Genomic DNA, 53,831 nt, shown 5'->3' with positions numbered 1-53,831 from the left:
GGTCATCGTCGACAGCGCGTTGCTGTGGCCCTTCACGACGTCGCGGGCGGCGTGGAGCTCGTCGTCGAACGCGACGTGGACGCCGCGCGAGAACCGGCTGTCCGCGGCCGCCCGAACCGCGAGCGCGAGGTTCGCCGGTACGTCGCTGGAGGGCTCGTCGAGCCGGCGCTGCGCGCCGGTGACGACGACCGGCGCGTCGAGGTCCGTGAGGAGGTCCAGCGCGAACGCGGTGTCCGCCAGGGTGTCCGTCCCGTGGGTGACGACGACGCCGTCGGCAGCCTCGTCCGCGCTCACGCCCGTCCGGTCCGGGCCTTCGCCCACCGCCTCGCGCGCCGCCGCCGCGGTCGCGAGCACGTCGCGCCACCGGACGTCGAACCCCGGCCGCGAGCAGACCTCTCTGGCCGTCACCCGCGCGTGGTCGCTCACGGCCGGCACCGCCGCCACGAGGTCGTCGCCGGTCTTCTCCGGCGCCGCACCGTCCTCGCCCGGTTCCGAGGCGATAGTGCCGCCGCAGGCCACCACCGCCACGCCCGGGCGACCGCCGTCGGTTCGCGCCGCGGGTCGCTCTCGGTCGCTTCCGGTGCCGCCGCGCCGGCCGTTCGAGTCGCCGCGCCGGTCGCGGTGATCGGTCTCGGTCATACCGGTCCTCGCTCCCCGACGGACAAAGCGATTGGTACCGCGGCAGGCGCTCGGCTCGGCGCGCGCCGGACCGCGACCGGGGTCGACTACCGGCGGCTCGCGGCGGTCGGACTGCTCCGCGGGCCCAGACGCTCCGAAACCCTCGGTTCGGCACAGATCTCGAAACAAAGGATTAGCGGAGCCGATAAACAGTTAAAATATCTCTGAGCGGGTTTTAAAACGTCCAAACCGACCGAGAAACGTGGTGAAATTCGTCGAACCCTCGTCGGGCTATATGTGGTCCCCCTTCCTACGGAGAGGTGTCCATGTCAACCCCCGCTCCCACGCAGATCGCCTCCGGCGAACGGCTCGCCGGGCTGATGACCGGCACCGTGAAAGCCGCCGCCTTCTGGGCGGCCATCGCCATCCCGGCCGCGTACCCCGCCCTCCTGTACGCGGGCCTCGACGGCGGCACCGGGCAGCTGTTCGTCGCCCTGCTGTTCGCGAACGCCCTCGCGCTCGCGCTCGGTCACGACCACAAGCGCTGAGACCGCCGCCGCCGACTCGACCGCTCGCCGACCGCCGAGGCGTCGCGTGGACACCGACGCTGCGCCCTCCCGCCCTCCTCCGGGCCGTTCTCCTATCTCCGGGCCCTCCTCCCGGCCGCCCCCGCGCGCTTTCAGGCCGCGCCGTTCCGCTCTCGAAGCGCTTACCCCCGTCCCGGGCCGACTGCGGGTATGAGCGACGAGACCCGCGTCGAGTGGCGCGACTGGGGCCCCGAGGCGTTCGCCGAGGCCGACGAGCGCGACCGCCCGGTGCTGCTCTCGCTGTCGGCCACCTGGTGCGAGGGCTGTCACGAGATGGACGCGATCACCTACGCGGAGCCGCGGATCGCTGCCAACGTCAACGAGGGGTTCGTCCCCCTCCGCGTCGACGTCGACCGCCACCCGCGGGTGCGCGAGCGCTACAACATGGGCGGGTTCCCGACGACCGCCTTCCTCACGCCCGAGGGGAGACTGCTGACCGGCGCGGGCTACCTCGACGTCGACGGGATGCGGCAGGTCCTCGAATCGGTCCGACAGATGTGGACCGACAAGGGCCGCGACGCGGGGCGCGTCCCCCGGGCGCTCGACGCCGACCTGCCGCCCCGCGGCGACGTGACCGACGGGATAGAGAGCCACCTCGCCGGGCAGCTAGAGGCGAAGTACGACGCCGAGAACGCCGGCTGGGGGACAGACGCGAAGTTCCCGCTCCCGCGGACCGTCGAGTTCGCGCTGAAGCGGGACCGGAACCGCGCGCTCCGGACGCTCGACGCGGTCCGCGACCACCTCACCGACGACGTCGACGGCGGATTCTTCCGCTACGCGGGGACGTCCGACTGGGGGGACGTCGCCTACGAGAAGCCGCTCGACACAAACGCCGCCGTGACCCGCGCGTTCGCGAACGCCTTCCTCTACACCGGTGACGAGGCGTACCTCGACCCAGCGCTCGACGCCGTGGACTTCCTCACCGACGACCTCTGGACCGGCTACGGCGTCGGCGGCAGCCTCGGTCCCGGGCTCGGCCGCGCCTACTACGCCGCCCCCGCCGAGGACCGCGCGGACCTCGACGACCCCCGCCGCGACCTGACCGTGTTCGCCGGCGGCAACGCGCTCGCCGCGGACGCGCTGCTCGCGGTGGCCGCCTACACCGACGACGAGGGGGCCCGCGAGTACGCCGACCGGATCCTCGACGGCCTCGAACGCGACCTGATCGACGCCGACAGCGGCGCGGTCACCCACTACCGCGGCAGCGACGAGGCCGGCGAGTCCGACCTGTTGGAGGACGCCGCCCGCGTGGTCGGGGCGTACGTCCGCGCTGCCGGCGTCCGCGGCGAGGGGGCCGACGTGGCCTGCGCGGTCGCGGACCGAGCGATCGACCGGCTCCACGTCGAGGGGTCGTTCGTCGACGGGCCGCGCTCGGGGGCGGGACTGCTCGACCGGTCGTTCCGCCCGCTCGACGCCAACGTCGAGATGGCGACGGCGCTCCTCGACCTCGCGGCGCTCACCGGCGAGGACCGCTACCGCGAGGTCGCCCGCGAGACGGCCGAGGCGTTCGCCGGCGCGACCGAGCGCCTGAGCGTTCAGGTCGCCGCGTACGGGAGCCTCGCCGCCCGGCTCCGGCGCGGCACGACCGTCATCGCGGTCGGGACCGAGCCCGGGAGCGACCTCCACCGCGCCGCGTGGCGGGTCGCCGACCACGAGAAGGTGATCGCACCGAACGCACACGAGGCCGACGCGCCCGCGCCGCGGACGGTGCCGGAAGGAACCGCGGTCGTCCTCGCGGGCGACGAGACCTCCGAGCCGGCGGAAACGCCCGACGAGTTGATGCGTCGCGTCGGCGACGTCCTAGCGTAAGTCGCGCCGATACGCCGGGCAAAAATCGCCGCGTCGCGCCGGTGGCGGCGAGGACGCCCGATCGGTCGGTCCGGATCGTAAACGGGCGACGCGTTTATACGGGTGCCGCGGCATCCCCGGGTATGGCATCTCTCCGCGACCTGGGGCTCTCAGAGTACGAGGCCCGGGCGTACCGCGCGCTCCTCCGGACCGGTCCGACGACGGCGAAGGACCTCTCTCGGGCCAGCGAGGTCCCGATGGGGCGGATATACGACGTGCTCAACAGCTTAGAGCAGCACAGCCTCGTCCGCAGTCAGGCCGCCAGCCGACCGAAGAAGTACGTCGCGGTCGAGCCCGACGCCGCGCTGGACCGCCTGCTCGACGAGAAGAAACAGGAGCTGCGGACGCAGGCCGAGCAGTACGAGTCGGTGGTCGACGACCTCTCCGCCGAGCTCGACGCCGGCGAGCCGGTCGACGGCCAGTTCTGGACCGCGGCGGTCGGCGCCGAGGAGGCGACGGACCTCCTCTTGGAGCGGATCGCCGCCGCGGAGCGCAGGGTGGTCGTGGTCGCGGGCGCGCCGGCGACTGGCTTCGACCTCGGCACGATCGGTGAGCGCGTCACCGCCGAGCTGGAGTCCGCGCTCGAACGCGGCGTGGAGATCCGGGTGCTGCTGTCGCCGGCGACGGTCGACGAGCTCCCGCGGAGCGTTGGCAGCCGGTACACCTCCGAACTCGCCGACATGGACGGGTTCGAGGTCCGGACGTCGCCGAACGTGGACGGGACGTTCAACGTGTTCGACGAGATCGAGGTGTGCATCGAGGTGCCACACCCCCTGTCGGCGGACGAGCCGTTCGCGATGATCGACGTCAAGGACATCGACTTCGCGACGAGCGTGAAAGAGCAGTTCGAGCCGCGGTGGGCGGAGGCGGAGCCGCTGACGTTCGGGTGAGCTGACACCGAGACGGGACGCGGCGCGCGGTGCGAGACGCTTACCGGCCGAGTTCGCCGCGCAGGTCGCCTAGTCTGACCTCGCGTTCGGCGTGGGCGTTGTGCTGGTGGATCGACTCGTCGTTCGACTGTTTCATGCGGATCACGGCGTCGTCCGAGAGGTGCGGGAACTCCTCGACGGTGCCCTCGGCGAGCGCGCGGACGCAGTCCTCGACGAACTTCGCGTCGGCGTGGGCCTCGTAGGTCATGTGGTCCTCGTCGGGCCGCTTCGCCATGTTGTAGATGCGCGCGCTCATCGAGTCCCGGGCGACGTCGATCACGTCGCGGAGGTCGACGTCGGGGTGGCCGTCGGTCGTGATCGTCAGGGTCGCGTGGCCGCGCTGGGAGTGGCCGGGCTGCGGGACGGCGTCCAAGAACTCCTCGGTCGTCTCCTCGTCGATGCCGAGTTCGGCGAGCTTGTCGCGGGCCCGCGACTCGCTCATCCCCTGCGAGCAGGGGCAGACGGTCATCCCCGTCACTTCGGCGCCGATCTCCTCGCGCGTGCCGTCCTCGGTCGCCTCGGCGCTGGCGACGATCGTCGCCGTACTCTGCGTCTCGATGTCGGAGGCGGGCGTGTTCTCGCGGGTGACGAGCTCCGCCGTCATCGACACCTCGGCGGTGGTGGTGTAGTCGTGTTTCTCGAGGAGTCGCTCGGCGGCGTCGCCGCAGACGTCCTCGACGCGGTACGCCTCCTCGCGGGTGATGTCTTCGAGGATCTCGTCGACCGTCGCGAGGTTCCGCGACATGTCGATCCCCTTGCGACCGCTCGGGAGGTCGACGAACACCTCGAACTCCGCCATGAGGACGATGGGCCGTTTGTCGCCGCGCGCCAGCTTCACGAGCTTCTCCACGCCGGTGACCCCGACCTGCGACAGCCCGACGGTGACATCGGGGGCCGAGGCCTGTACGTCCGGCAGCTGATGACTCATTACGAACATGATAGTGACTCTCGGGATTAGCCCTTTCGGAAGGGGGAGGTACGTCGGGTAGTCGCGCGCGTGCGTCCCGGCCGCGCACGACGCGAAACGTGAGGGGCACCGCCGATCCGCGCGTGTGAGACCTCCACGCCCCGCGGGCCGTAACGCACGATTTATAACGGCGGCAGCGGAAGGTGTTCCAAGACCATGCCGAGTTCCAATGGGCCGCAGAAGGCGACTCGCGACAAGCTCTCGAACAAGCCCCGCAACCGCGGCACCTCCCCGCCGCAGCGAGCGATCCAGGAGTTCGAGGAGGGGTCGCAGGTCCACCTCAAGATCGACCCGAGCGTCCCCAAGGGGCGCTTCCACCCGCGCTTCGACGGCCGGACGGGCACCGTCATCGGCAAGCAGGGGTCGGCGTTCAAAGTCGAGATTCCGGACGGCGGCAAGACGAAGACGCTCATCGTCACCGCCGCTCACATGCGGGCGCAGCAGAACTGAGATGACGATCTTCAAAGAGAATCCCGTTACTGCGCGTTAGTATTCAACGCCGCTGTTTTTCTCGGATCACCGCGCTCAGAGAGACGGGTGTGCCTATGATCTCGCTCTTATGTAGAACTACGGAAAGCCCCCATAACAAGGCAGTCAATGGTGATATCGACGGATGCGCCTGTGAGATTCAGCGATCTAATGATCCCGAATGTATGAGCGGCCTGTTCCAAGCCTTGCTTGGACAGGCCGCGGAACTTCCGCAGCCACGGTTGAACAAGCGAAAACAGACATTCTGCCTGATTGATGTGGACTCCGTCAGGCGATACGTACCTCTCTTTGTGGACGACCGTTCGGTGATCCCGATCCATCTCGCGGTACGCTTGGAGTCCATCTGTCCAGACCTCTCCCAGCCGCTGGGAGAGGTCTTCAGCTTCCTGAATCACTGGCTCAAGATCGCCTTCGTAGTCGATCCCACGCTGTCCGCGAATCACACGAAGCGAGTCGCGGCACGCCGCGACGAGCGTCAGCTGGTCACCGTGACGCCCTCGCCAGCGTGATCGGCCAGTGCGCGACGAGCCGCCGCGAGAACGACTGTTTCGCGGCGGCTCTTGACCTTTGTAACCAGAACAGACTTTGCCAGATTCGTCGACCTGTGTCGGTCCATCGATGGTCTGGTTAAACAGTTCCCAGGTGAGGGGGAAGCCGCGCTGAACCGCGGCTTCCGCCTCCCGAATCGCCGTGTGAATGGTTTTGTAAGCACGACCGAGCAGCGGCGCAATCTGGTTGATGCTCAGCAGTGTATCTGCGTAGAGGGTGAAAGCGAGAAGCACCTCACCGCAGGAGAGGTGCTTCTCGTGAAATGGCGTTCCATGGGTGTATACTGGCTTAAATTCGCAATTACGACACCGAACTCGGTCGTGTTTTTCCCACGTCATAATGCTCTGGTGACCGCAGCGAGGACAGGATGTATTCTCCCAGAACTGCTTGAGCCGCCGCTCGATGCGGGCATCGAGCGGCTCGGTGTTGATCTCGATAACTCCGAGCTCGATTAGCTGCCGAAACATCCCGCCGAACGCTGACCCAGTGGAAGACATATCGCCAGATTAGAACTGTCTGAGTGTAATTATACGGGCTTTCCGCGTTTCTACATAAGAGCGTATGATCTTAACCAACGAGAACGGCGGTTGTCGGATGTTGTTGGTTAATAGTATCTCCCCGTCTTAGGCAAGGCTGGTGGAGGCCAGCCCGTGGGTGTTGTCGCTCACCCGACTATCACGCTCCGTCAGTCTCTGCGCTCGCCCCAAGTTAGTTTGCCATCGGTGGTGAGTTGTAGGCATGGCTGTCAATACAGCGGTGAACTTCCTCACGTTCGTCATCGAGGAGGTCGGGGCTTTCGCTTTCGGTGCCGCCGTTGTCGGGTGGGTGGCAAGGGATCTAATCAGCCAGCACTTCGACAAGGAGTTGAGCAAGTATCAGGCGGAGGTCGACAAAGAACTGAATCGGTATCAAACCGAATTGGAGAAGGACAAACTACAGTTCTCCGAGCTACATACCCAACGGGCGGAGATAACTGCGGAGCTATACGAGCGGTTCGTGGAGTTCGAGGAGGACATGCGGAGTCTCACAGACCTAATGGAACGATCAGATGAACCACCGAAAGACGAGAAACTGGAAATAGCAGCAGAGTCAGGGAATCAGTTCATCAACTTCTACATGAAGAACAAGATATACTTCCCCCCGCAAATCTGTGAGACAGTCGAGGAACTGAACGAGGAAATGAGAGACATATTTGTAACATTCAGGATTTATATGACGTACGACGGTTCGCCAGGCGACCCACACGACCTTGACCAATGGCATGAGTCTTGGAAAAGGGTAACAGAGGATGAAGTCCCTGAACTGAAATCCGAGCTGGAAGACCGCTTTCGAGATCTCTTGGGTGTCGAATTTGAACGGGATAACGACACTCTACGAAAGGTGGAAACGGAGCAAGAGTCCGAGACGGACACAGCGAAAGAATAGAACGGACTGCGGGTGCTTTACGCTAGCTCTGCCGTCAGCTCCACCGACTCTATCTCATGTGTCTCCACGTCGGCGCGGATCGTCGCACGGATCACTCCGTCCCGATCCCGCCCCTCGACGTGGAGCGGTTCCGCGAGATAGACGACGATCGTCTCCTCTATGATCTCGGGGCGGGTCGGCTCGGGATTGAACAGGAGTTGATCGAGGGCAATCTGTGGCGGAACTAAGCCGTGCGTGTTGGCAGTCACCACGTCGGCGTCGGCATCGAGGCAGCGGGCGTTGCCAGCCACGTCCCGAACGGCGGAGTCCGAAGGGATCGGAACGGTCGACATACTGCCAAAGTCGGGGGTGCGCTCCGTGTTCCACGTCCAACTGTGTGACTGACTCATAGTGAATCACCGTGATTCGCCGCGTAAGGCGCACATTTCGCTATCTCCGCTCGGAGCGGATGCGGAGCCGTCGCCGCCGTCTCCGTGATACTCTCGTCGCTGTTGCGTCCGTCGTTGGGCTTATCGCCCGTGGTTGCGTTGGTCGACATGGGTTCTGCTCTGACATCGAACCCACCCGCTCGCGGTCCCTACACCGCGGGCATCTTCTGCCTGGGGCGGGTTCGACGTATAGACTGTATCGCGGATACCACTTGAAACTATTGGATTTTGATACTTCTTTAAACAGACACCCAAACAGAGGCGTTTTAGGCGCTCTAACCCACCACCACGTTGATTACAGAGCAGACAGAGTATATCAACATGTAGGGAGGTGTTCCCCTTCGCGCCGTTTTGCCGTGGATATTCACGGGTTACAGGCACCCCTGCGGGCAGGGATACCGCTGTGCGTTCCGCACAGGATAGGTCGGCCCGCAGGACTCCCCACGGGGATTGTTGTGTGAGGGAAGAATCCCGATCACCCCGCCGACTCACTCACAGAATTTTACCAAATAGTGTCAAACATCTACCTACGTCAAATCGTTCACCCTCACGTCAGGTAGTCCCGAGCAAGTTGGTGGGCCGACAACTGTTAGTCGGATACGTTCATAGCCAGATCTGTGTCCTCAGTAAACGAAACCGAAACATTCTGATCAAAGTATGCCTCTTGATTTACTTGAAGCTGAGCCGATGACGTATCTTCTGGCACAGAAAATACGGTCAGCCCTGAGTATGACGCACCAGGGTTGAGAGAGACACTGGATAGGCTGTTACCAGAGCCGAACAGTCCCTGGTAATCATATACGACTCCATTAGATTCTAATCGTAGTAGCCGTGGTGTCAACTCTATCTGATTGTCGCCTGTGTTTGTGATTTCCATCCGTACAACGACAAACTTCTCTCCATCATTAGATCTATAAGTGGAAAGATCCTCCGCGTCCAAATCGACAGCAGACTGTGCTCGGGAGTTCCATCTGATTTCAAGTGATTGACTGGCGTCTGGTGGTGAAGCATCTTGAGCTGAGACACTAACATTCGAGACATCTGCTCCTGGGATGGAACCACCGCCGCCACCTGATAACGCGACAACAAGAAGAACGGCGACGGCAGCTATTATTGCGAACGTTCCGATTCCAATAGTAGCACCACGCGAAAAATTAATCCCTGCTCTACTAGCGATTAAGCGTCTAATCGGCGGGAGAATGAGCAGTCCTAGCACTAATGGCACTAAGCCAAGGAATGACTGAATCGTAAGCAGCAGAGAAACAAGAACCAGCGGTATGCCAACTACATAGCTAACAATTTTACCAAGTGTTATGTCCATATGACTACATTACTACTATACACATTATACTTTTGGGAGTGAACATTACGCACGTCGAGAGTCGAGGAGTTACAGGAACTGAAATATACGCTGGTCCCTGTAAATCAGACACAGCCTTTGTGTATCACAACAGCTCCCCGATCTATTCAGTAAATATAGTGATTATAGATAGTGGTTTAGCCATCATCCCATATCCCACAGAGATCGATGGCGACTGGAAGATTTCGCAGTTGGAGGAGAAAATTGGGCAGATTCTAACTAATGATGTAGGCCTGTTCTATGACAGGCTGAAAGAAGCAGGCATCGACGTTACGGACGATACAATTACGCCGCGTTGGCGCTATTTGCTGAGGGAATAAGTTCACCTCTGTTTGCCCGCTTCTCGGGTATGTTCTGTAATGGACTACGGCGGGCAACCACCCCGCCGTCCCGTACCGTCCCTCAACGGGGAGGATACGTACCCTTCGTAGGGTGACATGCGCACGCGCGCAAAACCCTGCCAAACGCTTATTGGTTGACTCGCTGTCCGTTTGTGTAATGGCTGACGGGTGGGACTCGTACCCACACGACTGGGATGAACGTCGCCGTGCGGTCTACCAGCGGGACGAATATCAATGTCAGAACTGTGGTCGACGTGGTGGCGCGGCAGGGAACGCCGAACTACACTGCCATCATATTGTGCCTAAAAGCAAGGGCGGATCACACGACACGAGCAATCTTGTGACGCTCTGTCGGGATTGTCACAACCAAGCCCACGATCACCACATCCCGAAGATGTCGAACGTGAGTAGTGGGAGTCGTGGACAGAACGCAGGGTTAGACGACTGGCAGTCCTCGACGCAGGCAAGTGAGAGCCTTCAGGCAGTTGCGGATGAACACTTTGAGTCCAATACAGAGAACCACAACGATTCAGATAGTGCCAATACATCCAGCAAAGAAGCGTCTGCGGGCGATAGTGGTCCTTCTCGTCGGATGCCTACTCGGACGTGGGTCGGCTCGTTCGGTTGGATTCTGTATGGGACTATGTTGTTTGGATTTGTGGTTCTCATTCTAAGTGGAAGCTCCGACGTGGGCTTAATCAGCCTCAGCTCATCGTTCTACCTCTTTGGTATCCCGATAATCCTTCTCTGGACGAGTCCGTATAGAAAGGAGACAATTAGTGTACTCCTGTTAGCGGTCCCTGTTTGTTTCGCACTTGGTATTGTTGGAGGGATAGTACCAGAGGGAAGTCTCATTAGATCTTGGACCGCTCTCATGGCAGTCGCATTTTCATACGCTCTGTCCCGCTGTGAGACTTCAGGCACCTCCTACTACGGAAAGATACGAGAACGGTATACCATGGACATGGAGACCAACGGACCAAACCACAACTAATCTGGTCGACCCTATGGGATAGACTCCGCCTCAAATTCTCGAAGGGTGTCCATCGCATCAGCAAGTTTCGTGTGATTCTGACTGCCGCCGAACGTGTGGCGGTTGTCTGAGGCAACATCGATGAACGCTGCTGTCTCGACCGCGGCGTCAGGTTCGGCCCCTTTGAGCGCGAGTTGCGGGAATTGCTTTGCGAGGTAAATCGCCCCACGGGATTGTACGTCGCCGTCGGTGAGTCGGTCTGCGCCCGTCTCGTCACGAAGGATGTCGTCAAACACACCCGTCCCGCTCGTCTTTGCTGACAGTCTCTCGGGGTTGGCGAGGAGTGGGTCAGGTTCGACACGAACGACGCCGTCCGTGAGTTCCACGTCGTCGGGGGCGTACTCGACGGGCTGACTTTCGACGGCGGCGGTGTCGTTGGCGGCGGACTGTTTGGTGGTTTCACCATCGAAGTCCCCACCGCCACGGGAGTCCCCGCCGTCATGCGGTTTCCCGTCATCCCCGTCGTCTTTGATCTCTATGTGTGACTCCACGGACCCGAAGGCTGCCGCGTTGAGGTATCTCGTCACCATCCGAGTGAAATCGGAACGTTCGACGGCGTCGAATCGGTCATAGTAATACAGGTAGCAATGGACGTGCGGCGTGGCCCAGTCATCGGTCCCTGCGAGGCTCCACACGTACGAGAGAAGGCCCTCTCCGACGTTTCTCGGAATTTCGTCGCGGGCTTCGGCCCATGAGTCCTTCGTATCTTGGACGAGCGTGTACGGCGTCACGAGCTTCTCACGGACATCTGTGGGCGACGGACGGAGACTTACGAGCACCGTCGTAATGTGGTCCGTACAAATCGGCCCGTTGGCGGTGTAGCCGTCGCCGTTTGTTGGATTCGGGCCGTTTGCTCGGAACGCCGCCGAGTCCGCCTTTGTCGTTTTCGAGTATTTCTGTGTCCCGCGCTGTACGTCGTCGCCGTCGCGGTCATCGGCAGCGACGTTCGCGCCCTCGGCTTTGCGATAGATACGACGAGCGCCTGCGAGGGTCACGGGGATGGGTGCGGGACAGTCAATCGATCCCCCGTCGCCGTCAAGGAAGTGACGCTCGTCGCAGTTGCCGCACCCACAGGCGACATACTTCGCAGGGAAGTCCTCGCTATACGGGGCTGACGGCGGCGCGACCAATGACTCGTCTCTGTGCTGCTTTGTGACTCGGTAATCACTCGGTGTCACGTCAGTCGGGCCTTTATATACCCCTGTCCCGCGGTCTGAGTTGGGATTGCTGGTGTGAGTGGGTGACTCCGTAGATTGGGAGTCATGAGAAGGGCGGAAGTGGGGTGTTGTCGACAGTGTATCGTCCCACGCACCACCCCCCTCTAACGGGACTGGCTCGAAGCAGTCTGTGTCGTAGGGGTGGACTGGCGTCGAATCCTCTCGCTGGATATAGAAACTCGGTGGTTGCCCTGGCTCTGTTCCATCGACTCCTTCCAGCACGTCTGCGAAAACCCCGTCTTTTTCCGCGTGACGGATGTCGTATTCCTTCTTCGCACGACCGACGGTACTTTTCGACACATCAATATCAAACGCCTCGCTAATTGCCTCGGCAGCGTCTCGAAGCGATAAGACGTGTTTCTGAAACGCACAACGAAGGACCGCGGGCTGACGGTAGGGATCGCGTCCGTCGTCAGGGTCGTAGCGATCTTGTAGATCGGCGGATAGTCCCGTCGACACTATTCGACCCCCCGTCCGCTGTCGTCGACATCCTTGATCTGTTCCGTCGCGTTACTGTCGTCGTTTTCGCTGGTGTCTGCCATCGTTGGATTGACAGACCCGACGGCGTCACTCGTCGCGGATCCGATTGACCCGAACCGTTTTTAGCGGAGAGAACGTAGAATGATACGGACACAGTCCCATCGTGTCTGTCTCACAGAGGCGTTAGTGCGCCTCGTTCCCCCACCTTATCGAGCGAAACTCGGACTGGTTAGTCTACTATGTAGTTCGTGGTGTGGATACAAAAATCTTGATTAGGTGTGTGAACGTAAGATAAACTTATATATCGGACAGCAAGGTTTCACGCTCGTTCGGTAGTTCTGCCGTGGGATTCAAATAGTGGACACACAAATCGTGTAATGCGAGAGATAGGACGTGATCCTTTGTTGGACAACCCGTCACACGGTTGCGCCGACAGGTCTTCAATGACAAAAGGACATACTCAGACCGTCACCACAGAACACGTCCGTACTCTCGCAGAGGCCGACAACCCCGCCGCCGACGTTGCCCGCTTCATCCTCGAAGTCGAGGGGGGCGGCGACGAACGGCAGGTGGTATCAGCCTCGGTCCGTGGCGAGACGGAAACGCCCGCCGACTGATACTCGTGCGGTGACGCACCCGTCGTTCCCGCGGGCCAAATCACTCGTCTCCCAGAAACTTCTCTACAAGCTCAGGGTTCTCTGCTGCGACTTCTGGATTCTCTTGGATATACGTGCGGACGGCGTCGACAGCGTCCTTTTCGGCGTCCGTGTCTGCTTCCATTGCGCCTTCGTGTACCGCGTCTTCTATCGCATTCTGTGCCGACTTCGCGTCGGGCGTGAACACGGTCCCGCACCGAACGCAGGCCTTCGCGTTGTCGGGTAGCGGCTCCCCGCAACTCGGACAGTATTCCTCGGGGGATAACGAGGACTCTCCCTCCTCGCGGATTCCCGCACCAATCTCGGCTTTGACGGCGTAGTCTTCCCCTGAAAGGTGGTTGTACGTCGTACTCATGACGTTGCTGTCGGGATCGTGGCCGATCAGAAATTTCACCGTTTCGTTGTCTTGGTTATATTCCCGTTTACAGATTGAGACGAAATTGTGTCTCATCATGTGGGGATGAAGTGGCTTGTCGATCCCCGTTTCCTCCTTTACTTTCTCCATCACCCGTGAGATAGTCCGATCCGAGACTGGCTCTGTGGGATCGACCCGCCCCCACTTCGGGCGTCCTGTAATGAGATACGCATCTTCGTTGTCGGGGTCGGGGTGGTACCGAAGCCACGCACGGATTGCCCCGACAGCGCCGAGAAGCGGGCGGGGCTGGTTCGGACGAGAAAAGTCTTTGAGTCCATCGGCGTCGGTATTCACGTAGTACCGCCCGTTCTCTGTGTCCAGATCGACATCCCCGATTCGGAGCGTTCGGAGAGCTGTGTTCCGAAGCCCCGTGTAGAGCAAGAGATAGACGACAGCCTCGTCCCGCGGATTATCAGGCGCTTCACGCACCTTATCGACCTCCTCTTGGGTTAGCATATCCGATGGGTCGACGCCCGTGCTCTGTTGTTCAAACACTTGTATCTCATCGTAATCTACCTCAAGATCGTCGTGGAAGCGATAGAAGATCCGCGCCGTATTTTGGTAGGCTCGGGCCGACCCTTTCGTTATCTCGTCTTTGTCGGCAAGCTCACCGCGGATCATCTTTCCCGCTACCTGATTGATCTCTTTTGCCGTCGTATCGGTGAGAGTGAGATACTTCGCCCAGATGGTCAAGTGGTACATCCAGTTGGCGAGCGTCGACGCCTCCCGATATGACGTAAGTCGTGAGGGAGCATCACTCCACGTCGGTTTCGGTACCTCGGGCCGATCCTCATCGAAGGCATATACCACATCCTCTATTGCCTCCTTATCCTCGGAAGCCACTTCCCCGCTCTCAACGGCTTCCGATAGATACTCCCGTTTGCGTTGATAGAAATCAGGATATGACTGTGGCATCAACCGATCACGTGGTATCACCCACGCACAGTAGCGTCAAAAAAGTTCTTGTGAATACCGACACCCTATGACAATATTCAAAGAGAAGCTCGACGAGGAGTACGTCACCACCTCCGAGGCGAAGGAGATCCTCGTGGAGATCGAAGACGAGCGCGCGGCCGACGAGGACCGCGATCTCCGCTACGAGCTTGCCCGCGCGATCGAACACGTCAACCGCTTCGCGGACCTCGACGCCGACGAGTCCCGCGAGCTCGTCGAGGAGCTGACCGACCTCGACCAGGTCGACGTGCCGACCGCCGTGAAAATCACCGACCTACTCCCGGAGGACCGCACGGAGCTCCGCTCGGTGTTCGCCCAAGAGCGCTACTCGCTCGACGGCGAGGAGCTCGACGAGATCCTCGACGTCGTCGCGAAGTACGCCTGACCGCGAGATTCTTCCGGCCCGGTGGGGGGTCCGTCGCCACGTTTTTTCAGATTTCCGCCCGTATGTCGAGCCGCATGTACCAGACCACCCTCGTTCCGACCGGCGAGGGCGTCGCCGCCCTCGACGCGGTCGACGACGCGATCGACGTCACGGCGGCCGACGGGACGGTACACGTCCTCGGCGTCGTCGAGGAGATCCCGATGTACGACCGGTCCGGCAAGCCGGAGAAGTTCGACGACGACGACCCCGAGCGCCGCGACGAGCTGGAAGCGGCGGTCGACCGGGTCGCGACGGCCGTCGCGGACGCCGGCATCGACAGCGAGACCGCGGTCGAGTCCGGCGTCCCGGCCCACGAGATCGCGGCGTACGCCGACGCCGTCGACGCGGACGCCGTCGTGATGGGCAAACGCGGCCTCGACGCGGCGGCCGGCGACCTGCTCGGGAGCACGACCGAGCGCGTCATCCGGAACGCCGACGCGACGGTCGTCTCCGTCCCGGTCTCCGAGTGAGCACGCGCGGCCGCCCCCGCCCCGCGTCGTCGGCCCCCGTGCGTCACCGGTTCCGGCCGGTCTCAACGGCGATCGTCCCGAAGAGCCGCTGATCGCGCTCCCGGACCGCGGCGCCGTCGTCGAGCGCGCGACGCGCGGCGGCGGTGCGCTCCGCGAGCCTGCCGAGCGGGTCGTCGCCCCGCGCGTCGAAGAGGCGACCGTTCACCGCCACGAACGCCCGGAGCGCGGCGTTCGCCGCTCCGTTCCCCTCCGGGACAAACGCCGCGACGACGACGGCGTCCGCGAGGTCGCACCAGCGGCTCACGACCCGGTACGGGTCGGCGAACAGCGACGTGACGAACGTCGCGAGGACGCCGTCGGCGGCCGCGACGGGCGGGCGCTCGGCGTCGCCCTCGACGAGCGAGACGTTCCCCCAGTCGTGCCGCTCGACGAGCCCGGCCGCGCGGTCGAGCATCCGCGGCGAGACGTCGACGCCGACGACGCGCCCGCTCGGCCCCACCGCGTCGCGGAGCGCGGGGAGGTTCACTCCCGGCCCGCAGCCGAACTCGACGACCGTGTCGCCGGGGGCGAGGTCGAGCGCGCGGACGCAGGCGGCCCGGACGCCGCCGACGGACGCCGTAGCTCGCGCGAACCAGTCGTAGACCCGCGCCCACGCGTCGTAGCCGCGGCGGATCCGACGCAGTCGACGCGGATCCGTTTCCGGATCGCCGGCCACCACGGAGTCGCCGTCACGGTCCCGGGTCACGAGTCGACGCCGACGGCCGCCGGCGGGGTCTTCGGCCACCACCGCGCCGGCCCGTCGCGCGCGACTGTCGAGCGACACCGCTCCGAGTCCGTACAGCCCCGCGGCCGCTGGTAGGCGATCCCCCGCTCGGCCAGGTACGACACGTACCCGTCGTCGACGCGGTCCAGCTTCTCGTGACAGACCCACCGGTCGCCGCACGTTCCGGCGGCGACGCTCCGGTACGGGCAGGTGAACGTCGTCTCCTCGATGCCCGCCTCGGACGCGGTCTCGTCGATCCGCACGCCGACGGAGCGGTACGCCAGCCGGAGTCGCCGGACGACCGCGCTCGGCGACGACGCGCCGAGGAACAGGACGTGCGCGAGCGCGTATCCGAAGTCGTGGAGCAGCCGCTCGCCGCGCGTCAGCGACGCTCGGTCCCCTTCCAGCCGCGTCCGGAGCGTGCCGTACCACTCCGCTATCTCGCGGACCTCGTCGCGCAGCGCCGCCGCCTCCGCGAGCGCCTCTCGCCGCTCCGTCAGGGGCGTCGGCCCGTCGGAGAGGCGGAACGACGGCACCGCCTCGACGTGTTCGAGCACGCGCTCGCGGAGGCAGTCGCCGTCCGCGTGCGCCGCGGCTCGGCGGCGGAGCTCGGGGTACCAGTCCCGCGTCAGCGCGCCGTACGCGCCGTCGAGGAGCTCGTCGACCCGTGCCGCGTCCTCCGCTCCGCTCGCTCCGCCGCGATCCGTTCCGCCCGCCCCGGCGGTCCCCCCCGGGAACGTCTCGACGAGTCGCATCACCGCCGTCGGCTCCGGTTCTGCCATGGTATCACGTGTCACTCGACGCTATTGAATCCGCCCGGCGGCGGCCGCCGTCGCCGCGGCCCCGGCAGCGGTTTTTTCACCGCTCGGAGCGTTAAACGATACATGGACAACGCCGACGGCGACGGGACGCCGGAGGACGACCGAACGGGCGGCGACGCCGCTGCGGACGCCGGGGAGACGCCGGACGAAGACGCCGCCGGCGACGGCCGGGACGGACCGACCGCCGTCCTCCTCGACGTGCTGCCGAACGGGCGTCCCGACGACGACCGCCCGCAGTCCCGCAAGTCGCCGGTGGCGTACGGGCTCGGCGACGACTCGTTCGCGCTGTACGAGCTGATGCTCGCCGCTGACGCGGACGTCTCCGTCGGCGACCGGCTCGGGCTGGACGGGCCCAACGTCGGCCGCTACCGAGAGGTCTCCTTCGACGGCCTCACCCGGAACGCGGCCGCGGAGATCGAGTACGCGGCCGAGGCGATCGTCGAGGCCGACGAGGAGCGGTTCGTCGACTTCTACAACGAGGCGGGCCCGATCACCCTCCGGCTCCACCAGCTGAATCTGCTGCCGGGGATCGGCAAGAAGCTGCGGAACGACCTGCTCGACGAGCGGAAGCGCGGGCCGTTCGAGAGCTTCGCCGACGTCGAGGAGCGCATCTCCGGGCTCCACCGTCCCCGAGAGGTGATCCTCGAACGGATCGTCGAGGAGATCCGCGAGGACGACCTGAAGTACCGGACGTTCGTCGGCCGCGAGGAGTGAGCGACGGGCGGCCCGTGCCCCCCGCGACCGTGGGCACGACCGGGAGTCGCCGCGATCCGCCGCCGCGACGCCCCCGAAACGAGACTTTTACCCGAACACCGCGTGTATCCCGGCCATGACCGACTCACCGACGGGTGAAGCCGCCGGCTACGGGAGCCGCGATCCCGACGCGCTCGCGCGGCGGGCCGGCGCGCGGGCGGACCCCGACCGCGACCAGCACTTCCTCGTCGACGACCGGGTCCTCGACCGGATCCCCGGCTACCTCCCGGCCGACGCCGACGGGAGTCACCTCCTCGAGATCGGCGGCGGCGCGGGCGCGCTCACGGACCGCCTGCTGGCGGCGGCGACGGCCGACGGGACCGCGGACTCCGGCCGCGTCACCGTGATCGAGCGCGACGGGGCGTTCGCCGACTTCCTCCGCGAGGAGTTCGCCGCCGCCGTCGCCGACGGCCTCCTCGACGTGGTCGAGGGCGACGCGCTCGACGTCGACCTCCCGCCGTTCTCGGCCTGCGTCGCCAACCTCCCGTACGGCGTCTCCTCGGAGATCGCCTTCCGCCTGCTCCCCGAGAAGAAGCCGCTCGTGTTGATGTTCCAGGCGGAGTTCGCCGACCGGATGGTGGCGTCGGCGGGCGAGTCCGAGTACGGCCGCCTCTCGGTGTCGGCGCAGCACTACGCCGACGTAGAGATCGTCGAGCGCGTCCCGAAGGAGGCGTTCGACCCGCAGCCGGCCGTCGAGAGCGCCGTCGTGCGCTGTGCGCCGCGTGACCCCGACTACGTCGTCGGCGACGAGGCGTTCTTCCTCCGGTTCGTGAAGGCGCTGTTCACCCAGCGGCGCAAGACGGTGCGGAACGCGGTGCGGAACACGGCGCACATCTCCGGGCTCGACGAGCCGGAGGCCGTCGTCGACGCGGCCGACGAGGAGCTGTTGCGCAGTCGCCCGGGGAAGCTGGACCCGGCGGCGTTCGCCGCGCTGGCGGAGCTGGCCCGCGAGCGCGGCTCGCCCACGGGGGCGTGACATGGCCGGGTGGATCGGCCTCGTGGCGGCGGTTCAGCGCGCGCTCACGGGCAACGCGGAGCGGTTCGCCGCCTCCGCGGGTATCGTCGCCGCCGTGCTGATCGTCCGGTACCTCACGCGACGGCTGCGCCACGGCGACCGAGACCTCTCCTCCACCCAGCGGCTCCTGCTGTCGGCGGGGGTCGGCGTCGCCACCGCCGCGGGGGCGATCACGCTGATCGCGGTGTGGGACCGGAGCGGCGCGCTCTTCGAGACGGCGCAGTCGGCGCTCAGCGCCGATCAGGTGTCGAACGTCGTCCTCAGCGTGATCCTCCTGGCTATCGCGTACGCGCTCACCGACTTCCTCGGGGGCGTCATCCGCGAGATCGGTGCGGAGAGCGCGTCGATCTCGCAACACCAGCAGGAGGTGATCCTGCGAATCACGCAGCTGACCGTCTACACGTCGGCGGTCCTCGCGGTGGTGGGGCTGTTCACCGACAACGTCGGCAGCCTCCTCGTCGGCGCGGGGTTCCTCGGCATCGTGGTCGGCATGGCGGCCCGCCAGACGCTCGGGGCGATACTGGCCGGGTTCGTGCTGATGTTCTCCCGGCCGTTCGAGGTCGGCGACTGGGTCGAGATCGGCGACCACGAGGGGACCGTCACCGAGATATCGATCATGAGCACACGGCTCCGGTCGTTCGACGGCGAGGTGATCACGATGCCGAACGACGAGGTCCGGTCGGGGTCGATCGTCGACCGATCGCGGCGGAACCGGCTCCGGGTGGAGGTCGAGGTCGGCGTCGACTACGACACCGACGTCGAGCGCGCGGTCGCGGTCGTCGAGGAGGCGGTCGCGGGCGTCGAGGACGTCGCCGAGATGCCCGAGCCGAACGCCGTGACGAAGCGCTTCGACGACTCCGCGGTCGTCCTCGGCCTGCGCTACTGGATCCGCAACCCGAGCATGCGGAAGCGCTGGCGGACCCGGACCGCCGCGATGAACGCGATGAAGGGCGCGCTCGAGGACGAGGGGATCGTCATCCCGTTCCCGCAGCAGACGCTCTCCGCTCGCGCCGAGGGCGCCTCCGGGCCGCAGTTGGACGCGGCGGTCGAGGGCCGGGCGGCGACGCGGCCCGGCTCCGCCGACCCGAACGGCGCCGATGTCGACGCCGACGACGCCGGCGAAGCGACCGACGGCGACGCCGGGGAGGCCGACCGATGACCGACGACGCGAGCGAGGGCGACCTCGCGGCGCGCCGGGGTCTCGACGACGCCGTCGTCTACCAGCCGGCCGAGGACTCCGGCCTGCTCGCGGAGGCGGCGGTCGCGGAGGCGCGCGGCCGCGTGCTGGAGGTCGGAACGGGGTCGGGCTGGGTCGCCGCGCGGGTGGCGAGCGAGCGCGACCTCGACGTGGTCGGCAGCGACCTCAATCCGCACGCCGCGCGACAGGCGCGCGACCGCGGCGTCGGGGCCGTCGTCGCCGACCTGCTCTCGCCGTTCCGCGCGGACGCGTTCGACACGGTGTGTTTCAACCCGCCGTACCTCCCGACCGACCCCGAAAACGAGTGGAGCGACTGGATGGAACACGCGCTCTCGGGCGGCGAGTCCGGCCGGGAACTCATCGAACCGTTCCTCGCCGACGTGGGGCGCGTCCTCGCGCCGGGCGGGGTCGTCCTCCTGCTCGTCTCCTCGCTCACCGGGTACGAGGAGGTGCTCGCACTCATCGAGGAGGCCGGGTTCGACCACGAGGTCGTCGTCGAGGAGTCGTTCCCCTTCGAGACGCTCACGGTACTGGCGTTGCGTCGGGCGTAGCGGGGTCGCTCGGCAACTGATTACTACAAAACATAACGCGCATTAGCAAATATTATACGACGGTATATCCAACGATCGGTGATGACCGAACGTGTCGCGGCGACGCCGGGGCTGTATCCGCTCCCGGACCGGGCGAAAGAGACGCTCTCGGACCTGAAGGGCCACCAGAAGGGGGACCTCCTGAGCGGCGACGAGAGCGAGGCGATCGTGGCGGCGTACGACGAGGTGCGCGCCGAGTACGTCGACGACCAGCTGGACGCCGGCCTCGACCTGATCTCCGAGGGGCAGGGCCGCTGGGACGACATGATCGCGCACCCGCTGACCGTCAGCGACGCCGTCGAGACCGGCGGCATCGTCCGGTACTACGACAACAACAACTTCTACCGGGACCCGCGGGTCGTCGACGACCTCGACTTCTCGGGCGACGTGGCGGGCGAACTGGAGAAGGCGACCGACCTGCTCGCCGACGCCGACGGGGTCGACGACGCGTCGCTCGCGGCGACGCTTCCCGGGCCGTACTCGCTCGCCGACCTCGCGACCGACGAACACCGCGGCGACGAGGCCGATTTCCAGGCCGCCATCGCCGAGTTCCTCGCGGGCGAGGTCGAGGCGTTCCCCGACCACGAGACGCTGTTCCTCCTCGAACCGTCGCTCGTCACGAACCCGCCCGCCGAGGGCGAGGAGGCGGGCGCGACGGACGCCATCTCAACGGTCGCCGACGCGACCGACGCCGACGTGGTCGTCCAGACGTTCTACGGCGCGCTCGGCGAGAAGCTGTACGCGCACCTCGTCGACGAGGCGGGCGCGGACGCGCTCGGGCTTGACCTCGTCGCCGGCGACCGGGACGACACCGTCTACAACGTCCAGGAGTTCGGCTCGACCGACTCGCTGTCGCTCGGGCTCGTCGACGGGCAGAACACGCTGGTCGAGGAGCCGGAGACGATCGCGGAGCGCGTCGAGTGGTTCGAGTCGCAGATCCCGCTGGAGGGGTTCGACCGGACGTACCTCACGCCGAACACCGAGCTGTTCTACCTGCCGACGAACAAGTACCGCGCGAAGCTGAACGCCCTCGCCGACGCCGCGGAGGTGCTCGATTAATGGTCCGAAACCCGTCCGCCAACCGCGACCAGTTCCGTCCGGACGACCACCCGAACGACGCGTTCCTGCTCACGACCGTCGTCGGCTCGTACCCGAAGCCGAAGTGGCTCAACCGCGCCGACGAGCTCGTCGACGACCCCGACTCGAAGTTCGACGAGTCCGACCTCGAAGAGGCGCACGACGACGCCTGTCGGCTTATCACGCACGAACACGAGCGCGCCGGGCTCGACACGGTCGTCGACGGCGAGATGCGCCGCAACGAGATGGTGGAGTTCTTCGCCGACCGCATCGACGGCTACGAGTTCAACGGGCCGGTGAAGGTGTGGGGCCACAACTACTTCGACAAGCCGAGCGTGGTCGAGGAGGTCGCGTACGACGAGCCGTGGCTCGTCGACGAGTTCGAGTTCACCTCGAACGTCGCAGAGCGCCCGGTGAAGGTCCCGATCACGGGGCCGTACACGCTCGGCTTCTGGGCGTTCAACGAGGCGTACCCCTCCACCGAGGAACTCGTGTACGACCTCGCGGACCTCGTCAACGAGGAGGTTGAGAAGCTGGTCGAGGCGGGCGCGCGCTACATCCAGATCGACGAGCCCGCGCTGGCGACGACGCCGGAGGACCACGCCATCGTCGGCGAGGCGCTCGAACGCATCGTCTCGGGCATCGACGAGGACGTCCGGATCGGCCTCCACGTCTGCTACGGCGACTACTCGCGGATCTACCCCGAGATCAACGACTACCCGATCGACGAGTTCGACGTGGAGCTGTGTAACGGCGACTTCGAGCAGATCCCGACGTTCACCGACCCCGAGTTCGAGCCCGACCTCGCGCTCGGCGTCGTCGACGCCCACACCGCCGAGGTCGAGCCGGTCGAGGAGATCAAAGCGAACATCCGGCAGGGCCTCCGCGTCGTCCCGCCGGAGAAGCTCACGATCTCGCCCGACTGCGGGCTGAAGCTCCTCCCGCGCGACATCGCGTACGGCAAGACGGAGAACATGGTGACCGCGGTCCGCGAGGTCGAAGCGGAGATCGACGCCGGCGACATCGACCTCGACAACCCGCTCGCGGACGACTGATCCGCCGACGCTATTTATAAGAAGTCGCCGCACCCACCGTCCGGCATGGACATCGGGGTGACGGTCGGCGACGACCTCGACCGCCTCGCGGCGTCGCCGGCGCGGTTCGACTTCTGCGAACTCGGCGTCGGCGAGCCGACGCTCGTGCCGGACGAGGTCGACCCCGGCCGCCTGACGGACGCGCTCGGCGGCCGCGACCTGCTCGTCCACCTGCCGTACAGCCAGCGACTGGCCAGCTACGTCCCCGAGGTGAACGACGCCATCGTCGACTACCAGCGCCGGCTCCTGACCGCGGCCGGCGACCTCGGCGCGGAGAAGGCGGTCCTCCACGCCACCTCCGCCGACCGCGACGACGTGGCGTTCCGCGAGACCGCGGCCGACCAGCTCCGGCGCGTCGCTGACGTCGGCCGCGAGGCGGGCGTCGAGGTCGTCGTCGAGAACGTCGGCCACCAGCACGCGGGGCTCCAGCTCTCGGTCCTCGGCGACCTCGTTCGCGAGACCGACACGCCGATCTGCTTCGACGTGGGCCACGCGTACATGGAGGGCGGCAACAAGGCGATCAGGCGGTTCCTCCGCAGCCACGGCGACCGGATCTCGCACCTCCACTGTCACGACGTGCGCCGCCGCGGCGACACCCACCTCCCGGTCGGGGCCGGCGAGGTCGACTACGACCTCGTCGCGTCCGAGCTCGACGACTTCGGCGGGACGGTCGCGCTGGAGGTGTTCACCGACGATGCGGCGCTGCTCCTCGACTCGGCCGAGCGCGTCGCCGACCGCCTCGGCGCGTCCTTTTGACTCCGCGGCTCAGTTCGCTCCGCCGGCCGCGTCCTCGTCGTCCGCTCCGGGCGCGTCGTCGCTCGCGTCGGCCGCATCGCCGCTCGTCTCGGCCGCGTCGCCGTCGACCTGCTGTTTGATCGACTCCAGCTCGGACTCCACGTCGACCTCCGGCGGCTCGTCGGCGGCGTCACCGCTCGCATCGCCCTCACCGGGCGCCTCGTCGCCCGCGTCGTCGCTCTCGCCGGGTTCGGTCACGTCGATCCGGACGGGGTTCGCGCCGTCGCCTCGGTCGGACCGCTCCTCGGCGTCCCCTCGGCTCCGCGCGTTGCGGTCGCCGTCGGGGTCGCCGCCCAGCCGCCGGTCGCGCGCCGCGTCCGCCTCGCGGCGCCCCTCGTCGATGCGGGACTCGATCTCCGCGGTGAGGTCGCGCGCGTCGGCGATGATCGAGCGCGAGGCGGCGTCCTCGGGGAGGTCGGCCTCCGAGAGCGCGGTCCGGAGCTCCGAGAGGGAGCGCGAGAGCCCGGCAGTCGCGCCGTCGCGCACGTCCGCGAGGCGGTCGCCCGCCCCCTCTGCGCCCTCGGCGACGCTCCGCCCCGGGTCCGCGAGCCGGAGCGTCCCCCGGAGCAGTTCGAGCGACTTGATCGTCGTCTCCAGCAGCGCGATGACCGTCGGGATGGTGTACTGCTCGGTGAACCGCACTAGCTCCGAGAGCCGCGGCGGCCGCGGGGGACCCCGGCGGTCGCGCTCGCTCTCCCGGAGGTCGGCCCGGAGCTCGCCCAGCACGTCCTCGAGCTCGTCGAGCCGCTCCTCGAGGTCGTCGTCGCGTCGGTCGCGGGAACTCATGCCACCTGCTACGGCGCGCGCGGATAAAAAGCCCGGCAGCGGTCGCGCCCGGCCCAGACCGGCCGCACCGCCGCCGGTCAGAAGGCCTCGCGCAGGAACGTCGGCCGCGGCGGGAAGAGTGCGCCGAGGTCGGCGGCGAGCCCCTCGCCGAAAGCGCCGTCGCCGACGTCCAGCGCGCCGTGCGCCCGGAGGTCGTCGACGCCGCGGTACCCGGCGTACAGCTGCGAGAGCGGGCCGATTCCCGCCGCTACGTCGGCGTCGTCCGGGCTTCCGGGGTCTCCGCCGGCGTCGACCCGCTCGGCGTCGACCTCGCCGCCGGCGACTGTCACCCGGATCGGTCGGTCGTGCCAGCCGACGAGCGGGTCGTCGACCGCGAGCGTGAACTCGGCGTCGAGATCCGGGTCGGGGGCCAGCTCTCGCAGCGCCGCAGGGACATCGACGAGCCGGAACATCGGTCCGGCGCGAACCTCCTCGGTCACCGCCCGCGGGTCGTCGACGCGGTCGAGGAGGCTCACGTCCGCGGGGAGGCGGAGCCGGACGCGCTCGACCTGCGAGTCGTGGTCCCGACAGAAGCGGAACACCTCGTCCCACGCGGACGGGTCGGCGACGGCGGCGTCGGAGACGACCATCGCCTTCCCGTCGCCGTCGTCGCGCTCGGTGAACGTGTACGACAGCAGCGCGCGGAGGTCGTCGTCCCGTCCGAGGCCGTAGACGAAGGGATCGGTCTGCCACCCGCGGAGGGTGTTCTCGCGCCACCACGCCGCCGTCCGCGCCATCGTGAAGTCGTACCGGTCCGCGGTCGCGGCGAGGAGGTCTGCCGCCGCCTCGTAGTCGCCCTCGTCGAGCCGCCGGAATTTCCCCGTTTCGTCACCTCCGTCAGTCGCGTCGGCCGCGAACGCCAACTGTTCTGGCGGCGTCTTCACCCACCGATATCGACTCACCGTCCCCCACCCGTACCGGCGGTAGAAGGGGTGTTCGAACGGCCACAGCACGGAGTACCGAATCTCGTCTTCCCGGTACTCCGTCAGCGACTCGCGGAGGAGCCGCTCGATGTGGCCCTGGCGCCGGTGTTCCGGCGGGGAGGCGACCGCGGAGAGGCCGGCGGCGTCGCGGTCGCGCCCGCGGATCCGGAGCGTGAAGTCGTGGTGGCCGCACACCGCGACCGCCTCCTCGCCGTCGAACAGCCCCCGGTACTCGGCGAGGTGCTCGCGGTCGTCGTCGTCGGCCTCGGGGTCGTACGGCCCCTGCTCGGGAGAGAAGGCGTACCGCATGAACGCGCTGAACTCGTCCTCGCGCTTCTCCGGGAAGGGCCGGTAGTCGAGGTCGCCCATACGCCGTCGGCACCCGGGAGCCTGATAAGTGTTCCCGGCGCCTGCGTGTGGTTCTCACGCCACCGCCGCCCGCGGCCGGTCGCGCGGCCGGCTTAGTCGAACCGGCCGCGGCGGTACTGGACCGGCCACTCGACGTCCGCGCCGAGTTCGTGGGCGGCCTCTAGCGGCCAGTGCGGATGGCGGAGCAGCTCGCGGCCCAACGCCACGAGGTCGGCCCGCTCGTTCCGCACGAGGGCGTCGGCGTGGGTCGGCTCCGTGATCCCGCCGACCGCGGCGACGGGCACGTCGGTCCCCTCGCGGATCGCCTCGGCGTACGGCACCTGGTATCCCGGCCCCGCGCTCGGGAGCTCCTGGTCCGGGTGGATGCCGCCGCCGGAGACGTCTATCAGGTCGGCGCCGGCGTCGGCGAGGAGGGGGGCCAGCCGCACCGAGTCGTCCACGTCCCACGACTCGCGGTCGGGGAGCCAGTCGGTCGCGGAGATGCGGACGAAGACGGGTTTCCCGTCCGGCCAGACGTCGCGGACGGCCGCGACGACCTCGCGCAGGAGTCGCGTGCGGTCCTCGAAGCTTCCACCGTACTCGTCGTCGCGGTCGTTGGTGACGGGCGAGAGGAACTGGTGGAGGAGGTAGCCGTGGGCCGCGTGGACCTCCGCGACCTCGAACCCGGCGTCGCGCGAGCGTTCCGCGGCGGCCGCGAACGCGTCGATCACCTCGTCGATCCCCGCCTCGTCCAGCCGGCGGGTGTCGGCGAGTCCGTCCTCGCCGACCTCCGCGTGGGGGTAGGGCTCGCCGGTCGCGGAGACGGTCTCCCACCCGTCCGCCTCGTCCCCCGGAATGGGGTCGCCCCCCTCGGCCGGCGGCCGGTGTGAGGCCTTCCGACCGGCGTGTGCCAGTTGGATCCCCGGCGCCGCACCCTGCGACCGGACGAACTCGACGATCGGTTCGATCGCCTCGGCGTGCTCGTCGGACCAGATCCCGAGGCAGTCCGGCGTGATCCGTCCGCGGGCCTCGACCGCGGTCGCCTCCGTCATCACGACCCCGGCGCCCCCGGCGGCGCGGGCGCCGAGGTGGACCCGGTGCCAGTCGGTGGCCAGGCCGTCGTCGGCGGAGTACTGACACATCGGCGACAGCATGATGCGGTTCCGGAACTCGGTGTCGCGAAGCGAAAGCGGCGTGAACAGCGTGTCGGTCACGGATCGGCGCACGACCGCCGCGACGTAAGGCCCTCCGATCCCCCGCCCGGATCGCCGCCGCTGGTTTAGGCCGACCGAAATCTATATGCCCGCCGCTCCCTGAGCGGGGTGTAATGACAACGGGAGACCGGATCGAGCCGGACGCCGAGCCGGCGACCGAGGAGCGACCGACGGTCGCCGCGACCCGCTGCTCGGAGGAGCGGACCGTCTTCGCCGAACAGGGCAACACCGACGCGTGGATCGCGACCGACCTCACCGTCGATCTCGAACGGTAACGCGTCCTCAACGGCGCTCGACCGGCGCGGCGTCTCCTCCCGCCCAGCCCGTCGAGTTCACTCTTCCGAGCGGAGCGTCTCTCCGGTCGAACCGGCGGTCCGCGGCGTCGCAGCCGTTCCCGTGCCCCCTTCTTCCCTGCGCTGCGCGTCGGCGAGCGCGCGGATCCGGTCGAGGATCGCGTCGTATCGCCCGCGGTCGGATCCCTTCTCGAAGTAGGCGTCCGCGCCGGCGCCGAACGCCGCCGCCTCGCACTCCTCGCTCGGACACGTGCTGTGGAACACGACCGGGAGCGCCGGGTCGACCTCGCGCAACCGTTCGGTGAGGTCGACGCCGTGCCCGTCCGGGAGCCGCTGTTCGGTCACGACGCAGTCGACCGCGACCCGCTCGCCGCCGACCTCGATGCCGGTCTCGATGGCGTCGACCCCGTCGGCGAGGCGCTTCACGGACCGGACGTGGACGCGGTCCGTGATCCGCTCGGCGAACGTCTCGAAGAGCTCCGCGGAGCGGGCGTCGGGCTCGATCTGGAGGACGGCGATCGGCGCTTCGCGGTTCTCCTCGCTGACGGTCGTTTCGACTCGGTCGGTGGCCGCGGTCGTGTCCGCGTGTGTTTCGGACGGCGGTGTCTGGTCGGTCATGGGTTGTGGCGCTGGCGACGACTCGTCGAAGAATAACTTACTACGACGGTTGTAATCCTTCTACCAACAGTAGCCGCGGGAACGGTATAATAATTCCGCGATCACCGTTGTCACGCCCCTCAAACGCGATTATCCGGTAGTATTAGGTGAAAATTCCCGGACGTACGGAGGATTTCTCTCTCTGGGCCGCACGCGGCGCGACGCCGTGGGCGCGCGGCTCACGCCGGAGTGCCCGCTGACGGGATCGAGCGTCGCCGAAGGGCCCGTTACGGCGTCGAACGCCGCCGGCCGAGAGGCCTCAGGCGAACAGGTCGCGCGCCTCCCGGACCGCGTCGACCAGGGCGTCGACCTCCTCGACGGTGTTGTAGAAGTAGAAGGAGGCGCGCGCGGAGGCGGCGACGCCCATCTCGTCGTGGAGCGGCTGCGTACAGTGATCCCCGGCTCGGATCGCGACGCCGTAGTCGTTGAGGATGCTGGAGAGGTCGTGGGCGTGGACGCCGTCGACGTTGAACGCGACGAGGCCGCCGCGGTCGTCCCCGGGCGGGCCGTATATCTCGACGCCGCCGAGTTCGTCGAGTTCGTCGTAGGCGTACTCGGCCAGCAGGTCCTCGTGGGCCTCGATCCGGTCCATACCGATCGCTTCGACGTACTCGATCGCGGCCGCGAGGCCGATCCCCTGAGCGATGGATGGGGTTCCGGCCTCGAACTTCCACGGCAGGTCCTCCCACGTGGAGTCCTCGAAGGAGACCCGCCGGATCATGTCCCCGCCGTAGAGGTACGGGCTCATCTCGTCGAGGATCTCCTCGCGACCGTAGAGGACGCCGATCCCGGTCGGGCCGCACATCTTGTGGCCGGAGAAGGCGAGGAAGTCGACATCGAGCTCGTCGACGTCGACCGGGCGCGTCGGCACCGACTGCGCGGCGTCGGCGAAGACGTACGCGCCGTGATCGTGGGCCAGGTCGGCCAGCTCCCCGATCGGGTTCACGGTGCCGAGCGTGTTCGAGACGTGGACGACCGACACCATCTCGGTGTCGTCGTCGACGAGCTCCGCCGCGTGGTCCATGTCGAGCCGCCCCTCGTCGGTGACGTCGATGAAGCGCACGTCGGCGCCCGTCCGCTTGCCGATCTGCTGCCAGGTGACGAGCGAGGCGTGGTGTTCCATCTCGGAGAGGACGACGTTGTCGCCGGGGCCGAGCTCCTCCAGCCCCCAGGCGTACGCGACGAGGTTCATCGCCTCGGTCGTGTTCTTGGTGAAGACGATCTCCTCGCGGCCCGCCGCGCCGATGAAGTCGGCGACCGCGTCGTGGGCCTCCTCGTACGCGACGGAGGCCTCCTGGCTCAGCTGGTGGATCCCCCGGTGGACGTTCGCGTTGTAGCTCCGGTAGTAGTCGGAGATGGCGTCGACGACCGGGTCGGGCGTGTGCGAGGTCGCTGCGTTGTCGAGGTAGACCAGCGGGGTGTCGTCGCCCGCGCCCTCGCCGGCCGTCTCCGGGTCGCCGCCGACCTGCCGATCGAGGATCGGGAAATCGGTGCGGAGCGCCTCCACATCGAACGGGTACTGTTCGTGGACTCCCATTACCTGTTATCAGGCCCCGAGCACTAACACACCTTCGGTCCGGTACGTCTTGCGGGTATCGCAGACGCGCGATATCGGCCGGTCCGCGGCGGGGTACCCCCCGGATCCGCCCCGCGGCGACTTGCGCCTCGGACCGCCCGGCACCTCCTCGGACCCGCCCCCGCTCCGACGACTCCCGCGGCCGCCTACTCCCCCCAGTCCGGATCCGCCCGCGGCGGCGAGAAGATGTCGAAGCCGACGACCGGCTCGTCCGTCCGGTTCTCGGCCGCGTGCGGCTCGCCGCCGGGGATCACGTAGGTGTCGTCGGGGCCGACGACGCGCTCCTCGCCGTCCGCGACGAACGTCAGCCGCCCGGCCGTGATCACGCCGACCTGCTCGTGCGGGTGGTCGTGTTCGGGCACCGTCTCGCCCGGTTCGATCTCGAACCGCTGGATGCTCACGTCGTCGCCGACGGCCCCCTGCGTGAGGAACACGCCGTCGACCGCCTCGACCGCCTCCGCGTCCGCGTCGGGTGCGACGTCCATACGGTCCCCCGCGACCCCGAGCCACCTAAATCCGCGGGCACGGGCAGTCGGCGCCGGGAGGGTCGGACAGCACCGTCGGCGTCTCCGACCCAGCCGCAGTCACGGGAACGGGTGGTACGGCCGGTCGAGCGCGGGCTCGAACCCCATCGACCGCGGCACCTCGCGGGCGCGGTCGCCGAAGAACGGGTCGCCGGTGAACAGCGGCTGTGCGCCCGGCACGAGCACCCGCGCGGCCTCGAAGCCCACCGCAGCGAGGTCGCGGGTCGTCACCCGGGCGACGTACGGGTCGAGCCCGACGGCCTCGACGCGGTCGACGACGGCCGACAGCTCGGCCTCGCCCGTCAGCTCCGGCTCCCCGAGCCCCTCGGCCGAGACGGACGCGTCCGGGTCGAAGAACGCGGCCGTCTCCCCGGGCAGGTCGGCGTGGTGGCCGATCGCCGCCCCCTGCTCGTCGGCCGCCTCCCGCCCCATCGAGCGGAGCTCGGTCCAGTTCTGGAGCGCCTCGGCGAGCGCGCTCCGCGCCGCCGCGGCCGGGTCGAGGTCGGCGCCCGACCCCGCGGCGAACCGCGGCCAGTCGCCCTCGCGGCTGACCCCGACCGCGACGACGGGCACGTCCACGTCGGTCGTGACGAGCAGCGGCGTCACCGACAGCGACTCCGCCCGCGCTCGCTTCTCCAGTTCGGCGAAGCCCGGGTCGTCGACGTCGAGCCCGAGCGGCTCCGTCGTGGAGTACCAGCTCGTCATCGTCGCGTCGCGCTCGATCGCCTCGTACAGCCCGGAGAGCGCGGCGTCCGGACCCGAGCTACCGAGGCCGAGCCCGGTCGTGATCGGCGGCCGGTACCGCCGCTCCGGCGGCGGGAAGTGAACGAACTCCGCCGGGAGGCTCGCCGGTTCGCCCGTCCCGAGTCGTTCGCCGCGGACCCACGGGAGCCGGTCGTCGCGGTCGTACGCCTCGGCGCCGTCGGGGCGGACGAACGCGTCCGGGGTGACCGGGTTCGGAACGTTCGCGGCCGGCGCGCGCGTGAACGACGCCTCGCGGTAGACGCCCGCCGCGTACCGCTCTAGCCCCTCGCCGAGCGCCTTCATGAACGCGGCGTCCCAGTCGGCGGCCGCGCCACCGCCGAAGTCCGCCGCGTCGGCGTCGGAGAACGGGGTGGTGTCCGCGACCCGCGCGACGTAGTACGGCACGGGGAACGACTCCTGCTCGCCGACCTCCGCCAGCGCGCCGATCCGGCGGTCGACGGCGCGCTCCGCCCGGTCGATCGCCTCGTCGAGGCCGCGGTCGGCGTGGTCGCGCGGGAGCGCGTCCCCGGGGCCGTCGCCGCAGCCGCACCCCGGTATCGGGAGGAGGGTCCGCTCGCCGCCCGGCACCTCGACGACCGTGTCCGCCACCGGGTCGCCCGCCAGGAGCCGGATCGTCCGGCGTCCGGCCACCGCGCCGGCGTAGCGCACGGCGGACCGGCGGCCGGTCGGCGCGTCGGCGGGCTCCGACCCGCCGCTCTCGACCCGGGCGCGCAGGCAGTCGTAGCAGGCGTCGTCGAAGACGGTCACGGCGGCGTCGAGGTCGGCGAGGGGAACGCCGCCGAGCCCACCCACCTCGACCGCGACCCACCGATCGAGCATGTCGTCCGCGGCCCCGAACGTCGCCGACCCGGCGGTGTCGACGACGACCGCGGCGTCGAATCCGTCGAGGAGGTCGGCCTCGACCGGCATCGCGTTCACGTCGACGTCGCCGAGCGCGGCCTCGGCGGCCTCGACCGCGGGGCCGTCGCCGACAAGTCCGATGTCCATACCCGGTCGACGCGAGGCGGCGAAAAAAAGCCGCGGGTCCGCGGCGCGCGGCGGCTCGTTCGGCGCGTCCGCGGAGGGAGTCCGAGAGCGCTCGCGGGCGCGCTCAGGCGGGCGTCGCCGCCAGCATCTCGGCGGCCTCGGCGGCCAGCTCTGCGGCGTCGATGTCCCGGAGCCGGTCGTCGCCGAGCTTCAGGCGGAGCCGCGGTCGGCCGACGTCGATCGGGACCTTCTCCGTGTCGATGATCCCCTGATCTTCGAGGCGCGTCTTCGTCCGGGAGAACGTCGCCTTCGAGGCGATACCGACGTCCTCGCCCCACTTCGAGATGTCGTAGAGGAGCACGTCGTTCTTCGCCGCGACGAGCAGCGAGACGGTCACCTCGTCGAGGTCCACCCCGTCGTCGCGCTCGGTCGCGTCGAGGACGGCGTCGAAGTCCGACCGGGCCTCCTCACCGATCTCGGACTCCAGCGTCTCGCGGACCCGGGCGATTGCTGGCGTGCGGAGCGCGTACGCCTCTGCGTCGTCGAAGGCGGCGCGCTGGGTCTCGTACACCTCCTCGACGAACTCCGCGTCGTCGGTCGAGAGCGCGGCGACGCCCTCCCCCGCGGTGACCAGGGCGACGACCCGAGAGGGCGAGACGAACAGGGCGTTGTCGACCTCCCCGTCCAGCACTCGGATATCCAGGTCGCCGTCGGCGACGAGGTCCGCGGCCCGGGACGCGACGACGAAGTCGTCGAGCACGTCCTTCAGGGTGCGTTCGTCGGCGAGCATCGACAGCTTCGGGAGGTCGTCCCACCCGACGGCCGTCTCGACCAGCGATACGATCGTCTCTGCGGCGGGGTCCACGACGAGCAGCTCGTCGTCGTCCCCGTCGAAGGCCGCTTCGAGCGCGGCCTCGACGTCGGCCGCCAGTAAATTCGATACCATTTGTCTCTCGGTATGAAAGCCGGTTGCGTATTTAATATTAACGGGGTTCATGGAACGAATAACCCGATAAGCGTGCTTGAGGCGGGTAAATTCGGCAGATCGGGGTTACCCAAGCGCAGTCGACGCGAGGCGGCCTCGCGTCCGGTCGCCGCGGGTCGCGCGCGCGCCGGCGACGGAAGGATTAATGCGCGGTCGCGCCCGGGTTCGCACATGGACCACGAGCACGTCCGGGAGGTCGATCCGGCGGTCGCCGACGCGCTGGCGGGCGAGCGCGACAGACAGGAGCAGACGCTCGCGATGATCGCGAGCGAGAACCACGTGAGCGAGGCGGTGCTGGAGGCGCAGGGGAGCGTCCTCACCAACAAGTACGCCGAGGGCTACCCCGGGTCGCGCTACTACGCCGGCTGCGAGTACGCCGACGAGGTCGAGGAGCTGGCCATCGAGCGCGCGAAGGAGCTTTGGGGCGCCGACCACGTCAACGTCCAGCCGCACTCCGGCACGCAGGCGAACCAGGCGGTGTACTACTCCGTCCTCGAACCGGGGGACAAGATCCTGTCGCTGAAGCTCAACGACGGCGGCCACCTCTCGCACGGCCACCCCGCGAACTTCACGGGGCAGCTGTACGAGGTCGAGCAGTACGAGGTCGACCCCGAGACGGGGTACATCGACTACGAGGGGCTCCGGGAGGTCGCCGAGGAGTTCGACCCCGACATCGTCGTCTCGGGCTACTCCGCGTACCCGCGCGCCGTCGAGTGGGAGAAAATCCAGGCGGCGGCCGACGCGGTCGACGCCTACCACCTCGCGGACATCGCCCACATCACCGGGCTCGTCGCGGCGGGCGTCCACCCCTCGCCGGTCGGCGTCGCCGACTTCGTCACGGGCTCGACCCACAAGACGATCCGCGCCGGCCGCGGCGGGATCGTGATGTGCGACGCGGAGTTCGCGGACGACATCGACTCGGCCGTCTTCCCCGGCGGGCAGGGCGGCCCGCTGATGCACAACGTCGCCGGCAAGGCGGTCGGGTTCAAGGAGGCCTTAGAGCCCGAGTTCGAGGAGTACGCCCAGCAGGTCGTTGACAACGCGGAGGTGCTCGCCGAGACGCTTCAGGAGCACGGGCTCTCTTTAGTCTCCGGCGGGACCGACAACCACCTCGTGTTGGCCGACCTGCGCGACTCCCACCCCGACCTCTCCGGCGGGGACGCGGAGGACGCGCTCGCGGCCGCGAACATCGTCCTCAACGGGAACACGGTCCCCGGCGAGACGCGGTCGGCGTTCGACCCCTCGGGGATCCGCGCGGGCACCGCCGGGCTCACCACCCGCGGCTTCGACGCCGACGCGATCGAGGAGGTCGGCGACCTGATCTACCGCGTCGTCGACGACGTCGACAGCGACGACGTCATCTACGAGGTCGGCGAGCGCGTCGTCGAGCTCTGCGAGGCGCACCCGCTGTACGAGTAACCGACCGCTGCGATGCGGGATCGCCCTGTCGCGAGACCGCACCGGCGCGGACGAATCCGTGCGTAAAAGTGGGGCCGGCTCGCAGGGGTCGGTATGGACGCTCCGCCGTTTCTCGCCGCCCGCCTCGACCGCGGCGCCGCACCGTTCGCCGTCGGGGACGTGATCGCGTTGATCCTGTTACTGACCGTCGGGACGCTCAACCACCAGACCGTCGAGTTCCTCACCGCGAACCCGCTGTACTTAGCGGGCGTGTTCGCTCCCTTCCTGATCGGCTGGGTCGTGGTCGCGCCGCTCGTGGGCGCCTACTCCGCCGGCGCGGTCGAGACCGCGAAGTCCTCGGTCCCGCTCGTGATCCGGTCGTGGATCCCGGCCGCGGTCGTCGGACTCGCGCTGCGCGCGTTCGTCTTCCGCGGCGGGGCCGAAGTCACGTTCGCCGCCGTCATGCTCGTGTTGGGATCCGTCGCCCTCGGCGGCTGGCGGGCCCTCTACTTCCGGTTCCGATAGTCACCCGCGCTCTCTGCGCGCCGAGCGCCCGACCGCGGTGCCTCGCTTCTCGCTGACGCGGTCGACCGGCCGACTGTGGTGTTGCTCTCCTTGCTGGCCGTTCTCCTCCCCGACCTCTCTTCCCACTGGTCCCTCCTCTCGCCGACTTCCCATCCCGAGTCGACGGAGCCTCGGGCCAAGCCATAAGTTATGAGTAACATCCGCGTGTTCACGAGCGAACTGCTCCCGAACCGCGGGAAAAATTTAATATGGATTTTCGACTACTAGCTAATGGAAGCATGACTGGATACTACGACTACGTGCTTGGGCTCATCCCGGTGGCGTTGATCGGTGTGACCGCCTCGCTCACGCTGGTCGGACTGTCGTTGACGTCGGCGCTCCCGGTCGGTGCCGTCGCCGCGGCCACGGTGATGGCTCACGCGATGTTCGTCCGAAATCCAGTCGCGGACGGCGCCCCCGAACGGCGGCCGTTCGACGGCGACGCCGGCGAGCGCTCCGCGGGCGGCGGTTCCTCGGCGGGCACCGCCGACTGAGGCGCGGAGTGATTCCCGGTCGCCGCGGCGTCGCGTTCCCGGTCGCCGCGTCCTGTACCGTTTAGTCCCCGCGCCACGAGTGGCCGACTATGACGGAGACCCTGTTCCTCACTAGCTCCGAGGTCGACGGCCTCGCGGACCCGGCCGACTACGTCGCCGCCGTGCGCGACGCGTACCGACAAGTGGGCGAGGGAGCGCCCGCCGAGCCGCGGACGAAGCTCCTCAACCGCGAGCCGCCGGGCATGCTCACCACCTACGCCGCCCTCCTCCCGGAGACGGGCGCGATGGGCGGGTACACCTACTCGGCGGGGTTCGGCGCGGGCGACGCGTGGTTCATGACGCCGCTGTTCGACGCCGAGTCGGGCGAACCGCTCGCGCTGCTCGACGGCGCGTCGATGAACCCGTTCAAGACCGGCGCCGCGGGCGCGGTCGCGGTCGACGCGCTCGCCCGCGACGACGCGACCGAGCTCGCCGTGATCGGCAGCGGCGCGCAGGCGCGCGGACAGGTCGCGACGACCGCCACGGTCCGCGAGTTCGAGGCGGTCCGCGTCTTCTCGCCGACCCGCGAGAACCGCCAGGCGTTCGCCGCTGACTTCGGCGACCGGCTCGCCGCCGACGTGACCGCGGTCGAGAGCGCGAGCGCCGCGCTGGCGGGGGCCGACGTGGTCATCACCGCGACGACCGCCAGCGACCCCGTGATCGCCGACGCCGACGTGGAGCCGGGGACTCATGTCACGGCGATGGGCCAGTACCACCCGGAGAAGAACGAGCTCCCGCCCGAGCTCGTCGCTCGGGCGACGTACGTCCCCGACCTGAGGGCGCGCGCGACGCAGGACGCCGGCTCGTACCTCGCCGCGGTCGAGGCCGGCCTGATCGAGGCGGGCGAGGGGATCGCCGCCGACCTCGGCGCGGTCGTCGCGGGCGACCACCCCGGCCGGGCGAGCGACGACGCGGTGACAGTCTTCGACTCCGGCGGCACCGGCGTCGAGACGGTCGCGGCCGCGCACATGCTGTACGAGCGCGCGAGCGAGAAGGGTCGGGGGCAGACCATCGACTTCGCGCCCGCGAGCGAGGCGCTGACTGGCGAGTAGGCGGGGGTTGAAGTGGCGCGCCGCCGACCGGCCGGTATGCTGATCGGCATCGTCTCAGACACGCACGACGACTCGGCCGCGGTCGAGGCGGCCGTCTCGCTGTTCGAGCGCGAGGGGGTCGACGCGGTCGTCCACTGTGGCGACTTCGTCGCGCCCTTCTCAGTGACCCCGTTCGACGCCGACTTCGCGTTCCACGCGGTCCGCGGGAACAACGACGGCGAGTGGGCGGTCGAGTCGACCGTCGAGGAGTTCGGCACCTACCACGGCGAGGCTGCCGCGCTCTCGTTCGGCGGCGGAGACGGAGCGGGTGACGCCGTCGACGTCGCGGTCACCCACGGCACGAGCGACCTCGTCGTCGACGCGCTCGTCGACTGCGGCGACTACGACTACGTGCTCCATGGGCACACCCACGCGCACGGCGCCGAGGCGCGCGGCGGGACCGTCCGGGTGAACCCCGGCGGGCTCCCGATCCCGGTTGACGGCGCGGACGACGCGTTCCGCGTGGCGACGCTCGACACGGCGGCCTCCGGCGTCGACGCCGTGACGCACCACGTCCTCGACCGCTGACGCCCCGTGGTAACGGACGCGCCGCTCGCACCCCGAGTTTTATCGCCGCTCGCTCGCTCCGTACGTCCATGAGACACGCACAGGGCCCGCTCCTCACGATCGACCTGACGGAGCGGACCGCGTCGACGACCCGGATCGACGACCGGCTGGCGTCGTTCGTCGGCGGCCGCGGGCTCAACACGTCACTCGCGTACGACCGGATCCCGTTCGACGCCGACCCGCTCGGCCCGGAGAACCGCCTCTTCCTCTCGACGGGTCCGATGCAGTACTCGACGACCTCCTACACCGGCCGGATGGCCGCCACGGCCGTCTCGCCGCTCACGAACGGCCTCTGCTCGTCGAACGCTGGGGGATTCCTCTCGCGGAACTTCACCGGCGCGGGGTACGCGGCCGTCGAGATCACGGGCGTGAGCGACGACCTGCTCGCGGTCCACGTCCGCGAGGTCGGGCCGGACGGCGAGCCGGACGTGACCTTCGAGGCGGTCGACGACCTGGAGCAGGCCGAGGTGTCGGCGGTCTCCGATCGGTTCGCCGAGACGCACGACCTCGGCCCCGAACACGTCGCCTGCGTCGGGCCCGCGGGCGAGAACGAGGTCCGCTTCGCGTCGGTCATGACCTCCGACACCCGGGCGTTCGGCCGCGGCGGGCTGGGCGCCGTCCTCGGTGCGAAGGGCGTGAAGGCGCTCACGTTCGCCGGCGACGCGGACGCCGAAATCGAGGTCGACTGGCCCGACGAGGCGGCCGAGGTCCACCGCGAGGCGGCCACCTCCGACTCGATCATGAAACGGCAGGGGACGACGAGCGTGACGGAGCTGGCGAACGAGGTCGACGCCCTCCCGTCGTACTACTTCGCGGAGACCTCCTTCGAGGGCGTCGAGGGCATCTCCGGCGACCGCGTCGAGGAGAAGAAGTACGAGAAGGGGACCTGTTCGCAGTGCGCGTTCGCCTGTAAGCTCCCCACCCGCGACGAGGCGACCGGCGTCGAGACGGAGGGCCCGGAGTTCGAGACGGTGATGGCGTTCGGCTCGAACGCGGGCGTCGACGACGTGGTCGACGTGATGCGCGCCAACGAGCTGTGCGACGAGCTCGGGCTGGACACCATCTCCTGTGGCGACGTCGTCTCCATGTTCTTAGAGAGCGAAGACGAGTTCGGCAACGCGGACCTCGTCCGCTCGCTCGTCGAGCAGATCGCCTATCGCGAGGGCGTCGGCGACAAGCTCGCGGAGGGCGTCCACCGCGCACACGAGGAGTTCGGCGCGGACGACTGGACGGTCAAGGGGATGGCCTTCTCCGGCCACGACGGCCGCGCGCTCAACGGGCAGGGACTCGCGTTCGCGACCGCGAACCGCGGCGCGGACCACATGTACGGGGAGTTTTACCCGTACGAGTACCCGCTCGTCGACCCCGACGAGGCGTTCGACCCGCAGGGCCTCGACGGGAAGCCGCCGAAGCTCGTCGCGAAGGAGAACCGCAACGCGGTCCTCGACTCGGCGGTGGTCTGTAAGTTCTCGCGGGGAACCGTGACCGACGACCGGCTCGCGGCGCTGCTCGACGCCGACTACGACGACCTCCAGTCGCTCGGCGCCCGGGTCGTCGAGTTAGAGCGCGCGTTCAACAACGCCCGCGGCTTCGACCGGAGCGACGACACGCTCCCGTACGCCGACGCCATCGACGGGTTCGACGCGGCGCTCTCCGAGTACTACGCGCTCCGCGGCTGGAACGACGACGGCACCGTCCCGGGTCACGGCGACGGGCTCGACCCGGCCGGCGCGGCGCCCGCCGACGACTGACGGGCGCGCTCGGCCCGCGCCTCCGCCCGCCTACCCGTCGCCCGGGTCGAGGTCGACGCCGCGGAACTCGAACCGGGCCCCGCCGGCCTCGCTCTCAGCGAGCTCGACCGCCCAGCCGTGCGCCTCCGCGACCTCGGCGACGATCTTCAGTCCGAACCCGGTCCCGTCGTGGTCCGTCGTCACGCCCGCCTCGAACACCTCTCCGCGGTCTTCGGGGTCGACGCCGGGGCCGTCGTCTTCGAGGTAGAAGCCGTCGTCGAGCGCCCCGACCGTGACCGCCACGTCGGGTCCGGCGTGGGCGACCGCGTTGGCGATGAGGTTCTCGAGGGCCTGTCGCAGGCGGCTGCGGTCCGCGGCGACGACGGCGTCCGTCTCGACCGCGATCGTCGCCGACTCGGTGTCGACGGTCTCCCAGCACTCCGCGACGAGGTCGGGCAGCGCGACGGGCTCGGTCTCGTCGATGCTGGCGCCCTGCCGCGCCAGCGCGAGCAGGTCCTCGATGAGCACGTCCATCCGGTCGAGCGAGCGCTCGACCGCGCCCAGCTCCTCCACGTCGACCGACTCCTCCGCGAGCCGCTCCGTGACGATCTCGAGGTTCCCGGTGGCGACGTTGAGCGGACTTCGGAGGTCGTGCGACACGAGGCTGGCGAACTCCTCTAACCGGTCGCGCTCGCGCGCGATCTCCGCCTCGCGCCGCCGGAGCTGCCGCTCGCGCTCGATGCGGACCAGCACCATCGTCACCGTCGCCGCCCAGATGCGCGCCACCGCGAGGTCGGAGTCGTCGAAGGCCTCCGGGGCCGTCGCGCCGACGTTCAACACGCCGTACCGCCCGAGCGGGACGACGAGCTCGCTCCGGATCGTGGCGTCGTCGCTGTGGCGGTCGGGGTCGTCGTGGACGTCCGCGACGTACGTCGGCTCGCCGCTCTCGAAGACCTCCCAGGTGATGCTCAGCTCGTCGGCCGCGAACGTCGGATGCTCGCCGACGACGTCGTCCGCGGTGTCCGTCCAGACGATCGGTTCGAGCGCGTTTTCCCGCTCGTCGTACAGCCATATCGCGGCGATCGGGTGGCCCAGCACGTCGTCGACGTACGACACCGCCGCCTCGGCGGCCGTCTCCCTGTCGGTCGTCTTCAGCAGCTCTCTGGTCGCCTCGTGGAGGGATTCGAGCGTCTTCGTGCGGCGCTGGAGCGCCAGCCGCCGCGTTCGCTCGTTCGTGACGTCGATCGCCGTGACGACCGCGTACGGGTCGCCACCGATCTCGAACGGGCCGACGCTGACCCGAACCGGGACGAGGACGCCGTCCCCGCGGCGCACGGCCAGTTCGAACCCGTCCGCCATCGACCGCGCCTCACCGGCGCGCGTCGTCTCGATCAGCGCCGTCACGTCGTGTCGAGACCCGTCTCGTTCGGCTCTCGCCTCCTCGCCGCTAAGGGGGGCACCCTCCTCGCCGTCTCCGGGTGCGCTCCCCTCGGCACCCCCCGGCGCAACCCCCTCCGCGTCTCCGGCTGCGCCCGCTTCGCCGCCGTCTCGGTCGGCGACGGAGGGCGGCGACGCGACGCGTCCCCAGTCCAGTTCGGTCGGATCCTCGAAGACGTCGCCGATCGCTCGGCCGGAGAGGTCGTCCGGATCGATCCCGAACACTGTCTCAACGCTCGGCGTCCCGGCGTGGACGACCCCGTCGCCGTCGACGACGAGGGTCGGGTCGGGCGTCGCGTTGATCGCTTCCGGAAAGTGGTCCATGGTCACTCTTCTGCCGGCTCGTGGACGTGGCCGCACTCGGGGCAGCGCACCTCCTCGCCCCGGAGGTCGGCCGAGGAGGCTCGCACCTCGCGCATCACCTCGCTGATCCTGTCTTCGGCCTCCAACTCGTCAGCGACGGCGAGGTCGACGCCCTCGACCTCCAGGAGGAACTTCGCGACCTCGGTCACCTCGTACATCATCTCGTCTAAGTCCTCGGCGGTGAAGAACCCGGACATCGCGCCGTAGAGAAACGTCGCCCCCGCCTTCGTCACCTTCTCCTCGAAAGAGTAGCGCGCCTGGTTCACCGCCTGCGGCGTGTACGTGTCGGTCATGAAGGGGATGAGCTCCGGGAGGTTCTCGCCGATCTTCGTCATCTCGACGCCGGTCTCCGTCCGGAAGTCGGCGCAGAGCCGGGCGATCGCCCACTCGCGGGCGGTGATGTACGTCCGGTCGCGGAGGAACTCGTTGACGCGCTCGTAGCGCGCGCCGTCCATCTTCTTGAACCGCTCGTACTTGCGGACATCCCGCGGCACGTCGTCGGTCGCGTCCGCCTCGTCTCCGGACGCCCCCGACGCCCCGGCGGTCGTCTCCGCGTCCGGTTCGTCGCCGGCGTGCGGATCGGGGTCGCCGTCGTCGTCGGAGGGTGACCGGTCCGTGGCGGCGTCGCCGGTCCCGTCGGCCGAGTCGGCCGTCGAGCCGGAGGGATCGCTCATACGTGCGACACTCCGCGGGCGAACAAAAGCCTTGTCGGTGGCGGTCCGCTCGGAGATCCACTTTTGTACCGTCGCGTGGAGGGGTTGGGCATGAAGGTGCTCTGCGGGATCGGCGGCAGCGACGACTCGTTCCGCGCGCTCGACCGGACGGTCGAGCGCGCGGCGGTCGCGAGCGACGACCTGACGATCGCGGTGGTGGACAACGAGGACTCCTCAGTGTCCCCCGACGAGGTCGTCGAGCGCGCCGAGGCGGCGGTCGAGGAGGCGGCGATCGACGCGGAGGTGCGGCGCGTCGAGGGCGACCCCGGGAGTCGGCTGGTGGACATCGCCGAGACGGAGGGGTTCGAGGAGATCGTCTTGGGCGGCGGACACACGAGTCCGATGGGGAAGATCACGATCGGGTCGATCGCGGAGTTCGTCCTGTTGAACGCCAAGACATCGGTCACGCTGGTCAGATGAGCGATCGAGGCTACCCGGACGCGGTGGCGGACGAGTTCCCGCCGCCGCCGACCGCGTTCACCGACCGCGAGGACCGCCGGATCGAGGTCCGGCCGTACGAGGGCGACCCGGCGGCCAGGGAGTCGCTCGTCGAGATGTACGACGCCTTCGACCCGGCGGACCGCGCGCAGGGGATCCCGCCCGGCGGCGAGGAGCGCATCCGCGAGTGGCTCGACGCCATCCTCGCCGACGACTGCTACAACGTGATCGCCTGGTGCGACGACGCGGCCGCCGGCCACGCGACGCTCGTCCCCGACGGCGACGCCTACGAGCTGGCGATCTTCGTCCATCAGGAGTACCAGCGTGCCGGGATCGGCACCCACCTCATCCGCGGACTGCTCGGCCACGGGCAGGCGAACGGCGTCGAGAAGGTGTGGCTCACGGTGGAGCGGTGGAACCGCGCCGCCGTCTCCTTGTACAAGAAGATCGGCTTCGAGACCTCCGACGCCGAGAGCTTCGAGCTGGAGATGGGGCTGCGGCTGCGCGCCGACGGGGAGACGGCCGCGGAGGGAGACGCGTCCGCGACCCCCGACGAGTCCGACGCCGACGAGTAGGGTTGGCCGGAATCTTCAAGCCTTTAGGGGCGGCCCGCGACCGCTCCGATATGAGTCACCGAATTCTGCTGCTGGGGGCGCCGGGTGCCGGGAAAGGGACACAGAGCGCGAAGCTGGCCGACGCGTACGGCGTCGAGCACGTCACGACCGGCGACGCGCTCCGCGCGAACAAGGACATGGAGACGGAGTACGGCACGCCGCGCTCGTTCATGGAGGCGGGCGAGCTGGTGCCGGACCCGGTCGTCAACGAGATCGTCGAGGCCGCGATCGGCGACGCCGACGGGTTCGTCCTCGACGGCTACCCGCGCAACCTCGATCAGGCGGAGTACCTCTCGGAGATCACCGACCTCGACGCCGTCATCCTCCTCGACGTCGACGAGGAAGTGCTCGTCGACCGGCTCACCGGGCGCCGCGTCTGCGACGACTGCGGCGCGAACTACCACGTCGACTTCCAGCCGCCCGAGGAGCCGGGCGTCTGCGACGAGTGCGGCGGCGAGCTGATCCAGCGCGAGGACGACACCGAGGAGACCGCCCGCGAGCGGCTCGACGTGTTCTACGACAACACCGAGCCCGTGATCGACCACTTCCGCGACGAGGGCGTCCTCGTCGAGGTCGACGGCGAGGCGACCCCGGACGAGGTCTTCGCTCGGATCCGCGATGTCGTCGAGAGCTAATCCGCCGCGTGGCCGGGAGCCAATCCGCCGCGTGGCCGGGAGCCAATCCGCCGCGTGGCCGGGAGCCAATCCGCCGCGTGGCCGGGTGCCAGTCCGACCGGCGCCGGGGGCCGACCGAGCGACGATCCTACAAGGTTCTTAACCGTCGACCGCTAACCGGCCGCTAATGAGCAAAGTCGAACGGCGAGTCCGCTCGCTGGTCCGCGAGGACGGCGAGATGCGGGACGCCATCGAAACCGTCCTCGACAACGCTAGCGGCGGCGAGGTGCGTTGGGTCGACGTCCGCGACCAGATCACCAGCGGACAGTGGGGCCGGCTCATCGAGAAGGAGATCCTCGTCGACGGCGAGGAGGGCTTCGCGCTTGCCGACCGCGACGACATCGAGGCCGGGATGGAGGACGACTCGGGCGGCGGCGACGTTGAGACGCCGGAGACGACCTCCTGGTCGAAGTGGGATAAGCTGGCCGGGCTGGCGACGCTCGGCGCGTTCGTCGGCTACGCGGTCTCGCCGGTCCGGAACGCGATCGCCGGCGGCATCGACGTCGTCCTCGGCCCCCTTCTGAACGTCGTCCCCTTCTACGTCGTCATCATGGTCATCGCGCTCGGCACGGGGATGTACTCGACGCTGCTGCGCGCCGGGCTCATGGACATGGAGAAGATGGGCGCGTATCAGGAGCGGATGAAGGACATCCAGGAGCGCCGGAAGGAGGCCGAGAAGCGCGACGACGACGAGGCGCTCGACGAGATCCAAGAAGAGCAGATGGAGGCGATGGGCGACCAGCTCGGCATGTTCAAAGAGCAGTTCCGCCCGATGGTGTGGATCATGTTCCTCACCATTCCGGCGTTCCTCTGGATGTTCTGGGTGATCGGCTACCGCGGGTCTGAGGCCGCGTACCCGGCCGTCGCCGCCCAGGAGCTCGTCGTCCCGCTCGCGGGCACCGTCACCTGGGACACGGGGATCGTCGGCCCGATCCAAATGTGGATCCTCTGGTACTTCCTCTGCTCGATGGCGTTCACCCAGCTCGTCCAGAAGAGCCTCAACATCGAGATGTCGCCGTCCGCCTCGTAGGCAGCGCCGCGCTCTCCGGCGCTCCCCCTCCGTTTCCCTTCGCCGCCGCCGTTCTCCCTCTCACTCCCGTTCCGCGAGGAGCGCTTCCACCTCCTCGCGCGACGGGATCGACCCCATCCCGCCGACCGACCGGACCGAGAGCGCGGCGGTCGCGTTGCCGAACGCGACCGCCTCGCGGAGCGCCTCCGCGTCGGCTCCGGACTCAGACTCGGCACTCCCCGCGAGCCGCGAGAGCAGGCCCGCGGTGAACGCGTCGCCGGCGCCGGTCGCGTCGACCGCCTCCGCCGGGAACCCGTCGTGCCGGACCGTCGTGGCCCCCCATGGCGCGTCGTCGGTACTGACCGCGAGCGCGCCGTCGCGGCCGAGCGTGACGACGACGGTGTGGGGGCCGAGCGCGAGCAGGTCGCGGGCCAGTTCCCCGCCCTCGCTCGTCGACAGCCCGGCCGCGGCGGCGTCCTCGTCGCTACACAGCACGACGCCGCTCTCGGCGACCGTCTCGCGGACCGCGGTCGACGCCGCCTCCGCCGTCTCCGGCGGCACCAGATCGGAGCGGTAGTTCACGTCGAACGAGACGGGACACCCGGCGGCGGTCGCCGCCGAGCGGAGCTCGCGGGTGGCCGCCCGCCCCCGCAAGTGCGTCAGCGCCACGCCGCCGAGGTGGACCCACGGCGGCGCGCTCGCGCCCGCCGGCGACGCCGCGCCGTCGTCGCCCGTCAGCGCTTCGGTCGGGACTGCGTCCGGGTCGAACCCGAACGTCGCGTCGCGGTCGCCGTAGAAGGAGAACCGCGGCCCGCCTTCGCCGGGCGGCGACACCACGGCGAGCGTCGTCTTCCCCTCGACGCGCTCGACGTGCGTCTCCGGAATCTCCGCCGCGGCGAGCGTCTCGGCGAGGAAGTCGCCGAACGCGTCGTCGCCGAGGCGCGTCCAGAACGCCGGCGGCGAGCCGAGCCGCGCGAGCCCGACCGCGACGTTGGCGGGCGCGCCGCCGGGCCGGTGGGCGTAGCTGTCGACCTCCCGCAGCGTCTCCCCGGAGTCGGGCACGAAGTCGACGAGCGTCTCTCCGGCGACGAAGATGCCGGCCATTGTCCTACTCGGCCGCCGCGGCCTCGTCGGCGCCGCTCGCCTCGGCCTCGACTTCCTCGGCGACGGCCTCGAACGCCGCGAGGATGACGCGCTTACACGCCTGTCCCTCGGTGCTCCAGTGGTGGGCGTAGTCCAGCATGTCGTCGTAGATGTCGGGCTTACAGCCCGCCGCCTGCGGGTGCCCGCCGCCGTTCACTCGGCCGGCGACCTCGTGGGCGTGCCGGAAGTCGTCCGACCCCCGGATCGAGGCGGAGCCGGCGGGCTTGACGATCACGGCGGCGTCGGCCCCCGCCTCGCGGAGGCGCTCCGCGACCTCGTTCTGCGAGCAGCGGCCGTAGGTGACCGCGACGCGCCAGTCGCCGACCTCATGCGTGACCGCGCGGTCGACCGCGAGGTCGATGCGCGCCTCCTTCTCGACCCGGCGCTCCGCGACGAACGACCGCACCGCTTCCGGGAGGTCGACGCCGTACGCGCCGACGACGGCCGCGTACTCCTCGGCGCCGGCCCAGTAGGAGTAGTCGGCGAGGTCGTCGGAGCGAGGGTCCTCCTTGAGCCAGAGGTCGTGGTCGCGCGTGACCTCGGCGAGCTCGGCCCAGCGGTCGTCGAAGGCGTAGTCGAGCGACCGGAGCGTCACGTCGGCGGTACACTCCTCGTCCGACTCGCCGACGACGAGGTCGACGCCGGCCTCGCGGACCGCGTCGGCGGTCTCGTCGTCCCACTGGTGGTGGTCGAACCACCGGATCGCGTCGGTCGAGTCAGCCAGCTCCGTTAACGGCTCCGCGATCCACTCGTAGTCGTCGGGGCAGAGGTCACAGACGAACAGGTCGATCCCGTCGTCGGCGTACTTTTCGACGCGTTCGAGCGCGGTGTCGATCGAGTACGGCCCCGCCGAGACCAGCCCGACCGGGGACTCGGCGTGGGCGTCGCCGAGGGGGTCGTCGTCGCCCTCCCCCTCGTCGTCCGCCGCGGGCTCGTCCGGCTCGTCGCTCCCGCTCTCGCCTTCGAGCCGGGCCGCGACGGCGTCCTCGAAGGGTCCGACGTCGAGGGCGGCGTCGTACGCCTCGCGGATCATCGCGGCGCAGGCGAGACCGTCGGCGTCGCCGTCGGCGATCACGACCGCCTCGCTGCCCTCGATCGCCTCCCTCGCCCGCCGCTCCGCGCGTTCGTCGTCCAGCGAGTCCGGGTAAAAGAAGCCCTTCCCCGGCAGCTTCGTGTACCGCGACCGGGGGGCATCCCCCGTCTCGATGAGGTCGTCGTCCATACCGTCGAGGCGGGCGGCAGCCGGAAAACTCCGCCGCTCTCGCGGCGAGCGGCGGTCGCGTCGCCTTCGCGACGCTCAGATCGTCGTCCGCCGAGGGTCCTCGTCGGTCAGCTGTCGGACCGTCAGCACCGGGACCGGGCAGGTCCGGACGACGCGCTCGGCGACGGAGCCGATGAGAAAGCGGTTCTCGCCGTGGCGGCCGCGGGTGCCCATCGCGACGAGGTCCGCGTCGGCAGACCGGGCGTACGCGTCGATCTCCGAGGCCGGACGGCCCTCGCGGACCTCGATGGTCACGTCGAGGTCGCCGTCGCGGTCGTGGGCCGCGTCCGCGACGCGGTCGAGCGCGTCGCTCCCCTGATCGTCGAGCGCGTCGCGGAGGTCCTCCCGGACCGTGTCGGGCGACGACTCCACCTCGCCGGCGTCGACGACGTACACCGCGTGGACCTCGGCGTCGAACCGCGCCGCCACGTCGACCGCGACCGAGACGGCCCGTTGAACGCTGTCGGAGCCGTCGGTCGCGACCACGATGGTGTCGAACATGGCCACCCGTTCGCCGCAACGACACCTAAAACCCGGCGGTCGGCGGAAGCGCACGCGGTCGGCGGACACGCCGACGGTTCGCCGCCGACTATGTCTAAAATCCTCGCCAGTCGGGCGCCGCTACGCCAGGAAGACGTGGCGCGGGCGATCGGCGAGCACGTCGCGGCCCCACTGGACGGTCTCGGAGAACTCGTCGGAGCGGAAGAAGCCCATCGCGTCCTCCTTCGCGTTCCACTGGCTGGCGATGAACATGTCGTTCTCGTCTTCGGTGTTCACCATCAGGTCGGTCTCGACGTGGCCGTCCATCTCGGCGAGCAGGTCGCCCACGTCGTCGAAGGTGTCGACGAACTCCGTCTGGTAGTCGGGCTTGACGGTGTAGAACATCCCCATCGTGCCGAAGCCGGACTCCTCGCCGGCGCGGGCGACGATGTCGGGCAGCTCCGAGAGGAACCCCGCCGCGGTCTCCGCCGCCGACGCGGTGTCCCAGATCGAGACGACGGCGGCGCGGTCGGTGTGGCGCCCCTCGTACACCGCGGTCTTGACGTGGGTGCCGTAGTGGTCGAAGTTGCCGCGGAGCCCCTCGACCTCGTCGAACAGCTCGTCCACGTCGGCCTCGCTGTACAGCACGGTGGCGTACACGTCCTCGCCGTGCGGCTTCCCGGCGTAGATGTCGAGGTCGGCGAGCTCGCCGCGGATATCCTCGTCCGAGGCCCCGCCGTCGCCCTCGTCCTCGCCGTGGGGGTGGTCGCCCTCGCCGCCGGCATCCCCCTCGCCGTGGGGATGGTCGCCGTGCGCGGAGCCGCCGCCCGCACCCGAATGGTCGTGGCCCTGACCGTGGCCGTGCGCGTCGTCGCCGTGACCGCCCTCGCCGTGACCGCCCTCGCCGTGCGGGTGGCCGGCGCTGTCCTGCTCGGGGACGCGCCCGGTCGGGACCGACTCGCCGCCGAGGAAGGCGTCGAGGTCGCGCGGCGGGAACCGCCGGCCGACGTAGAAGTCGCCGAACTCGCCGTAGCGGGAGGAGGCCGGGTCGAACCGCATCTCGTAGACGATGTCCTTGATGTCGGTCGGGTCCGCGCCGAACAGCGTGACGCCCCACTCGTGGTCGTCGAAGCCGACCGAGGAGGCGATCACCTGCTTGATCTTGCCCGCGTACTCCTTGCCGACCTCGCCGTGGCCCGCCATCAGCTCGGCGCGCTCCTCGAAGTCGAGGTCGTACCAGTTGTGTTCCTCGCCGCGGCGCTTGCTCATCGGGTAGAAGCTGACGTACTCCTCGTCGGGGATGTCGGGCTTCAGCTTCCCCTCGATGTACCGCTTGAGCCCCTCGTCGACGGCGTCGGCGCCCTCCTCGAAGTAGTCGTCCGAGACGTAGCCAGACACCTCTGTGACGGAGACGTAGGAGGTCTCGCGCTCGGTGAACTTCGCGAGCGCGGTGTCCTCGAAGCGGCGCTCGATCGCGGAGAGGTCGTCGAGCGACGGCCGGAAGTGGAGGAAGAGGAGGTCCGCCTTGTGTCCCAGCACCGAGAACAGCGCCGACTCGCCGTCCTCGGCGTCGGCGACCAGCTCGCGGTGTTTCAGGAAGGCCTCGCCCTCCTCGATCGCTCGCTGCCGCTCAGACTCGGGCGCCTCGCGCCAGGCGTCCCAGTCGATCGATCGGAAGTCGTGCAGCGAGAACCACCCTTCGGCGGTCTGTGGAGCCTCGACCATACGTCGGGTTCGGGCCGCGCGACTTAGGGGTTTGCGGGTCGTCCCGACGCGCTGTAATCCGTCGGCTCGTCCCCGTTCGTGCCCGAGTCGAAGCCGGCACCAGTGGTTTCGAAGCCCCAGCCGCTCGGCAGTACGTGAGTTCTTATGACCGGTCGATCGGCACGAACATCCCGAAGCCCCAGTCGGGAGGCGGTCGCACGCTCGCCGCGCTCCTCGTCACTCTCTCCGTTCGTTCCTGCGGTGCTCGCGTCGCCTGCGGCCGCCTCCCGACTGCCCCTTCGAGTCCCGCCCGCGACCGCACCTCACACCTCCCCAGCCTCGTCGGGCGCGTCTTCGGGCTCCCGCCGGTCGCCCTCGTCGCGCCCGACCCCCTCGCGCGTGCTCCTCGCGGCCAAGGGCCGCTCGCAGGCACGCGCCACCGCGATTCATATTATTAGCGCATCACACCCGCCCCCGTCCGCTCGGGTCACCGACGCCCGCGAACCGCTCCGGTCGTCGCGACTCGCGCCGCTCGCCGTCGCCGTGACCGAAACCCTTTCGACGCGACCCCGAAAAGTCGGGACGATGCGGAAAAGCGGCCCGCCGAAAGGACTGATCTCGTACCTCGTCTTGGAGCTGCTCGACGAACGCCCGCGATACGGGTACGAGCTGCTCGGCGAGATAACCGAGATCAGCGGCGGCCACTGGGAGCCCTCCTACGGCTCCGTCTACCCGATCCTCTACAAGTTCGAGGAGGAGGGAGTCGCCGAGCGCGTCGAGCGCGCGGACGAGCCCGACCGCAAGTACTTCGCGCTCACCGACGCGGGCCGCGAGGAACTCGCCGAGAAGCGCCGCGAGATCGGCGGCGAGGCGCGGGACTTCGGCGACGTGGTCCTCGGATTCTACCACCTGTACGCCGCGCTCGCCACAGACGGCCGGTTCGAGGTCGACGACGCGGACGCCGACTGGGCGTTCTCGGAGCGGTACAGCGCGTGGATCGTCGAACAGATGATCCGCCACCACGAGCGCGACTTCGGCGAGTTCGAGCGGATCGACGCCTCCCCAGACGAGTTCTACGCGCGGGCGGACGATGCGGACGCGCCGTCGGAGTCCGGGGGTGCCCCCGGCGAGGCCGAGACCGCGGACGACGCGGAGGAGTCGGAGGGGGCGTCCGGCGCGGCCGACGACTGATTCCCTAGTCGGCGGTGAGCGGCGACGCCCCGCGACTCACCGGTGAAGCAGCCGCCACAGGAGTCCGCCGGGGAGCCCGGCGCGGACGAGCCGGTCGTACAGCCGGTCGGGGAGGACGCGACCGAGCCGCGGTAGCCACCGCGCTCGGCGGCTCACCCGATACCGCGTTCGCGGTCGGTCGGCGGTCGTCGCCGTCACCACGCGCTCGACGACGGTCTCGACGTCCGTGGCCGCCGGGGAGTACCCCTCGAACGCGCGGTAGGCGGCGGCGTACGGCCCGTCGCCGTCGGCGGCCTCGACCGCGGCGGCCGCCCGCTCGTTGAAGCCGGTCCGGACGGGACCGGGCTCGACGAGCGCCACGTCGACCCCGCGGGGCGTGACCTCCCGGCGGAGCGCGTCGACGTAGCCGTCGAGCCCCGCCTTCGCGGCGCTGTACGCGCCGTGGTACGGCAGCGCGACCGACCCGACCATCGACCCGACGACCACGACCCGTCCGCCGCGCTCGCGGAGCGTCGGGAGCGCCGCGGAGACGGTCACGTGGACCGCGGTCAGGTTCGTCTCTAGCTGTCGCCGGAACGCCTCGGCCGAGGCGTCCTCGACTGCCGCGATCTCGTAGCCGCCGACGCAGGAGACGACGGTGTCCAGGGGACGGTCGGCGAGCAGGTCGCGGACGGCGGCCTCGTCGCGGAGGTCGACGACGGCGGTCTCGACCGCCTCGGGCAGGTCGGCGAGCCCGTCCGCGTCGCGGTCGACGCCGAGCACGTCGTGGCCGGCGGCGGCGAGCGAGCGCGCGACGCCGCCGCCGATCCCGCCCGCGGCCCCCGTCACGAGAACGTCCATGACGGGCAGTGCGCGGCGCCCCCAGTAGACGGTGGCGGTTCGCGGCGCCGGCTCCGGGGGCCCGTCTCGACCCGCCGCCCGAAGGCATATATCCGCCACGGGCGATTGTCGGCGTAATGTCCACCAACGAGCCGTCCGTCCCGATCGTGTGCGACGAGTGCGAGACGGAGACCCGCGTGCCCCTCGACGACCTCGCGGACGCGCTCGATAAACACAACGACCAGAAACACGGCGGCGAGGCCGTCGCGGAGGTCGATCCGGCGATCAAAGACCGGCTCGCCGACCTCGTCGCCGAGGACTTGGGGCTGTTCGACGAGGAGCCGGCCGAGGGGGCGTGAGCGCCGCCGCGAGCGACCACCGGGAACCGGAGCGCTCGGCGGCACGCGCCAGCAATATTTGCGTCGTTCGGTGACGAGTGTTTTCGCAGTATCTCCGGTATACGGGGCTTTGAACTCTCGAAACGCCACTTCCGTCGTCTTCCGCCGTCACCGGAACGCGCTTCCGTTGCTGGTGACGCGAGAGTGTTGCCCGCGGGGCCGCTTCCGTAGGTATGTACGACTCAACGCGGACAGCGTCGCGGCGGTCGTTCCTCGCGGCCGCGGGCGGAACTGCGACGGTCGGCCTCGCCGGCTGCCTCGGCGGCGGGAGCGGCGGGCTCGACGAGATCACGGTCGCGCACATGCCGATCTACCCCGACCTCCAGTGGTACGTGATGGAGGGCGAGGGATACTTCTCCGAGGTCGACGCCGAGGTCACCGGCCAGGAGTTCGGCAACGGCCCCGACATCGTTCAGGCGCTCGGCGGCAGCGACATCGACATCGCGATGTTCGGGATCGTACCCGCGATGATCGCGATCGACCGCGGTATCGCCGCGCGGGTGACCGCCGCGAACATCCGGGAGCCGATGGGGATCATGGCCGAGTCCTCGTTCCACGAGACGTTCGAACAGCAGGGCGCCGACGCGTTCGCGGCGTGGGAGGAGGAGCAGGGCGAACCGTTCACCTTCGGCACGTTCCCACAGGGGAGCGTCCCCGACGTGCTGTTGCGCTTCTGGCTCCGCGATGTCGGCGTCGACCTCGCAGCGAACGACAGCGTGGAGATCATCGAGATCAGCGGGGCGAGCTCCGTCTGGCAGGCGATTGCCAACGACGAGATCGACGGCACCTCGATCATGGAGCCGGTGCCGACCATCGCGCAGGCGGAGGGGTCGTCGGTGGAGATGCTGCGGACCGCCGCCGAGGTCCTCCCCGGCCAGCCCGCCGCGGTCACCCTGATGAGCGACGAGGTCCGGGACTCCCCGATCGCGGCGCAGTTCCTCGAACAGCACGTCCGCGCGACCGACTTCATCGAGGAGAACCCCGACGCGACCGCGGGCCACGTCGAGGAGGGAATCGGGATGCCAGTCGACCGCGCGCGGAAGGCGCTCGACTCGCCGCTGTCGAACTTCATCACCGACCCCGCCGAGATCACGGACGCGACGCAGGTGTTCGCCGAGTTCGCGGCCGATAACGGCCAGACCGACGAACAGCTGTCGAACGACCAGATATTCGACCTCGGGGTGTACGACTCGCTCTGATGGCGACCGAAACCGCATCGCGCGTCGACGAGGACGGCGCGTTCGCCGGCGTCGGGCTCGGAGACGGGCGGCGGCTCCTCCGGGGCGCCGCGGGGGTCGTCGGGTTCCTCCTCGTCTGGCACGCCGTCTCGCTCACCCAGGATCCGTTCGTCCTCCCCTCGCCGGTCGCGGTCGCCGGGGCGTTCGCCGGCGAGCTCGCGTCGGGAGACATGACGACGGCGCTGTATCAGAGCGTCCGCCACTGGATCCCCGGTACCGTCGCCGGAACGGGCCTCGGCGTGGCCGCCGGCGTCGCGTTCGCTTGGAGCGGCCTGCTGGACGACCTGACGGCGCCGCTCGTCCGCACCCTGCGCCCCGTCCCGCCGCTCGCGCTGATCGGCTTCGCGATCGCTTGGTTCGGGATCAACGACTGGGGCGCGGCGTTCATCATCGCGGTCGGCGCGTTCTGGATCAACTTCTACGCGGCGTACGGCGCCGTGGAGGGCGTGAGCGAGGACCTCCTCGACGTGGGGCGGACCCTCGGCGTCCGCGGCGACCTCGACGCGGTCCGGTCGATCGTCCTGCCGGCGTCGCTGCCGGGGATCATGACCGGGATCCGGACCGGACTGGGACGGTGTTGGATGCTCGTCGTCGCCTCGGAGATATTCGGCGTCCCCGGGGTCGGCCGCGAGATCATCCGCGCCAGCAACAACCTGCGCGTCGACCGGGCGATCGCGTACATCCTCGTGTTGAGCCTGATGTACCTGCTCGTCGACGTCGCGTTCCGCGCGGTCGAACGGAGGGCGTTAGCGTGGCGGGCGTGAACGGAGACGGCGCGGCCGGACGCGACGGGGAGACTCCCCCCACCGCGGCGGCCAGCGTCGCGCTCGACGGGGTCGGGAAGACGTACCCCGGCGACGGCGAGGGCGGCTCGGTGCGCGCGCTCGACGACGTGTCCTTCTCGGTCGCCGACGGGGAGTTCGTCTGTCTCGTCGGCCCGTCCGGCTGCGGGAAGACGACGCTGTTCCGGGTCGTGGCCGGGCTGACCGAGGCGACCGACGGTCGCGTCCTCCTCGACGGCACCGAGGTCACGGGGCCGACGACGGACATGGGCGTCGTCTTCCAGGAGTACCACCTGTTCCCGTGGCTCACGGTCGAGGAGAACGTCGGGTTCGGGCTCGAACGGAGCGACCGATCGGCCGCCGAGCGCGAGGCGCGCGTCGACGAGATGCTCGACCTCGTCGGGCTGACCGAGTTCCGCGGCGCCTACCCGAAGTCGCTGTCGGGCGGGATGAAACAGCGCGTCGCCATCGCCCGGTCGCTCGCGGTCGACCCGGACCTGCTGCTGATGGACGAGCCGTTCGGCGCGGTGGACGCTCAGACCCGCGAGATGCTCCAGCGGGAGCTACTCGACGTGTGGGAGTCGACGGGGAAGACCGTCCTCTTCGTCACGCACGACGTCGCGGAGGCGGTGACGCTCGCCGACCGGGTCGTCGTGATGGCCGCCGAGCCCGGCCGCGTCCGCGAGGTCGTCGATGTCGACGTCGAGCGCCCGCGCGACCGCGGCGACGCCGCGTTCGCGGAGTACGTCGGCCGCGTGCGAGAGCTGATCGGCGCCCACCCGTAGCCCCGTCCCCTTCGCGCCCGGCGCCTCACACCCTACTCCTCGCCGTCCGCCTGATCCTCGACGCTCGCCGACAGCTCGTCCACGTGGGTACGGAGCATCGCGAGCGTCGCGTCCGCGTCGGCGTACCCCTCGTCGTAGTCGTCGAAGGCGGCCGTCGCCCGGTCGAGAAATCGCTCTACCGCCGCGTCGGTCGGCTCGTCGGTCATGGGTCACGCTCCGCCGGCGAGCGGTTTATGTCTCCCGGCGGGGAGCGCGCGGCGACCGTCAGCGCCGACGGAGGGCGTACGTCGTGTAGCCGACCGCGACGACGAGCGCGCCGTACAACAGCGTTCCGAGCAGGGCGGGCGACGCGGTGACGTACTCGCCGAACGGGTCGGTCAGCGCCAGCACGGCCACGATGAGCGCGGCGGAGATGGCGATCCCGACCGCGCCGAACGTCTTGAACGCCGCGTCGAGGTCGAATCCACGCGATCCCGGTTGGTGGCTCATACCCCTTCGTACGCGCTCAGGTTATAAATCCGTCCGAC

The 53,831-nt window shown here is 68.8% G+C and carries 60 protein-coding genes (1 of these 60 cut by a window edge); 33 read left to right on the top strand and 27 right to left on the bottom strand.

The genetic code is table 11. The features are described from left to right. On the bottom strand, positions 1–639 hold the 5' portion of the coding sequence (locus EXE52_RS04995) for an asparaginase (RefSeq protein WP_089308305.1). Its footprint begins 483 nt before the window's first position; 639 of the gene's 1,122 nt are visible here — the first part of the coding sequence; the start codon lies at positions 637–639; the stop codon falls past the left edge of the window. Positions 640–944: 305 nt separating this feature from the next. On the opposite strand from EXE52_RS04995, the gene EXE52_RS04990 reads away from it, so the two are divergent. The 3 genes from EXE52_RS04990 to EXE52_RS04980 all read left to right on the top strand — a co-directional run bounded on the left by EXE52_RS04990 (position 945) and on the right by EXE52_RS04980 (position 3,943). After that, entirely contained in the window at positions 945–1,166 is a 222-nt protein-coding gene (locus EXE52_RS04990; RefSeq protein ID WP_049930415.1) for a hypothetical protein, read from the top strand. A gap of 189 nt (positions 1,167–1,355) precedes the next feature. Beyond that, positions 1,356–3,014 (top strand): DUF255 domain-containing protein, encoded by a 1,659-nt coding sequence (locus EXE52_RS04985; protein WP_089308304.1) that lies wholly within the window; start codon positions 1,356–1,358, stop codon positions 3,012–3,014. 122 nt (positions 3,015–3,136) lie between these two features. Continuing rightward, on the top strand, positions 3,137–3,943 hold the full coding sequence (locus EXE52_RS04980) for a TrmB family transcriptional regulator (RefSeq protein WP_049930418.1): 807 nt from the start codon (positions 3,137–3,139) through the stop codon (positions 3,941–3,943). Between the two features lie 40 nt (positions 3,944–3,983). Here EXE52_RS04980 and mptA read toward each other — a convergent pair whose 3' ends face one another. Then, positions 3,984–4,910, bottom strand: coding sequence for a GTP cyclohydrolase MptA (gene mptA / locus EXE52_RS04975; RefSeq protein WP_049930419.1), 927 nt, complete (start codon positions 4,908–4,910; stop codon positions 3,984–3,986). Positions 4,911–5,105: 195 nt separating this feature from the next. On the opposite strand from mptA, the gene EXE52_RS04970 reads away from it, so the two are divergent. Then, positions 5,106–5,399, top strand: a complete 294-nt coding sequence (locus EXE52_RS04970) for a 50S ribosomal protein L21e (protein ID WP_049930420.1) — start codon at positions 5,106–5,108, stop codon at positions 5,397–5,399. 107 nt (positions 5,400–5,506) lie between these two features. On the opposite strand, the gene EXE52_RS04965 is transcribed toward EXE52_RS04970, so the two are convergent. Continuing rightward, complete coding sequence (locus tag EXE52_RS04965; protein ID WP_137703498.1) at positions 5,507–6,484, bottom strand: IS1595 family transposase; 978 nt, start codon at positions 6,482–6,484, stop codon at positions 5,507–5,509. A gap of 241 nt (positions 6,485–6,725) precedes the next feature. Here EXE52_RS04965 and EXE52_RS04960 point away from each other — a divergent pair, with 241 nt between their 5' ends. Then, the gene (locus tag EXE52_RS04960; protein WP_137703497.1) at positions 6,726–7,412 is read left to right on the top strand and encodes a hypothetical protein; all 687 of its coding nucleotides are present in this window, start codon (positions 6,726–6,728) and stop codon (positions 7,410–7,412) included. A 17-nt stretch (positions 7,413–7,429) separates the two neighbouring features. Here EXE52_RS04960 and EXE52_RS04955 read toward each other — a convergent pair whose 3' ends face one another. Together EXE52_RS04955 and EXE52_RS04950 are read right to left on the bottom strand one after the other, a co-directional pair. Next, entirely contained in the window at positions 7,430–7,744 is a 315-nt protein-coding gene (locus EXE52_RS04955; RefSeq protein ID WP_137703496.1) for a hypothetical protein, read from the bottom strand. 685 nt (positions 7,745–8,429) lie between these two features. Continuing rightward, on the bottom strand, positions 8,430–9,161 hold the full coding sequence (locus EXE52_RS04950) for a DUF4352 domain-containing protein (protein ID WP_137703495.1): 732 nt from the start codon (positions 9,159–9,161) through the stop codon (positions 8,430–8,432). Positions 9,162–9,199: 38 nt separating this feature from the next. Between EXE52_RS04950 and EXE52_RS04945 the strand changes: the two genes are divergently transcribed. Both EXE52_RS04945 and EXE52_RS04940 read left to right on the top strand, forming a co-directional pair. Next, positions 9,200–9,520 carry a hypothetical protein gene (locus EXE52_RS04945; RefSeq protein WP_137703494.1) on the top strand — a complete coding sequence of 107 codons (321 nt, stop codon included), beginning with the start codon at positions 9,200–9,202 and terminating at the stop codon, positions 9,518–9,520. Positions 9,521–9,698: 178 nt separating this feature from the next. Further along, on the top strand, positions 9,699–10,535 hold the full coding sequence (locus EXE52_RS04940; protein WP_137703493.1) for an HNH endonuclease: 837 nt from the start codon (positions 9,699–9,701) through the stop codon (positions 10,533–10,535). A gap of 11 nt (positions 10,536–10,546) precedes the next feature. On the opposite strand, the gene EXE52_RS04935 is transcribed toward EXE52_RS04940, so the two are convergent. Beyond that, on the bottom strand, positions 10,547–12,250 hold the full coding sequence (locus tag EXE52_RS04935) for a hypothetical protein (protein ID WP_137703492.1): 1,704 nt from the start codon (positions 12,248–12,250) through the stop codon (positions 10,547–10,549). 464 nt (positions 12,251–12,714) lie between these two features. Here EXE52_RS04935 and EXE52_RS18250 point away from each other — a divergent pair, with 464 nt between their 5' ends. Continuing rightward, positions 12,715–12,888, top strand: coding sequence for a hypothetical protein (locus EXE52_RS18250; protein ID WP_158293583.1), 174 nt, complete (start codon positions 12,715–12,717; stop codon positions 12,886–12,888). 40 nt (positions 12,889–12,928) lie between these two features. On the opposite strand, the gene EXE52_RS04930 is transcribed toward EXE52_RS18250, so the two are convergent. Next, positions 12,929–14,257, bottom strand: a complete 1,329-nt coding sequence (locus EXE52_RS04930; protein WP_241988198.1) for a tyrosine-type recombinase/integrase — start codon at positions 14,255–14,257, stop codon at positions 12,929–12,931. A 67-nt stretch (positions 14,258–14,324) separates the two neighbouring features. On the opposite strand from EXE52_RS04930, the gene EXE52_RS04925 reads away from it, so the two are divergent. Both EXE52_RS04925 and EXE52_RS04920 read left to right on the top strand, forming a co-directional pair. Continuing rightward, positions 14,325–14,681: an RNA polymerase Rpb4 family protein gene (locus tag EXE52_RS04925; RefSeq protein ID WP_049930421.1), complete on the top strand. Its 357-nt coding sequence runs from the start codon at positions 14,325–14,327 to the stop codon at positions 14,679–14,681. Between the two features lie 74 nt (positions 14,682–14,755). Beyond that, positions 14,756–15,190 (top strand): universal stress protein, encoded by a 435-nt coding sequence (locus EXE52_RS04920; protein WP_049930422.1) that lies wholly within the window; start codon positions 14,756–14,758, stop codon positions 15,188–15,190. Between the two features lie 43 nt (positions 15,191–15,233). Here the strand turns inward: EXE52_RS04920 and EXE52_RS04915 are convergent, their stop codons facing one another. Both EXE52_RS04915 and EXE52_RS04910 read right to left on the bottom strand, forming a co-directional pair. Next, positions 15,234–15,974, bottom strand: a complete 741-nt coding sequence (locus tag EXE52_RS04915) for a class I SAM-dependent methyltransferase (RefSeq protein ID WP_049930684.1) — start codon at positions 15,972–15,974, stop codon at positions 15,234–15,236. After that, on the bottom strand, positions 15,932–16,735 hold the full coding sequence (locus EXE52_RS04910; protein ID WP_089308303.1) for a hypothetical protein: 804 nt from the start codon (positions 16,733–16,735) through the stop codon (positions 15,932–15,934). Before EXE52_RS04910 ends, EXE52_RS04915 begins: the two co-directional genes overlap by 43 nt. A 102-nt stretch (positions 16,736–16,837) precedes the next feature. Here EXE52_RS04910 and EXE52_RS04905 point away from each other — a divergent pair, with 102 nt between their 5' ends. The 7 genes from EXE52_RS04905 to EXE52_RS04875 all read left to right on the top strand — a co-directional run bounded on the left by EXE52_RS04905 (position 16,838) and on the right by EXE52_RS04875 (position 23,257). Next, on the top strand, positions 16,838–17,488 hold the full coding sequence (locus tag EXE52_RS04905; protein WP_049930425.1) for a DUF655 domain-containing protein: 651 nt from the start codon (positions 16,838–16,840) through the stop codon (positions 17,486–17,488). Positions 17,489–17,603: 115 nt separating this feature from the next. Continuing rightward, complete coding sequence (locus tag EXE52_RS04900) at positions 17,604–18,503, top strand: 16S ribosomal RNA methyltransferase A (RefSeq protein WP_086220330.1); 900 nt, start codon at positions 17,604–17,606, stop codon at positions 18,501–18,503. Between the two features lies 1 nt (position 18,504). Further along, positions 18,505–19,701 (top strand): mechanosensitive ion channel family protein, encoded by a 1,197-nt coding sequence (locus EXE52_RS04895; protein WP_137703491.1) that lies wholly within the window; start codon positions 18,505–18,507, stop codon positions 19,699–19,701. Beyond that, positions 19,698–20,291: a HemK2/MTQ2 family protein methyltransferase gene (locus EXE52_RS04890; protein WP_049930429.1), complete on the top strand. Its 594-nt coding sequence runs from the start codon at positions 19,698–19,700 to the stop codon at positions 20,289–20,291. Before EXE52_RS04895 ends, EXE52_RS04890 begins: the two co-directional genes overlap by 4 nt. 81 nt (positions 20,292–20,372) lie before the next feature. Continuing rightward, on the top strand, positions 20,373–21,389 hold the full coding sequence (locus tag EXE52_RS04885) for a 5-methyltetrahydropteroyltriglutamate--homocysteine methyltransferase (RefSeq protein ID WP_089308301.1): 1,017 nt from the start codon (positions 20,373–20,375) through the stop codon (positions 21,387–21,389). Then, the gene (locus EXE52_RS04880; protein WP_086215646.1) at positions 21,389–22,462 is read left to right on the top strand and encodes a methionine synthase; all 1,074 of its coding nucleotides are present in this window, start codon (positions 21,389–21,391) and stop codon (positions 22,460–22,462) included. Before EXE52_RS04885 ends, EXE52_RS04880 begins: the two co-directional genes overlap by 1 nt. Positions 22,463–22,507: 45 nt before the next feature. Next, complete coding sequence (locus EXE52_RS04875) at positions 22,508–23,257, top strand: sugar phosphate isomerase/epimerase (protein WP_137703490.1); 750 nt, start codon at positions 22,508–22,510, stop codon at positions 23,255–23,257. Positions 23,258–23,266: 9 nt separating this feature from the next. Here EXE52_RS04875 and EXE52_RS04870 read toward each other — a convergent pair whose 3' ends face one another. From EXE52_RS04870 to EXE52_RS04860, 3 genes are all read right to left on the bottom strand, one after another. Continuing rightward, positions 23,267–24,082, bottom strand: coding sequence for a hypothetical protein (locus tag EXE52_RS04870; RefSeq protein ID WP_089308299.1), 816 nt, complete (start codon positions 24,080–24,082; stop codon positions 23,267–23,269). A 77-nt stretch (positions 24,083–24,159) separates the two neighbouring features. Further along, positions 24,160–25,413 carry an enhanced intracellular survival protein Eis gene (gene eis / locus EXE52_RS04865; protein ID WP_089308298.1) on the bottom strand — a complete coding sequence of 418 codons (1,254 nt, stop codon included), beginning with the start codon at positions 25,411–25,413 and terminating at the stop codon, positions 24,160–24,162. Between the two features lie 92 nt (positions 25,414–25,505). Continuing rightward, positions 25,506–26,606 carry an NADH:flavin oxidoreductase/NADH oxidase gene (locus tag EXE52_RS04860; protein ID WP_049930439.1) on the bottom strand — a complete coding sequence of 367 codons (1,101 nt, stop codon included), beginning with the start codon at positions 26,604–26,606 and terminating at the stop codon, positions 25,506–25,508. A gap of 113 nt (positions 26,607–26,719) precedes the next feature. Between EXE52_RS04860 and EXE52_RS18445 the strand changes: the two genes are divergently transcribed. After that, positions 26,720–26,881 carry a hypothetical protein gene (locus EXE52_RS18445; RefSeq protein ID WP_167373079.1) on the top strand — a complete coding sequence of 54 codons (162 nt, stop codon included), beginning with the start codon at positions 26,720–26,722 and terminating at the stop codon, positions 26,879–26,881. Positions 26,882–26,938: 57 nt separating this feature from the next. On the opposite strand, the gene EXE52_RS04855 is transcribed toward EXE52_RS18445, so the two are convergent. From EXE52_RS04855 to tbsP, 5 genes are all read right to left on the bottom strand, one after another. After that, the gene (locus EXE52_RS04855; protein WP_086219550.1) at positions 26,939–27,517 is read right to left on the bottom strand and encodes a response regulator; all 579 of its coding nucleotides are present in this window, start codon (positions 27,515–27,517) and stop codon (positions 26,939–26,941) included. A 298-nt stretch (positions 27,518–27,815) separates the two neighbouring features. Further along, positions 27,816–29,093: an aminotransferase class V-fold PLP-dependent enzyme gene (locus EXE52_RS04850; RefSeq protein ID WP_089308297.1), complete on the bottom strand. Its 1,278-nt coding sequence runs from the start codon at positions 29,091–29,093 to the stop codon at positions 27,816–27,818. Between the two features lie 185 nt (positions 29,094–29,278). Beyond that, positions 29,279–29,617: a cupin domain-containing protein gene (locus EXE52_RS04845; protein ID WP_049930444.1), complete on the bottom strand. Its 339-nt coding sequence runs from the start codon at positions 29,615–29,617 to the stop codon at positions 29,279–29,281. Positions 29,618–29,716: 99 nt separating this feature from the next. Continuing rightward, on the bottom strand, positions 29,717–31,408 hold the full coding sequence (locus EXE52_RS04840; protein ID WP_089308296.1) for a YcaO-like family protein: 1,692 nt from the start codon (positions 31,406–31,408) through the stop codon (positions 29,717–29,719). Positions 31,409–31,511: 103 nt separating this feature from the next. Beyond that, entirely contained in the window at positions 31,512–32,333 is an 822-nt protein-coding gene (gene tbsP / locus EXE52_RS04835; protein WP_049930447.1) for a transcriptional regulator TbsP, read from the bottom strand. A 210-nt stretch (positions 32,334–32,543) separates the two neighbouring features. On the opposite strand from tbsP, the gene glyA reads away from it, so the two are divergent. Then, complete coding sequence (gene glyA / locus EXE52_RS04830; protein WP_049930449.1) at positions 32,544–33,791, top strand: serine hydroxymethyltransferase; 1,248 nt, start codon at positions 32,544–32,546, stop codon at positions 33,789–33,791. Positions 33,792–33,884: 93 nt separating this feature from the next. Further along, positions 33,885–34,295: a DUF3054 domain-containing protein gene (locus tag EXE52_RS04825; protein ID WP_049930450.1), complete on the top strand. Its 411-nt coding sequence runs from the start codon at positions 33,885–33,887 to the stop codon at positions 34,293–34,295. Here EXE52_RS04825 and EXE52_RS18980 read toward each other — a convergent pair whose 3' ends face one another. Further along, positions 34,296–34,421 carry a hypothetical protein gene (locus EXE52_RS18980; protein ID WP_255510312.1) on the bottom strand — a complete coding sequence of 42 codons (126 nt, stop codon included), beginning with the start codon at positions 34,419–34,421 and terminating at the stop codon, positions 34,296–34,298. Positions 34,422–34,573: 152 nt separating this feature from the next. Between EXE52_RS18980 and EXE52_RS04820 the strand changes: the two genes are divergently transcribed. From EXE52_RS04820 to EXE52_RS04805, 4 genes are all read left to right on the top strand, one after another. After that, a complete protein-coding gene (locus EXE52_RS04820; protein WP_049930451.1) occupies positions 34,574–34,828 on the top strand; it encodes a hypothetical protein in 255 nt (84 codons plus the stop codon). An 89-nt stretch (positions 34,829–34,917) separates the two neighbouring features. Continuing rightward, the gene (locus tag EXE52_RS04815) at positions 34,918–35,919 is read left to right on the top strand and encodes an ornithine cyclodeaminase family protein (protein ID WP_089308295.1); all 1,002 of its coding nucleotides are present in this window, start codon (positions 34,918–34,920) and stop codon (positions 35,917–35,919) included. 36 nt (positions 35,920–35,955) lie between these two features. Continuing rightward, positions 35,956–36,486, top strand: coding sequence for a YfcE family phosphodiesterase (locus EXE52_RS04810; protein ID WP_049930454.1), 531 nt, complete (start codon positions 35,956–35,958; stop codon positions 36,484–36,486). A gap of 68 nt (positions 36,487–36,554) precedes the next feature. Continuing rightward, entirely contained in the window at positions 36,555–38,276 is a 1,722-nt protein-coding gene (locus EXE52_RS04805) for an aldehyde ferredoxin oxidoreductase family protein (protein ID WP_089308294.1), read from the top strand. Between the two features lie 30 nt (positions 38,277–38,306). On the opposite strand, the gene EXE52_RS04800 is transcribed toward EXE52_RS04805, so the two are convergent. Together EXE52_RS04800 and EXE52_RS04795 are read right to left on the bottom strand one after the other, a co-directional pair. After that, a complete protein-coding gene (locus EXE52_RS04800) occupies positions 38,307–40,022 on the bottom strand; it encodes an ATP-binding protein (protein WP_089308293.1) in 1,716 nt (571 codons plus the stop codon). Beyond that, on the bottom strand, positions 40,019–40,729 hold the full coding sequence (locus tag EXE52_RS04795) for a DUF5806 family protein (RefSeq protein ID WP_049930460.1): 711 nt from the start codon (positions 40,727–40,729) through the stop codon (positions 40,019–40,021). Before EXE52_RS04795 ends, EXE52_RS04800 begins: the two co-directional genes overlap by 4 nt. Before the next feature lie 90 nt (positions 40,730–40,819). Between EXE52_RS04795 and EXE52_RS04790 the strand changes: the two genes are divergently transcribed. The 4 genes from EXE52_RS04790 to EXE52_RS04775 all read left to right on the top strand — a co-directional run bounded on the left by EXE52_RS04790 (position 40,820) and on the right by EXE52_RS04775 (position 43,524). After that, complete coding sequence (locus EXE52_RS04790) at positions 40,820–41,188, top strand: universal stress protein (RefSeq protein ID WP_049930461.1); 369 nt, start codon at positions 40,820–40,822, stop codon at positions 41,186–41,188. After that, positions 41,185–41,781 carry a GNAT family N-acetyltransferase gene (locus EXE52_RS04785; RefSeq protein WP_049930463.1) on the top strand — a complete coding sequence of 199 codons (597 nt, stop codon included), beginning with the start codon at positions 41,185–41,187 and terminating at the stop codon, positions 41,779–41,781. Before EXE52_RS04790 ends, EXE52_RS04785 begins: the two co-directional genes overlap by 4 nt. A gap of 50 nt (positions 41,782–41,831) precedes the next feature. Further along, a complete protein-coding gene (locus EXE52_RS04780; RefSeq protein WP_049930465.1) occupies positions 41,832–42,455 on the top strand; it encodes an adenylate kinase in 624 nt (207 codons plus the stop codon). A 166-nt stretch (positions 42,456–42,621) separates the two neighbouring features. Next, positions 42,622–43,524, top strand: coding sequence for a DUF106 domain-containing protein (locus tag EXE52_RS04775; protein ID WP_049930467.1), 903 nt, complete (start codon positions 42,622–42,624; stop codon positions 43,522–43,524). Between the two features lie 60 nt (positions 43,525–43,584). On the opposite strand, the gene EXE52_RS04770 is transcribed toward EXE52_RS04775, so the two are convergent. From EXE52_RS04770 to EXE52_RS04755, 4 genes are all read right to left on the bottom strand, one after another. Further along, positions 43,585–44,607: a carbohydrate kinase family protein gene (locus EXE52_RS04770; protein WP_089308292.1), complete on the bottom strand. Its 1,023-nt coding sequence runs from the start codon at positions 44,605–44,607 to the stop codon at positions 43,585–43,587. Between the two features lie 4 nt (positions 44,608–44,611). Next, positions 44,612–45,868: a DHH family phosphoesterase gene (locus EXE52_RS04765; RefSeq protein WP_089308291.1), complete on the bottom strand. Its 1,257-nt coding sequence runs from the start codon at positions 45,866–45,868 to the stop codon at positions 44,612–44,614. A gap of 75 nt (positions 45,869–45,943) precedes the next feature. Beyond that, complete coding sequence (locus EXE52_RS04760; RefSeq protein WP_049930471.1) at positions 45,944–46,408, bottom strand: universal stress protein; 465 nt, start codon at positions 46,406–46,408, stop codon at positions 45,944–45,946. A 120-nt stretch (positions 46,409–46,528) separates the two neighbouring features. Continuing rightward, entirely contained in the window at positions 46,529–48,112 is a 1,584-nt protein-coding gene (locus tag EXE52_RS04755) for a heme-binding protein (protein WP_089308290.1), read from the bottom strand. 564 nt (positions 48,113–48,676) lie between these two features. On the opposite strand from EXE52_RS04755, the gene EXE52_RS04750 reads away from it, so the two are divergent. Then, positions 48,677–49,282: a PadR family transcriptional regulator gene (locus EXE52_RS04750; RefSeq protein ID WP_049930475.1), complete on the top strand. Its 606-nt coding sequence runs from the start codon at positions 48,677–48,679 to the stop codon at positions 49,280–49,282. A gap of 36 nt (positions 49,283–49,318) precedes the next feature. Here EXE52_RS04750 and EXE52_RS04745 read toward each other — a convergent pair whose 3' ends face one another. Next, positions 49,319–50,122: an SDR family oxidoreductase gene (locus EXE52_RS04745; RefSeq protein WP_167373078.1), complete on the bottom strand. Its 804-nt coding sequence runs from the start codon at positions 50,120–50,122 to the stop codon at positions 49,319–49,321. A gap of 116 nt (positions 50,123–50,238) precedes the next feature. On the opposite strand from EXE52_RS04745, the gene EXE52_RS04740 reads away from it, so the two are divergent. The 4 genes from EXE52_RS04740 (at position 50,239) to EXE52_RS04725 (ending at position 53,304) form a co-directional block, all read left to right on the top strand. Continuing rightward, positions 50,239–50,460: a hypothetical protein gene (locus EXE52_RS04740; protein ID WP_089308289.1), complete on the top strand. Its 222-nt coding sequence runs from the start codon at positions 50,239–50,241 to the stop codon at positions 50,458–50,460. A gap of 212 nt (positions 50,461–50,672) precedes the next feature. Continuing rightward, positions 50,673–51,698, top strand: a complete 1,026-nt coding sequence (locus EXE52_RS04735; RefSeq protein WP_089308288.1) for an ABC transporter substrate-binding protein — start codon at positions 50,673–50,675, stop codon at positions 51,696–51,698. Then, on the top strand, positions 51,698–52,501 hold the full coding sequence (locus EXE52_RS04730) for an ABC transporter permease (protein WP_049930481.1): 804 nt from the start codon (positions 51,698–51,700) through the stop codon (positions 52,499–52,501). The genes EXE52_RS04735 and EXE52_RS04730 overlap by 1 nt, the downstream gene beginning before the upstream one ends. After that, positions 52,489–53,304 (top strand): ABC transporter ATP-binding protein, encoded by an 816-nt coding sequence (locus EXE52_RS04725; RefSeq protein ID WP_089308287.1) that lies wholly within the window; start codon positions 52,489–52,491, stop codon positions 53,302–53,304. Before EXE52_RS04730 ends, EXE52_RS04725 begins: the two co-directional genes overlap by 13 nt. A 32-nt stretch (positions 53,305–53,336) precedes the next feature. On the opposite strand, the gene EXE52_RS18440 is transcribed toward EXE52_RS04725, so the two are convergent. Together EXE52_RS18440 and EXE52_RS04720 are read right to left on the bottom strand one after the other, a co-directional pair. Then, on the bottom strand, positions 53,337–53,510 hold the full coding sequence (locus EXE52_RS18440) for a hypothetical protein (protein WP_167373077.1): 174 nt from the start codon (positions 53,508–53,510) through the stop codon (positions 53,337–53,339). A gap of 58 nt (positions 53,511–53,568) precedes the next feature. Next, entirely contained in the window at positions 53,569–53,793 is a 225-nt protein-coding gene (locus EXE52_RS04720; RefSeq protein ID WP_089308286.1) for a hypothetical protein, read from the bottom strand. Positions 53,794–53,831 lie beyond the last annotated feature (38 nt).

Source organism: Halorubrum sp. CGM4_25_10-8A, from assembly GCF_005435025.1.
Lineage (GTDB): Archaea > Halobacteriota > Halobacteria > Halobacteriales > Haloferacaceae > Halorubrum > Halorubrum ezzemoulense.
This window is presented reverse-complemented; position numbering and strand designations above follow the sequence as displayed.

Bases quoted from the DNA above. Each gene is read 5' to 3' on its own strand.
- EXE52_RS04990 (WP_049930415.1), top strand. From the start codon at position 945: ATGTCAACCCCCGCTCCCACGCAGATCGCCTCCGGCGAACGGCTCGCC.
- EXE52_RS04985 (WP_089308304.1), top strand. From the start codon at position 1,356: ATGAGCGACGAGACCCGCGTCGAGTGGCGCGACTGGGGCCCCGAGGCG.
- EXE52_RS04980 (WP_049930418.1), top strand. From the start codon at position 3,137: ATGGCATCTCTCCGCGACCTGGGGCTCTCAGAGTACGAGGCCCGGGCG.
- mptA (WP_049930419.1), bottom strand. From the start codon at position 4,910: ATGAGTCATCAGCTGCCGGACGTACAGGCCTCGGCCCCCGATGTCACC.
- EXE52_RS04970 (WP_049930420.1), top strand. From the start codon at position 5,106: ATGCCGAGTTCCAATGGGCCGCAGAAGGCGACTCGCGACAAGCTCTCG.
- EXE52_RS04965 (WP_137703498.1), bottom strand. From the start codon at position 6,484: ATGTCTTCCACTGGGTCAGCGTTCGGCGGGATGTTTCGGCAGCTAATC.
- EXE52_RS04960 (WP_137703497.1), top strand. From the start codon at position 6,726: ATGGCTGTCAATACAGCGGTGAACTTCCTCACGTTCGTCATCGAGGAG.
- EXE52_RS04955 (WP_137703496.1), bottom strand. From the start codon at position 7,744: ATGTCGACCGTTCCGATCCCTTCGGACTCCGCCGTTCGGGACGTGGCT.
- EXE52_RS04950 (WP_137703495.1), bottom strand. From the start codon at position 9,161: ATGGACATAACACTTGGTAAAATTGTTAGCTATGTAGTTGGCATACCG.
- EXE52_RS04940 (WP_137703493.1), top strand. From the start codon at position 9,699: ATGGCTGACGGGTGGGACTCGTACCCACACGACTGGGATGAACGTCGC.
- EXE52_RS18250 (WP_158293583.1), top strand. From the start codon at position 12,715: ATGACAAAAGGACATACTCAGACCGTCACCACAGAACACGTCCGTACT.
- EXE52_RS04930 (WP_241988198.1), bottom strand. From the start codon at position 14,257: ATGCCACAGTCATATCCTGATTTCTATCAACGCAAACGGGAGTATCTA.
- EXE52_RS04925 (WP_049930421.1), top strand. From the start codon at position 14,325: ATGACAATATTCAAAGAGAAGCTCGACGAGGAGTACGTCACCACCTCC.
- EXE52_RS04920 (WP_049930422.1), top strand. From the start codon at position 14,756: ATGTACCAGACCACCCTCGTTCCGACCGGCGAGGGCGTCGCCGCCCTC.
- EXE52_RS04910 (WP_089308303.1), bottom strand. From the start codon at position 16,735: ATGGCAGAACCGGAGCCGACGGCGGTGATGCGACTCGTCGAGACGTTC.
- EXE52_RS04905 (WP_049930425.1), top strand. From the start codon at position 16,838: ATGGACAACGCCGACGGCGACGGGACGCCGGAGGACGACCGAACGGGC.
- EXE52_RS04900 (WP_086220330.1), top strand. From the start codon at position 17,604: ATGACCGACTCACCGACGGGTGAAGCCGCCGGCTACGGGAGCCGCGAT.
- EXE52_RS04895 (WP_137703491.1), top strand. From the start codon at position 18,505: ATGGCCGGGTGGATCGGCCTCGTGGCGGCGGTTCAGCGCGCGCTCACG.
- EXE52_RS04890 (WP_049930429.1), top strand. From the start codon at position 19,698: ATGACCGACGACGCGAGCGAGGGCGACCTCGCGGCGCGCCGGGGTCTC.
- EXE52_RS04885 (WP_089308301.1), top strand. From the start codon at position 20,373: ATGACCGAACGTGTCGCGGCGACGCCGGGGCTGTATCCGCTCCCGGAC.
- EXE52_RS04880 (WP_086215646.1), top strand. From the start codon at position 21,389: ATGGTCCGAAACCCGTCCGCCAACCGCGACCAGTTCCGTCCGGACGAC.
- EXE52_RS04875 (WP_137703490.1), top strand. From the start codon at position 22,508: ATGGACATCGGGGTGACGGTCGGCGACGACCTCGACCGCCTCGCGGCG.
- EXE52_RS04870 (WP_089308299.1), bottom strand. From the start codon at position 24,082: ATGAGTTCCCGCGACCGACGCGACGACGACCTCGAGGAGCGGCTCGAC.
- eis (WP_089308298.1), bottom strand. From the start codon at position 25,413: ATGGGCGACCTCGACTACCGGCCCTTCCCGGAGAAGCGCGAGGACGAG.
- EXE52_RS18445 (WP_167373079.1), top strand. From the start codon at position 26,720: ATGACAACGGGAGACCGGATCGAGCCGGACGCCGAGCCGGCGACCGAG.
- EXE52_RS04855 (WP_086219550.1), bottom strand. From the start codon at position 27,517: ATGACCGACCAGACACCGCCGTCCGAAACACACGCGGACACGACCGCG.
- EXE52_RS04850 (WP_089308297.1), bottom strand. From the start codon at position 29,093: ATGGGAGTCCACGAACAGTACCCGTTCGATGTGGAGGCGCTCCGCACC.
- EXE52_RS04845 (WP_049930444.1), bottom strand. From the start codon at position 29,617: ATGGACGTCGCACCCGACGCGGACGCGGAGGCGGTCGAGGCGGTCGAC.
- EXE52_RS04840 (WP_089308296.1), bottom strand. From the start codon at position 31,408: ATGGACATCGGACTTGTCGGCGACGGCCCCGCGGTCGAGGCCGCCGAG.
- tbsP (WP_049930447.1), bottom strand. From the start codon at position 32,333: ATGGTATCGAATTTACTGGCGGCCGACGTCGAGGCCGCGCTCGAAGCG.
- glyA (WP_049930449.1), top strand. From the start codon at position 32,544: ATGGACCACGAGCACGTCCGGGAGGTCGATCCGGCGGTCGCCGACGCG.
- EXE52_RS04825 (WP_049930450.1), top strand. From the start codon at position 33,885: ATGGACGCTCCGCCGTTTCTCGCCGCCCGCCTCGACCGCGGCGCCGCA.
- EXE52_RS04820 (WP_049930451.1), top strand. From the start codon at position 34,574: ATGACTGGATACTACGACTACGTGCTTGGGCTCATCCCGGTGGCGTTG.
- EXE52_RS04815 (WP_089308295.1), top strand. From the start codon at position 34,918: ATGACGGAGACCCTGTTCCTCACTAGCTCCGAGGTCGACGGCCTCGCG.
- EXE52_RS04810 (WP_049930454.1), top strand. From the start codon at position 35,956: ATGCTGATCGGCATCGTCTCAGACACGCACGACGACTCGGCCGCGGTC.
- EXE52_RS04805 (WP_089308294.1), top strand. From the start codon at position 36,555: ATGAGACACGCACAGGGCCCGCTCCTCACGATCGACCTGACGGAGCGG.
- EXE52_RS04795 (WP_049930460.1), bottom strand. From the start codon at position 40,729: ATGAGCGATCCCTCCGGCTCGACGGCCGACTCGGCCGACGGGACCGGC.
- EXE52_RS04790 (WP_049930461.1), top strand. From the start codon at position 40,820: ATGAAGGTGCTCTGCGGGATCGGCGGCAGCGACGACTCGTTCCGCGCG.
- EXE52_RS04785 (WP_049930463.1), top strand. From the start codon at position 41,185: ATGAGCGATCGAGGCTACCCGGACGCGGTGGCGGACGAGTTCCCGCCG.
- EXE52_RS04780 (WP_049930465.1), top strand. From the start codon at position 41,832: ATGAGTCACCGAATTCTGCTGCTGGGGGCGCCGGGTGCCGGGAAAGGG.
- EXE52_RS04775 (WP_049930467.1), top strand. From the start codon at position 42,622: ATGAGCAAAGTCGAACGGCGAGTCCGCTCGCTGGTCCGCGAGGACGGC.
- EXE52_RS04770 (WP_089308292.1), bottom strand. From the start codon at position 44,607: ATGGCCGGCATCTTCGTCGCCGGAGAGACGCTCGTCGACTTCGTGCCC.
- EXE52_RS04765 (WP_089308291.1), bottom strand. From the start codon at position 45,868: ATGGACGACGACCTCATCGAGACGGGGGATGCCCCCCGGTCGCGGTAC.
- EXE52_RS04760 (WP_049930471.1), bottom strand. From the start codon at position 46,408: ATGTTCGACACCATCGTGGTCGCGACCGACGGCTCCGACAGCGTTCAA.
- EXE52_RS04755 (WP_089308290.1), bottom strand. From the start codon at position 48,112: ATGGTCGAGGCTCCACAGACCGCCGAAGGGTGGTTCTCGCTGCACGAC.
- EXE52_RS04750 (WP_049930475.1), top strand. From the start codon at position 48,677: ATGCGGAAAAGCGGCCCGCCGAAAGGACTGATCTCGTACCTCGTCTTG.
- EXE52_RS04745 (WP_167373078.1), bottom strand. From the start codon at position 50,122: ATGGACGTTCTCGTGACGGGGGCCGCGGGCGGGATCGGCGGCGGCGTC.
- EXE52_RS04740 (WP_089308289.1), top strand. From the start codon at position 50,239: ATGTCCACCAACGAGCCGTCCGTCCCGATCGTGTGCGACGAGTGCGAG.
- EXE52_RS04735 (WP_089308288.1), top strand. From the start codon at position 50,673: ATGTACGACTCAACGCGGACAGCGTCGCGGCGGTCGTTCCTCGCGGCC.
- EXE52_RS04730 (WP_049930481.1), top strand. From the start codon at position 51,698: ATGGCGACCGAAACCGCATCGCGCGTCGACGAGGACGGCGCGTTCGCC.
- EXE52_RS18440 (WP_167373077.1), bottom strand. From the start codon at position 53,510: ATGACCGACGAGCCGACCGACGCGGCGGTAGAGCGATTTCTCGACCGG.
- EXE52_RS04720 (WP_089308286.1), bottom strand. From the start codon at position 53,793: ATGAGCCACCAACCGGGATCGCGTGGATTCGACCTCGACGCGGCGTTC.